The following is a 57671-nucleotide window of genomic DNA, read 5'->3' on the forward strand; positions in this document are numbered from 1 at the left end:
GGGCATAAAACTCATGAAAGAAGACCCACACGTATGGACATCACCACGAAACGCCATCATAATAGTCGAAAACATTTACAAAGCCCTCATAGAGGAAGACCCAAACCACAAAGACTATTATGCCAAAAACAAGGACAAATACATCTCAAAGCTCAAAAAATTAGATGAACAATTCAACCAAACCCTCAAAGAAAAACAAAAAATAATATTAGTATACCATCCCGCCTGGACCTACCTCTGCAAAGACTACAACATAAAACAGATAACAATAGAAAAAGAAGGCAAAGAACCACCACCTCAAACACTCACAAAAATCATACAAGAAGCCAAAAAAAACAATATAAAAATCATGATAGTATCACCACAATCCAACAAACAAAGCGCCCAAACCATAGCAGATGAAATAGGCGCAGAAATAGTCATCATAGACCCACTCGCAGAAAACTACATAGAAAACATGCAAAAAATGCTACAAACCCTCAAAAGTATCAATGGATGGTAGAATGGACAAAGCAGTCAAAATTAAAAAACTATACTACAAAATAGATAACAAGACAATATTAGAAAATATAAACCTTGAAATTTACAAAAACGAATTCCTAGCTATCATAGGCCCTAACGGCGGCGGTAAAACAACCCTACTAAAGATGATTATAGGCCTCCTAAAACCAACCAGCGGAAAAATCAGGGTATTCGGCCTTAAACCCGAAGAAGCAAGGGAAAAAATAGGCTATCTCCCACAAAGACGCCACTTTGACATGGATTTCCCAATAAATGTCTTTGAAACAGTGCTCATGGGATGCTACCACGCCCCACTCAAAAATTACACCCAAGAAGACAGAGAAAAAGTGGAAAAATGGCTTGAAAAGTTGGATATAATCCATCTAAAGGATGAAAGATTAGACAATCTCTCAGGGGGGCAATTGCAGCGGGTATTCCTTGCAAGAGCCCTTGTAAGAGAGGGCGAACTCCTACTATTAGATGAGCCAACAAGTAGTGTGGATCCTCTATTCCAAGAAAGATTCTACGAGTTACTAGATGAACTTAAACAGAAAATGGCTATTGTAATGGTATCTCATGATATAGGGATGGTCGCAACCCATGTCGACAGAATCGCATGCTTAAACCAAAGATTATTCGCCCACGGACCCCCAAGAGAGGCCTTAGAATCTATTGAAGATGTCTATAAGTGTCCAGTAGAACTAATAGCCCATGGGATACCCCACAGAGTTTTGAGAAAACATTAAAGTGACAATTATGCTAGGTCTTGAATACCAGTTCATGCAAAACGCCTTCATGGCAGCAATACTCGTTAGCATAGCCTGTGGGGTGGTTGGCACCTATATCGTGATTAAAAGGATAGTATCCTTAAGTGGGGGTATATCCCACGCAGCATTTGGTGGTATTGGCCTCGGTTATTTCCTCGGCATAAACCCAGTAATCACAGCAATACCATTTAGTGTCATGGCAGCTTTCCTCATAGGAGTCACCACTAGAAAAGTTAAAATTAGTGAAGATACTGCTATTGGGATACTATGGTCAGTTGGAATGTCCCTTGGTGTAATATTTATAAGTTTGACCCCTGGTTATGCCAGCGACCTATTCAATTATCTTTTTGGTAACATACTAACGGTTACCAGGAAAGATATTTGGATGATGTTAGTATTGGACTTGATTATAATATCAAATGTGCTTTTATTTAATAGGGAATTCACTGCCATATCCTTTGATGAGGAATTTTCACAAGTTATAGGGGTTCCGGTAAACTTTTTCTATCTTTTACTATTAATGCTCGTAGCTTTAAGTGTGGTGATCCTTATAAAAGTGGTTGGTATAATCCTCGTGATAGCACTACTCACAATCCCAGCCGTAATCGCAAGACAGTTCACTTTCAAAATCCCTCAGATGATGATCCTATCATCCATAATCGGGATAACATTCACACTAACAGGATTATGGCTTTCATACATCCTCGATGTATCCTCCGGGGCCACGATAGTGATAATATTAGCAATATTTTTCATCATCACCTATATTTTAAGATAATAGAATAAGCATGTAAATGGAATATTGATCCTCTCCATGCAAAATATGCTCCTTTTAGAGTTCTATTATCCCATCCATTGTACCTACTATTACCCTGTCAACACCCCTAGAAAATATACCGTTCTCTAAGACTCCTGGGATATTGTTTATCTCATATTCCAATTTTGATGGATTGTCAATAGACCCAAAATCCGCATCAATAATGAAATTCCCATTATCAGTGATCAAAGGCCCATTTTTTGCATCAGACATTCTAATTTTGACCTTGGCTCCCATGGAATTTAATTCTTCACATACAAGACGAAAGGATGCTGGTATAACCTCTACTGGTACTGGCCTTTCGAGCTTATCTTTAAGTTTAGAATCATCCACTATAACAATAAATTCACTTGCCGAATAGTCTATTATCTTTTCCTTTGTATGGGCTGCTCCACCACCCTTAAGGAGGTTAAGGTCCTTGTCAACTTCATCAGCCCCGTCAACAGCAACATCGACATCATGTTGTGTTATACTAGTAATGGGGATATCCCAATCCCTTGCAAGGAATAATGATTGATAAGAAGTGGGCACTGCCAATATATCCAATTCTTCCTTTTGTATGCGCATACCAACTCTTTCTATGAAATATCGTGCCGTGGAGCCTGTGCCGAGGCCGACAACTTGCCCGTCTTTTATCTCTTCGGCGACTTTATATGCGACCATTTTTTTCAAATTCATTAAAATCTCCCCTACTACTTCTTGGAAATGATTTCAAGGAGAACTTTGTTTAATTTGTAGCCTTTTTTGCATTCATCGACCTTGCCAAAATTTTTCAGGATCTTACATTTATCCGAGGCTTTTATACCCTCCGGGAAGCATAAACTCCTCATATCACATTTTTCATCACATTCAGGGGTTTCAAATAATATTACAGACCCCTCAAAGGCCTTTTTAGCACCTATTAATGCTTTTATCTTAGCTTTCTCAATCTCAACAACCTTTACTTTTCTGTTTTCATGTATTGGACAAGTATGCTCAATATCTTTCACTTCTTTTATCCTGTAGATTCTGCCCGTTTCGAGGGGGTCGATACACACGGATTTATATCTACAATCTTCACAAGCCTTTGCAGGTTCATAATACATGAAGTTTAATCCTTTTTTTGCAAGTTTTTCCCCTATTAGTGTTATCAATTATATCACTTCCGTTTTTTTCGCGAGTTTCTCAGCCGCCTCCCTTGTAAGCCCTCTATCCCCTAGGATAGTATATCTTTCCTTGCGGATGGTATGGGCTTTTGTAAGGGCCTCTATTATATACTCTGGTTCTATGCCGAGTTCATAGGCTGTTGTAGGTGCGTGCATTTTTTTGAGAGCGTCTTTTATGAACCTCCAGTCCCCCCCATGGAGGTGCATCATCATTATTGTGCCAACACCACATTGTTCACCATGCAATGCCGGTTTAGGGGCTATATTGTCAAGTGCATGACTAAATTTATGCTCGGAGCCGCTTGCAGGTCTGCTGCTACCTGCTATACTTATAGCTATACCACTACTTATAAGAGATTTGACAACAAGGCGCGCACTCCTTTCAAGACCCTCTTTTATAGCATCAGCAGATTTGATGATCATCTTAGCTGTCATAAGTGAAAGTGCCGCTGCGGATTCACTATACCTTTCATTAAGGAGTCTATGTGCAAGTTTCCAGTCTAATATGGCTGTATAATTAGATACTATGTCAGCACAACCCGAGGCAAGGAGCCTAAATGGTGCTTTAATTATTATATCAGTATCTGCTATGATCCCAATGGGTGAAGTTGCCTTCATGGAAACCGATCCTCTTTCACCGTCGCGAATCGAGGCTCTGGGGGATGCTATACCATCATGTGAAGCTGCGGTGGGTACACTTATGAAGGACAAACCTGCAAGGGTTGCTGCCATCTTGGCAACATCTATAACTTTACCACCACCTACACCTAATACAAGAGAGATATCATCGAGGTTTTCCTTGACCATCATAACAGATTCCATGGAAGCCTCTCTCACCTTCATATACTCGGCTTCGAAATCCTCAGCTTTAAGACTACCTATAACATCCTTACCAGCTATCTTAAAAGTCTTATAGCCTGTGACAACCATCACCTTACCTTTAAATCTGAGATCTTTACATATAATCCCTGTATTTTTTATCACACCAGGACCTGTGTGTATCTCCCTTGGCAACTCTATCTTCCTAGGATTCATCTCCATCACAAACAACAGCTTTAAGTAGTGAGATAAAATAATCTTTCACCATTGAAAATCTTTATTTACTGATAAAAATATTTTTGGAGAAAAAAATATAGGATTTCCTAGGACTCCCCATATTAATCCCATTAGAATGGTGGATGAAAATGATAGATTTCAGTGAATGGTTCCATAATATCCTGGAAGAAGCAGAAATAATCGACTCAAGATATCCCATCAAAGGTATGAATGTATGGTTACCCTATGGTTTCCAGTTACGAAAGCACACCTTGGAAATCCTCCGAAACATCCTAGACCGGGATCACCAGGAAACCCTATTCCCACTTTTAATACCTGAGGATCAACTTGAAAAAGAATCAATCCATGTAAAAGGTTTCGAGGATGAAGTCTACTGGATAACACACGGAGGACTTACAAGGTTAAACAAGAAATTAGCCCTAAGACCCACCAGTGAAACAGCAATGTACCCAATGTTTTCGTTATGGATAAGATCCCACACAGACCTCCCATTGAAAATCTACCAGATAGTTAACACTTTCAGGTATGAGACAAAACACACAAGGCCACTTATACGTGTAAGGGAAATCACAACATTCAAAGAAGCCCACACAGTACATGAAACAATGGAAGAAGCCGAAGAGCAAGTCCAAGAGGCCATCAGACTCTACAAGGAGTTCTTCGACACCCTAGCAATACCATATATTATAACAAAAAGACCACCATGGGACAAATTCCCAGGATCTGATTATACAATAGCATTTGACACACTACTACCAGATGGTAAAACATTACAAATAGCAACTGTACACAACCTCGGCCAAACCTTCTCCAAAACCTTTAATATAAAATTTGAAACACCCACAGGCGAACACGAATACGCATACCAAACTTGTTACGGATTATCTGACAGGATCATAGCATCTATAATAGCCGTTCATGGAGACGAATCAGGCCTGCGCCTACCACCAGAAGTCGCACCATACCAGATAATTATAGTACCAATAATCTTCAAAGAGGAAGCAGAAGAGGTTATGAAAGCTTGTGAAAAAATTAAAAACAGATTAGAAAATGCTGGTTTCCGAGTGAAACTAGATGATAGGGATATAAGGGCTGGGAGAAAATATTATGAATGGGAGATGAAAGGAGCGCCACTTCGAATAGAAATCGGACCAAGAGACCTTAAAAAGAACATGATAGTGGTGGCAAGGCGGGACACCAAAGAAAAAATTGAAATAAAAACAGAAGACCTAGAAGAAGAAATAGATAAAATACTCCATGATATTACGAGGAGGTTAGGAGAAGAAGCATGGGCAAAAATGCAAAATAATATAAGAACAGCCACCAACCTCAAAGAAGCGAAAAAAATAATAAATGAAAAGAAAGGTATAATCTCATTCCCTTGGTGTGGAGATGAAAAATGCGGGAAAAATATAGAAGAAGAAATAAGAGTAGACATACTCGGAATAACCAAAGCTGAAAAGAAAAGTTCTTGTATAAATTGTGGAAAAGAGGCCGACCATAAAGCTTTCCTAGCTAAAACATACTAATGGAGAGTATAACATGAACTTGAGGGCTCTGATCCTAATCGGTCTTATAATAGTCTTTGCAGGAAGCCTAGGATTCCTCTGTTACCTCCAACAAGGGGGTATAACCCTCAAGGAAGCATACGATGAAGGAAACATTAACATAACCCAGATAACCCCAGCGGGTACAATCCCACATCAAGTACTTATTTCCACCAATAGTGAAAAACCGGTAAAAGTGGAAAAAGGGACAATTTTGACCAACCCAGGATCAGAAGATCTTGTAATCGCAAGAGACGAAATAATACCCCCAAAGGGTAACAGTACAATACCAGCCTATTGCATAGAACCAGAACAAAGCGCCATAAAAGGAAGCCGCTTAAACGTGTCAGATAAAGCCCCAAAGATGATACAAGAAGTCATAGAATCATCAAACCCGGAAAATCCCTCAGAAGCGTTTAACACTCAATTAAAAATCTGGTTACTGGCAAGAGGATCCAACTTTGACATATACAGTGGAGAAGTCTATTACACAGTAAGGGCAAACAACATGTATTTCTATCAATTCAGGGAAAACCTCTCATTTACAAAAGCAGAGCTCATGGCAAAATTCAACCTCACCGAAGAACAGATAAATTCCATAAACATAAACAGCACAATCCTTTCACATGGCAAAAACTGGCTGGACAAGATCATGGAATTCCTCGGACTAAAATAAAAACTAGAAAGGGACCAAAAACATGAAAATTTATGGAATCATCCCTGTCTCACCATTCGCACATGCAAAGACAAGACTCTCACCAACACTATCACCATCAGAAAGAAAAAACCTCCTAAAAGTAATGCTAAAAGACGTTACAAAAAGTCTGAAAAAAAATGTAGATGAAGTACTTGTCATAAGCGCCGACAAAGAAGTTCTCCACTTCGCCAATGAACTAAAAGTACAAACATTCAAAGAAAAAGGCCAAACAGACCTCAACGGAGCCCTGGAACAAGCAATCAAATGGTGCGAATCTAAATGCGATAAAGTCATGATAGTACCCTCAGACGTGCCACTAATCGGTAAAGCCAACCTAGAAGGCTTAATAAAAGACGCCGAAAAATATGACATGATAATAGCCCCTTCCAAGGGTGGTGGAACAAACGCCCTCCTATTCCCCCCAGGGACTATAAAATTGCGCTTCGGAGACTGCAGCTTCTTCGAACATATGAAAGAGGCCAAAAAACTAAAACTTTCCATCAAAATCCATGATTCATTCTACCTATCCCTAGATGTTAACACAGCAGAAGACCTCGGCGAAATAATACTCCATGGAAAAAACACTTACACAAAATCTTACTTGGAAGACCTTAAATTAAAGGTGAAACCATCCCGAGGCGCTGAAAGGCTCCAAATAGAAAAAGAATCCAAAGGGTAATTTTATGATCGCATTAACAATCGCAGGATTCGACCCATCCGCTGGTGCAGGCGTTCTAAACGATGTTAAAACATTTTCAGCCTTCAAAGTTTACGGAGCGGCCGCCATAACAGCCCTAACAGCCCAAAATCCAAATAGAGTTGCTGACATACACCCCATACCTCCAAGTTTCATAGAAGAACAAATAGACCTAATCATGGAATATCTACCCATAGAATACGCGAAAACAGGAATGCTATATTCGGAGGATATCATAAAAACAGTTGCCAATAAAATACGAGAATACAAGCTCAAAACAGTCACAGACCCCGTGATGATAGCAGAATCAGGCTCACCACTAGCAACAAAAGGAATGATAAAAGCCTTTAAAAAACACCTACTCAAAGAATCCATACTAGTAACACCCAACTTACAAGAAGCCGAAGCACTATCCAATACAAAAATAAAAACAATTAAAGACGCTGAACGAGCCGCTGAAAAAATAGGCAAAAAATGCAATGTAATAATCACAGGAGGCCACCTAGAGGGCAAAAACATATTCTACGATGGTAAAATCAAAATATTCGAAGAAAAGTTAATCAAGAGCAGGAACACCCATGGAAGCGGGTGCTCATTTTCAGCAGCTATAGTTGCCTACTTAACAAGAGGCTATAATCTAGAAGAGAGTGTAAAAATGGCTACAAGATTTGTAAAGGAAGCCATACGCCATGGCAAGTGGGGGACACTCAACCAATTCTGGAAACTATAAAAGTTCACTTCTTAAATCAATAGTATCCTCAAGATCTGGGCCAGTGGATATTATAGTCACCGGAACTCCTGTAGCATCCTCTATCTCCTCAATGAACCTTTTAGCATCACCTGAGAGCTTAGAATATTCACGAACCCTTTCACATCTCGGATATAAACGATCAACACAAGTAACCGCTATCTGCGTTGTACCATTTATCATGCATGATTCCCTTGCCATGTCCATGTCAAAAAGGCCTATCCTCCTCCTCCTACCAGTAACAGTACCATACTCTTCCAAGCCCATCTTCTCGGCTTCTTCCTGGCTTATCTCCGTGGGAAACGGTCCTTTACCCACTCTAGTAGCATATGCTTTGAATACTGTTATAACTTCGTCTACACGTGTTGGTCCGACACCTACATCAGCTGCGGCTGTGCTTGCAGTGGTATCTTTACTAGTGACATAGGGGTAGGTTCCATAATAGAGTGAGAGGCCAAAGCCTTGTGAACCTTCAATGAAAACATCACCACCTTCGTCAAGTGTCTTGTTTATTTCGAGGGGGACATCAGTCAAATATTCTTCTAATTCGGGTATTTCCTTTGCAAGTTTGGCTGTTCTCATGACCCTTTCTGCATTTGCAGGACCGCAACCTGTACCTGTACTTCCTATCTTCTTTGACAAGTAATCGGATGATCTGTCCTGGATTTTATGTTTTTCTTCGATGATGGCACATCTATAATCTATAAATGTTCTTCCTCGGACGTCATATTTGCTCAGATTTTCCATTTCAGAAAGGAAAACTTCAGGATCTATTAATACACCAGCTCCAATTAGCAATTTAGCATCTCTATGCACAAAGCCGGATGGTGTAAGTCTTAAGGCGTACTTTTCGCCTTTGAATTCTACTGAGTGCCCTGCGTTGGGTCCTACACCAGCCCTGGCGATTATGGATGGCTTATCATGGTAACAAAGGTATGTTATACATTTTCCTTTACCTTCGTCACCCCATCCGCCACCTACTAGCACAGTACATGTCATATTTATGATCTCCCGATTTAGTTTTATTCTGCCTCTCTTATATAAGGGGGATAATTAATAAAAATTTTTTCATCATCCTATGATATTGAGAATATAATCTCTTGGCGGCGGATTAGAACAAGGAAAAAGTTTATTCAAAAAAATAGAATCTAAGAAAAATAAAAAGGCTGTTAAACTTTTAGTGTTGTCTTGTATATGGCCGCACTTTCATCTCCACCTGAGAAGGGATCCTCGAATATCATTAGATCAACTTTTGCTGGTGTACCTGCATCTATGTATGAGTATGTGCTAAATTTAATAGCTTGACCTGACTTTGCATTGTTAATGTTCCATGCGAGTGGGTCAGTTTGTATGACATTGCCTTCTGCATCATACCATTTAAGCACGATTTCGAGATAATCGAAATCCCTTGATGGTGTTATTTTACCTTTTATGGTGTAGAAACCGTAACCTTCGGGGATTATTTCAAGATCTTCTACTTTTAGGTCGCCTCCGGATGAAGTACCTGTGTTTGATGTGCTGGTACATCCACACATAGCTACTGCAAGCACCACTAATAATATGGGTATGATTGCCCTCATTTCCTTTTCACCTCCTTATAATAGCCAGAATACCGCTTATACCTAAGAATATTGTCCCCGGGATTGCGAACGCTGATATGCTTATCAAGAGCCATATAGCACTTACAATCAAGATTATACCACCGTTTCTTGGGTTTTCACGCACATAAACGGCCCCTATTATACCAAGGATAGATGCCATTACTGCGCTTATACCAAGATATAGTGCCTCCGATGCGAACACTGAAAAAAAGATTGCAAAAAGTCCGCCAAGGAGACCGAAGATGCTCCCAATTATCCCGAGCACCATTTCAAGTATCCTAGAAGTTTGCACTTCTTCAACCAATTTTATCACCCTCCACAATATCCATTATGTTGTACATACAAAATGTTGAAATATCTAATATATAAATATAACTATTATTAGATAAGAAAATTAACATAAATAAAATGTAATCATTCTAATAATATTAATAATAGCCCATATAAAAGTAAGATGTAAGCATGAGAATTATGGTATTTAACAATCAATATACGAAATAAACTCCATTAGATATTCACTTAAAAAACTGAGAATAATAAAAAATGTTATAATATATATCCCAGCTATAAGAATATAAAAAAAGGAGATGATATTTCTAGAGAGGATACAATGGATATATTAGCTCATATATTCATACCCCTTACAATAATATATTCCCTAAAAAAGAAACTTAACCCATACTATACTTTTATCCTAGCTTTCTTCGGCCTACTCCCAGACCTAGACAAAGTTATAGGATTGCCCGGTGTCCTACATTCCATCATCACGTTAACAATTATTATATTACCCCTTTTTATAATCGAAAAAATCTTAAAAAATTCCTGGGCTTATACAAGTATAATAGCCCTCTTTATATTCTCCCACCTTCTACTAGACCTTCTAGACACCTCCCCCATATTCCCGTTCTATCCATTCACCAATATTGGCCTAATAATAGAATTCCCCTTAAGAATATCATTTAATAGTCCCAGTTTCTCATTCATGGGCCCGCTCATACAAGTAACCTACACCAGACTCGAAACGGGTTTTAACACATACAATGGGATCATATCAGGTTTTGGGATAGCCTCAGCGCTCCTTTTCATCACACTATTTATAATAACAAAAAAAAGTGAAAACGAACGCACAATACCATGACAAGAGATCGATCCTACAATGTAGTGTGAAAATTTCCCACCCAAATTGTATAATAGGAGTACCCTCAAATATCACTAATATGATATTCATTGTTGGTGGCGCAGGTTACATCGGATCCCATGTTAACAAATTTCTATCAAACAAAGGATATGAAACACTAATACTTGACAATTTGAGTAAGGGACATGAAGAATTTGTTAAATGGGGGAAATTCATAAAAGGAGACCTTAAAAATAAAAGATTGCTCGATAAGATTTTCAAAGAATATGATATAAGCGCAGTGATGCACTTCGCAGCCCTCACCGATGTAAGAGATTCCATCAAAGACCCAGGATCCTATTACAAAAACAATGTCAAGGATACATTGAATCTACTAGATGCCATGCAGAAGAATAATATTAACAAATTCATCTTCTCATCAACCTGTGCAGTTTATGGAGATCCCATGGAAACTCCAATAACCGAAAACCACCCATGCAATCCCATAAGCCCTTATGGCCGCTCCAAGCTCATGATAGAAAACATCCTAGAAGATTATAGTAACGCATATGATTTCAATTACGTCTCACTAAGATACTTCAATGCCGCCGGTGCAGACCCCCAAACCGAAATAGGGGAATGGCACGAACCAGAAACTCACCTAATACCAATAATATTAGATGTTGCAATCGGTAAAAGGGAAAATGTCCAAATCTTCGGCACAGATTACCCAACACCGGACGGCACATGTATAAGAGATTACATCCATGTAATGGACCTTGCAGATGCACATTACAAGGCCCTCAGATTCCTAGAAAAGGATAAAAGTGAAATCTTCAACCTAGGCAATGGTGACGGATTCTCAGTAAAAGAGATTATAGAAACTTGCAGGGAAGTCACAGGAGAAGAAATAAGCACAATAAAATCGGATAGAAGACCAGGAGACCCCCCAATATTGATCGGAAGTTCAGAAAAGGCCAGAAAGATCCTCAAATGGAAGCCAGAATTCACTGACATAAAAAATATAATCAAAACAGCATGGAAATGGCACCAGAAACTTAACAAAGAAATTATTTAGCCTTCAATGTTAACAGGAGCCCTACCACCAAAAGTAAGATGAAAAATAAAAATGAGACAACCATAAGAACCCGGAAAGATCCATTATTAACTATAGATTCCCCTCCAAGATATACATTAACAAGAAGAACTATTAAACCCATGCCAATAAGTTGACCTAACACCCTAAATGTTACAAGAGTCGCCGATGCCACTCCCCAAAATCTTTTTTCCACAGACCCCATGATAAGTTTACTATTCGGGATCGAAAAGAATGCAAAACCCACACCCATAAAAACCAAACCAATGACAATCCAATAAAGAAAACTTGAAAATGAAAAAATAAGCATAGCCAAAATTATTACAAGCAAACCTATCGCGGCAATTATCCTCGGACTCATTCTATCTGAAAATTTCCCAGCCACAGGGGACACCAATGCTATGAGAAAGGCCTGTATTGAGAGTATAACACCAGTCCTCCAAGGACCCAAACCATGAAAATATTGAAGATACAAACTCAAAAGGAAAACCACAGGATACCCCGCGAAATAGCTTATAAAAGTTGTGAGACCATTCCATGTGAAATTCCTATTCCCCAACAATTCTAAGTCAAATAATGGACTATTACATCCACACTCATACTTATAGAGAAAGTATGACAGCAAAATTCCCACAACAAAAAGTGAAAAACCATAAAAGAAAATGATTGATGAAAAACCCACCAAAACAAAAATCAGAGAAAGAGCCATTAAAAAAGCGCCTAGAAAATCAAATTCTTCACTTTCAGCCTCTCTACATTCAAATCTTATCCTACCAGTGGCATAAGTGCACAGAACACCCAATGGCACGTTAAAATAGAAAATACTCCTCCAACCAAAATATTGCGTCAAAAAACCTCCAAGGGTAGGGCCGAAAAATAATCCAAAATATGTTCCAGTGGCAGCCCATCCAAGAGCATAACCCCTATCAACTGGTGGGAAAACAGAATATATAATAGCTGAAATATTACTAAAAATCATAGCCCCCCCAACACCTTGAATAACCCTAAGAAATAGAAGCATTTCCGGAGAAACAGAAAATCCAGCGAATATGGAAGAAACCGTGAAAATTATAATACCAAACTGGAATACCCTCCTCCTACCATAAATATCAGCAAGACGGCCCATAGGGATAAGTAGAACACCCACAGTAAGTAAATAGATAGTAGGCACCCATGCAAGTATAAAAGGATCCATCCCAAGATCAGAACCCAAAGTTGGAAGGGCCACATTTATGGATGAAGCCACAAAAGGTGTTAAAAAAGATGCCAATATAGCCATGATAAGAGCATATGACCGAATATCCTCGACAATCCTCATATAAGGTAACTTCTATAAAAGCTATTATATGAAATTTGATGAAACTCATAACATGAAAACCCTAGTAACAGGGGACGTCACCATAGATTGGATACAATGGCCCATAAAATCCCATGAAATAGTTGATTATAGTGAAAACTGGAAAACACATCTAGGATTCCACAGAAAAGCTCTAGAAGGAGGGGCGCTCCTACTTGCTAAAATGCTGAAAGAACTGGTTCCAGGAGTTGAACACCCCCAGATATTGAGCAAACCTGAAAATACTAGTCCTGAAGAGTTCATACATTCATTCGCCGACCTAGAATTATACAATGGGAAATATCTCATAAAAAGTTTCCTGGGATACACAGGACCCGAAGAAGGACTCCCAAAATTGCCATTCAAATTTAAAGACAAAAAAGCAGATATTATAGTGATAGATGATGCCGGCAACGGCTTCAGAGAACTAGAAGATAAATGGCCATCATCAATAATCGAAGACAAGCCACTAATCATCCTCAAAATGTCAGCACCACTTTTTGAAGGCAAACTATGGCACCACCTCCAAGAAAACCACCAAGAAAATCTCGTAGTCATAATCACAGTAGATGATCTCAGAGAAATGGGTGCCAATATAAGCCGAAGGCTTTCATGGGAACGCACAGCAGAAGACTTCATCTGGCAAATACACAATAATCCACTACTAGCACAGCTTAAAGAATTGAAACACCTTATAGTAAGAATAAACCTAGAAGGTGCCATATACTACAAGGCCGGCTCTAAGTCCAAACTTTTCTACCATCCACAATTATTCGAGGGTAACCTCAACGAACAATCTCCAGGTAAAATGCAAGGCCATGGATGCGCATTTACAGCAGCTTTCACAGCAACTCTACAAAAGGGGTTAGGAATCGAAAAGGGTATAATAGAGGGTATAAAAGCCTCCCAGAGATTACTGGATGAAGGTTTCGGTTCAAAACCGGATTATCCCACCAAAAAAATATTCCATAATGGTGAGGAAGCCAACATAGGCAAGGTAGAAATACCACCACTTAAGAGATTAGAAGGGTGGACCATAGCCACTTCACCCCCACACTTCGACATAAAATCAGTATCAGAGCATATAGTCATAGAAGGTTACAAGGGAAAAAGATATCCCTTGCCAATAGCACATTTCGGGAAGCTCATAACTGCTGATAGAACAGAGATAGAAGGATACCAGAGTATAAGAAATATAATGATAGAATACCTTAAAAATGAAAGAGTTGAAAGACCACTTTCTATAGGAGTGTTCGGGCCTCCAGGAGCCGGTAAATCATTCGCAGTATCCCAACTAGCCGCGAGCGTGGATCCGAAGAAAATAAAGACGCTCAATTTCAACATTTCACAATTTAGGGAAGAAAATGATCTTATAGACGCCTTCCATCAGATAAGAGACGCTGTATTAAAGGGTAAGGTACCGCAGGCTTTCTTCGACGAATTCGATTCCCCATATAACGGTAAAAAACTCGGATGGATAAAATATTTCTTAGCCCCAATGCAGGATGGAGAGTTCAGAGAAGGAGACACTACACACCCCCTGGGAAAATCAATACTAATATTCGCTGGGGGTACAAGCAATACCTTCGAAGAATTCGAATCCCAAGACAAGAAACTCCTAAAAGAAGCTAAAGTCCGAGATTTCATAAGTAGACTCCGAGGTTATGTGAACATCATCGGTCCAGATCCCGTGGATAAAAAAGACAGATTCTATATATTGAGAAGAGCCATATTATTAAGATCATTATTTGAAAGGAAAACCCCCCACCTTCTTGACAGCAGAGGCAAGCTAAGAATAGATCAAGGTGTGCTCAGAGCATTCCTCATGATACCATCCTATAAACATGGTGTAAGATCAATGGAAGCAATCCTAGAAATGAGCCTACTAGAAGATGTTAAAAAATTCGAAAAAGCATCCTTACCACCCGCAAGTCAACTAGACTTACACGTTGATGGAAGACTCTTCCACAAACTAGTAACCAAATAAAGGAGAGGATTTATTGAAAAGCGATTTGGAAGAACTTCAAGTGAAACTCCTAGAATTTGCTCATATAGGGGATCTTGAAAAGACGGCGAAAACACTCCTAAAATTAGGTGAAATATACCAAGAACATGGAATGGAAGATCATGCCATTGAAAGTTACGAAAATGCCAAGAAACTTTACAATAAATGCAAAAATATTAAAGGAGAGGCGCAATCGATCCTCAATATAGGGCAAATCTATGATAAGAGAGGAGAATATGAAAAGGCTCAGAAAATGTATAAAGAAGCCGCTGAGAAATTCAAAGAACTCAATGACACTAAAAACCAAGCCACAGCCATATATCATCATGCTAGGATACTAGAAAAACAGGGCAATTTTGAAGACGCCTTCAAGGTATACCATAAATATCACAAACTTTGCACTTTAATGGATGATAATAGAAAAATGTTAGTGTCATATGCCAAAATAAAAAGTATGGAAGAATATTCATCCCAAGAACATTTATCCTATAAAGATAGATCTCGGCTATCACTTATAGGATATCCCATTTTTATACTTTTTGCCGAAATTTTAACGGCCTACATAAATGTTTTAACCGGTTTGGGGATCCACGTTCTCATACTATTTGTTTTGTTGGCTCATTCTTCCCTCGTTTCCAATGAAAAGTTCAAAAAAGTTTTAAATTCCATGACAATATTGCCATTGATTAGGATTGTAAGTTTTTCAATACCTGTAATGGATGGTATTCCAGAAATTTATCGGTTATTAATAGTGTCATTGCCACTTTTTGCCTTAGCCTACGTATTAATGAAGACCCAGAAATTGGAAGGTAAAGATGTTGGTCTAATTTGGAAAAAACCTAACTTACAACTTTTAGTAGCTTTAACCGGATTTCCTATAGGTTATATTGAATTCATGATTTTGTATCCGAAGCCATTTATACCCATGTCAACCTTTCTGTATTTGCTTATAGGTTTCCTCATACTAATACTAGTAGGATTTTCAGAAGAGCTACTATTTAGAGGAATATTACAAAAAAATTCAGAAAAGCTTCTGGGAGTTTTACCTGGCCTATTATATGCCTCACTACTCTTTACTATATGCCATGTTGGATGGGGATCCATTTATGAGTTAATATTTGTATTCTTCATCGCCATATTCTATGGTTATATGTATCAAAAGACTGGGAGTATTATTGGTGTTACATTCTCGCATGCATTATCCAATTTTATGCTATTCCTTTTTATGCCCTTTCATTTAGCAGCTCTTTGAGGTGTTCTATAATCTTATCTCTTATATTTTCATCTTTTAATGCGAATTCTATGGATGTTTTAAGCCAGTCAATCTTGTTACCAATATCATATGTTTTACCATTAAATACATAAGCATAGATTTTATCAAGGAACTTCATGGCATCTGTTAGTTGAATTTCACCACCTACACCTGGTGGAGTGTTCTCTATATGATCAAATATTTCACTTTCAAGTATATAGCGTCCTGTTATGGCGAAATTGGATGGGGCCTCTTCCTTTGAAGGCTTTTCAACAAGATCCTCCACTATATAAAGGTTGCCTTTTATGGGCTTTGGCTTAATAACACCATACATTTCAACTTTTTCTCTGGGAACTTTCTCTACTGCAATAACTGATGAATCATACTCCTCATAGATATCTATAAGTTTTCTAGTACATGGAATGTTCGATGTTGTTATAGTATCCCCTAGGAGTACTGCGAATGCTTCTTCGCCATCGACATGCTTCTTGGCACAATATATAGCATCCCCAAGGCCTTTTTGTTCTTTTTGTCTTACATAGTAGATATCTGCCAGTTCAGAAATTTTTTCAATATCTTCTAAAAGTTTGTGCTTTCCATTCTTCTTAAGGAAGTATTCGAGTTCAAAGGATTTGTCAAAATGGTCTTCAATTGATCGTTTACCCTTACCTGTTACAATGAGTATATCATCTATACCTGACGCAACAGCTTCTTCGACGACATATTGTATTGTTGGTTTATCATATACTGGTAACATTTCCTTTGGTTGGGCTTTGGTGACGGGCAGAAATCGCGTTCCTAGACCCGCCGCGGGTATAACGGCTTTCATGTTCTCTCCTCTTTAAATAATAATTCTTAATGTCATGATAACTTTATAAACCAATATACTCAAGAATACTATTAACAAAGGTATTATTACTATATTGAGTCCCGATATAAAAGCTTTTATCTGCTGGTTTTTGGGTTTATCTGAATTTAAGATTTCCTTCAATCCAAGGAATGCTATGAGGGTAATAACCGCTACTATACCATATATCATACTCTGATCCGTGGTGGATGGAATGTTGCTGGTTGTCACGGATATCATAAATATCATGCTGATCCTCTTTTTTTTAACCTTTTTCAATTTTAATTTTTTTTATAAAATCATTTTTATTAATATTTTTAATCCTTAAAGTTTTATATGGACTTTTAATACCATGTATGATTTTAACTTCTTTTCCAAAAATATTAGAAAATTCCTTTATAAGTTCCCTGTTAGCTTTCCCTTTGGATGGTGGAGATTTCACTTTAACTTCCAGTCTTTTTCTCCATGGATTATAATCGCCTATTTCAAATTTTGATGATCTTACAGAAACCTCTATATCAATTAAAATACCATCAGTATCCTCCCTTATAACCCCCATATAATCACCTAACTAAAATTAAAAGCCTTCATCCAAAAAATTTATATAACCATCATTATATAATGTTCGAATAGTCAGAGAAAGCTAAGGTTTTTCCTTCACGTTTCTTGTTCTCTACCATTTTATGCAGGGGTGGTCGAGTGGTCAAAGGCGCTAGGTTGAGGGCCTAGTGGGGGAGTCCCTTCGCGGGTTCAAATCCCGTCCCCTGCATTATCACCTATTTTTCCGTGAATAATCCCAAGCATGACCCTTTAATATATTCCACTTGAAAACATGATAAGTGACAATAGAATAGAAAGGATACTAAAAGGTGGAAGAGTCCAAGGAAGCTTCTTTATACATGGTTATCTAATATCATTCACATCCTATTGCCTTTATAAGTTTAGAAATGATCCTGTTGAACAATATAGGATCGTTCAGAGTTCAAATTTTTAAAATACTCTTCGATAATTTAAACCAACACCTCAAATGAATAAAAACTTTTAATAACGTTTTTTAATTTTTAAGAAGCTCTAAAATCATTTTTTTTCAAAATTGGACCAAAATATTTATATATTAGATCTGTGTCACAATGTTATATCATCCTAGCACCCCCCATATGAGTGCTAGGATATGGAGGCGGTAAAATTTCGATTAAAAGGTCAATCTATATACTAATAGCATGCCTCTTTATATTAAATGTAGGGGCATGTCATGCCCAGGATAACATAACAACCAATAATACCCAAGCAGAGACCAAAAACTCATATGCCGCAGCTGGGGATGCCCAGACATCCGTTACAACAGGAGAAGTGGTGACCGCGGCTAAAAAAGCAAAGTATTATACTGAAGAAAATAACGCATTTCCATCAACTATACAAGTTGGAAAGCAGAATGTGACAAAAGAACAATTCACATACCTTATGACACAAGCCCTCTTAAATATCAACAGAAACGGTAAACTAACAACCAAAATAAGTCTAATAAAAGTTTCACCAGCACCTACACCAAGAGGAACTGCAACAGGCATCTTAACAAAACCAAATTACATCAAATTAGCATCTTCAGTGACCAATTTCATAAAAACAAACGGTAAATTACCTAACTATGCAACTACAGTTATTGGGCGGATAAACCCAGAAAACATAGCTTATGCAATGAGCAGAATACTAGCATTCTATAATGACTACAAGATATTACCCAATTACGTCACAGTGAAATATATCCAACCAAAAAATTCAGGAAGTTCAGGATCATCAACAAACAACGGAAAAAATTCAGATCCCGAACTTAACAAGTATCTCGTCGCAACAGCAAACTGTCAAGTGAACGATCCTAGTATACAATCATTAGCCACCCAGTTAACCCGTGGCCTTACCAGTACATGGGATAAGGCGAAGGCTGTCTTCAACTGGGTCCGTGACAGTATAAGCTACAGTTTCTATTATAATACAAGGTATGGTGCTGTTGGAACCCTTAAATACAGGACTGGTAACTGTTGCGATCATGCACATCTTGTAGTGGCACTTGCCAGAGCCGCGGGGATACCAGCACGATACAAGCATGGAATCTGCACATTCTCCAGTGGGACCTATGGACATGTCTGGGCTGAATTATACATCAGCGGCAAATGGTATAGTGCAGATGCAACAAGCAGTAGAAACAGTCTCGGCATAATAAAAAGTTGGAACACAGCAACCGGGAAAATATTAGGAACCTACGCAAGCCTACCATTCTAGCTCATACGCCCCCCACAATACTTTTTATTTTTTTATTTTTTAAAAGAGAGCCCTTAAAGAATTCTTTTTATTAAAATTGTTTAAAATTATTGCTATAAAAAAATTAATAAAACATGCCCTTCACAAAAACTTGCTTTACTTGTGGAGATGTAATGTAATCTCCAATCCCACGAAATAATGGAAATTTACCCCCTAAATGTGCAAACTCTTTAAGAGTTTCCATCTTTGGGATAGCTCACTATTATTTCAACTTTAAGACGAGAACCCCGCTTTAGGTCTTCTACCAATTCTTTTTTAAGGTCACAGGCAGCCTTATCAGCTTTTATCATGAGGGTTCTGTCACATATGTAATCACTTTTACGGCAGACAATATCTCTTGGATGATCCAAGGTCAAATTAGGATGACCCCTACCTGTTATTTCATCCTTTGCATTTTTTGTTTTTAACACAAGTTTGATTATAGCATTTTCCTTTGCAATCGCCTTTTTGAGTTTTCTTGGAAAATCTCTCATTGAAACTGATGAATCAACACCTATAATACAATCAGCTGTTTTCCCAATTTCATCATCCATAGTGATCTCAAATGTGGATTTATGCCTTGAAGTCACATTAGGATGACCCTTAGCATAAAATACATATTTCATGATATCACATCCTGAAATAGGTTTTTTAACCCAGTGACATATTATAGACCATGAAGGGAACCTATTGTCTAATTATTAGAGTAAGAGAAACTTCATATTTGAATGTTGGCGCCCTTGGTAATGTTAAAATTGAACGTGGATGTTATGTATATGTGGGTTCAGCCTTTAATTCATTAGAGACTAGGATTAGAAGGCATTTTTCAGAAAATAAGAGGATCCATTGGCATGTTGATTATCTTCTAGCCCATGAAAATACAATAATAGAGGATGTGATATTCACAACAGATGAAAGGCGGCTCGAATGTCTGCTCTCTGAAAGATTAGAAAATCAAAGATCTATAGAGGGTTTTGGATGTTCCGACTGTAAATGCAAATCTCATTTACACTATTATGAAAATGTTAGAGTTGCGAAAAGTGCAATTTTAGATGCTATAAAAGGATTAGGCGCCAAGATCATGTCCCTTAAAAATCTAAAACTCTAAAGATCCCCCTTTTTTAAGTTCTTTGAAGAATTCTTCAAATTCGTCCATGGTAAGTGGCCTTGGTACCGTGAAATCTTTATTTTCATAAATTCTCCTAGCAAGCTCATGATAGACCATGGCCTGTTTCGAATCTGGGAATTTCTCTATAACGGTCATAGCTTCGATTTCACTTTGAGGTACAAGTTCACTCCTTGGTATAATCCCAATAACCTTCGATCCTATCTTCTCTGCAAATAATTCCACGATTTTGGTTTCATCCTTGATACCTTTACAGTTGCAGATTATTCCACCAAGTCTGCTGTTAAGCTTCTTTATGCCCTTAGCTATATTATTAGCCGCATAGAGTGACATGTATTCTCCCGATGTTACAATATAAACTTCATCTGCAAATTCTTCCCTTAATGGTACCGCAAAACCTCCGCATACAACGTCACCAAGCACATCATATATGATCACGTCAAATGGTTCTTCGAAAACGCCAAGTCTTTCAAGGAGGTTCATTGCAACTATAACCCCACGGCCGGCGCAACCAACTCCAGGCTCAGGGCCGCCACTCTCAACACATGAAATATTATTATAGCCTTTGTATACTACCTCCTCAGGGTGAGGTTCTTTGTTTTTTCTTAAAACAGATAACACTGTGGGTATCCTTGAACCATATAATGTTCTGGTGGTGTCAGCTTTTGGGTCGCAGCCTATAACAAGTACATTATACTCTTGAGCGTAGGATGCCGCAATGTTAGCGACGATGGTTGATTTACCGATACCACCTTTTCCATAAACTGCTATTTTTTTTGTCAATTAAGGAACCTCACAGTCTATGTTTTTACTAGTGCTCCTATAATATCGCCTCTTGTGATGATTCCTATGAGGTTGCCTTCATCATCCACTACTGGTAGTCTTTTTATTTTATGTTTGTCCATGAGTTCAGCAGCGTCTGATATTGATTGGTCTGGTTTTATTGTGATGAGTTTTCGTGTCATTATCTCATCAACTAATGTTAATGCCGCCTTTTTTATACCCTTTATTATCTCATCATATTCATGTTTCATTCTGAGGGGGAGTTCTATGAGATCTAGGGGAGATGGTAATATCAAGTTTAATTTGGGTGAGTGAACTTCCAAGAGTCTTATGATGTCTCCTTCACTTAGTATGCCGACTAGTTTATTGTTCTTGTCTATAACTGGTGCGCCACTTATCTTGTGCTCCCTTAATATTCTAGCGGCTTCTTTTATTTTCATATCATTTCTAATCGTTATAACATTTTTCTGCATCGCATCTTCAACTTTTATCAAATTTATCACCTATTCTTTTTTTACTCTTTTATATACGAGATCTCCGGGTCTTACCCTACTTGTTACTTTGACTCCGACTCTGCATTTCTCTGCTTTTTTAACATTCCTCCCATTTATCTGTAATGATTTGACCTTCTCTGTTAATGAACCTGTGGTTTTCCCTTGGATTATTATCTCATCCCCTATCTTGAGTTTGTCCCAGAGTCTGATTTCAGCGGCGCCAACTTTCCTATAATAATTTAAAACCTGGCCTATGTCCCTCTTAATGAACTTGGCTTGGTTTTGTGGGGGGCCCTGTTTTGGTTTTTTAAAGTAGAACCCTTCATCGAATCCTCTGTTGAATACCTTTTTAAGTTCATTTATCCATTCTTTTTTGAATTTCCATGAACCTTTAAGGTGGGAGTTTATAGCTTCCCTGTAGACTCGTGTTACCGTTGCAACATAATCTGCTGGTCTTGCCCTTCCTTCGATTTTGAGGGCGTGGATGCCAGCATCAATCAAAGAAGGTATATGTTTTATCATGCAAAGATCTCTTGGACTTAAAATATAACTTTGGATGTTCCCTTGACCAGATTCTAGTATTAGTGTTTCATCTTCTGATGTTAGTTTCCATGATTTTCTGCATGGTTGGAGGCATTCCCCATTATTCGCACTTTTACCATAAAAATAGTAGCTTAAGAAGCAACGGCCAGATATTGCCATGCAAAGGGCTCCATGAACGAAAACCTCAATCTCCAATGGGGACTTTTTCACTATCCCTCTTATTTCATCAAGTGACAATTCCCTTGACAGTATAACTCTTTTTGCCCCCATTTTCTTGAGCACATGCAAACTTCTAGTATTGGATATGTTAGCTTGGACGCTTACATGGACATCAAGCCCGTTATCTCTAGCTAATTCAATGGCTCCAAGATCTGATACTATTACAGCGTCTACTTCAAAGCTGTGTAGTAATGGTAATTTCGATTCTAGCTCTTCAATGTCCTTGTCCTTGAGCATGGTATTTGTACAAACATATACTTTTGCATTGTTGTCATGGATTATCCTAGTGGCCTCTTTTATCTCTTCTAGGCTAAAATTGGATATGTTAGCACGTAAGTTACAACCTTCCATGCCTATATAGATTGCATCGGCACCATTTTTAAGGGCTGCAGAGATCGATGGGAAATCTCTGGCAGGTGCTAAAAGTTCAACCATTTTAACCTCACCAGGGTGAAAATAATCTATATTCAAAGTGGTACGGGGGTGGGATATTCTCCATCAAGGCATCCAGTACACAGATTTTTTTTGCTGATGCCAATAGCCTTCACTAGGGATTCTATGCTCAGATAACCTAGTGAGTCTACGCCTAGTATGTCCCTTATCTCTTTAATTGTTTTATTGGATGCTAAAAGTTCTTTTTTTGTTGCCATTGCAATACCATAATAACAAGGTGATGTTATAGGGGGACATCCTATCCTAAGGTGTATTTCACGCGCTCCAGCCTCTCTAAGGATGTCTATGAGGGCCTTGGATGTCGTGCCCCTAACTATACTATCATCTATTAGCACTATCTTCTTGTTTTCGAGTTCTGATTTTATAGGGTTCATTTTGAGTTTGACTGCGGTCTCTCTTTCTTCTTGGGTTGGCATGATGAATGTGCGGCCTACATAACGGTTTTTTATAAGGCCTTCACCATAGGGTATCCCTGATTCTCGTGAGTAGCCAATTGCGGCTGTTATGGCGGAATCTGGTACTGGCATCACCACGTCCACATCTGCTGGGTGTTCCCTGTAAAGCGCTCTTCCTATTTTTAATCTTACCTCGTAGACGTTTCTGCCGTCGATGATGCTGTCTGGTCGTGCGAAATATACATATTCGAACATGCAATGGGCTCTTCTCATTTTTTCGGAGCCTTTGATGATATGTGACTCATCATTGTTTAAGTGGATTATCTCCCCTGGTCTGACGTCTCTTTGGTATTCAGCGCCTATAACATCGAATGCCACGCTCTCAGATGCTACCATCCTTGTACCATCCTTTTCTGCTAATGCTAATGGTTTTATTCCTAGGGGGTCTCTTACAACATATAATTCATGGTTAAAGAGTATTACGAGGGAATATGATCCTATGAGCTGTTTTGATGTTCTTTCAATGGCTTTTATCATGTCGTTGTCCTTTTGATATTCCCTCCTGATCAAGTAACTGATAACTTCAGAATCTGTGGTTGATTGGAAAGTGTAGCCTTCCTTTTCCAGTTCTCTTCGAAGTTCCCCTGAATTTACTATGTCACCGTTATGGGCTATGGCAATATCCAAGCCGCCTATTCTATTATGGAATGGCTGTGAATTTTCTATCCTAGATTTTCCTGTTGTGGAGTATCTTACATGCCCGATTCCAATGTTACCTTTGAGTTTTTTCAATTTTTTGCCGTTGAAGACCTCATATACAAGTCCCATTCCCTTGTGTGTGTAGAATCTTTTGCCATTCGAAGTTGATATACCTGCTGATTCTTGTCCGCGATGTTGGAGGGCGTAGAGTCCATAATAAATGTGGGGGGCTATATTCTTGTTTTTATCAGAAGAGTATATGCCCACAATACCACATTTGTCCTTCACCTTAAATTCTCCCCCCACTGTTTATCACTTTTCCTCCGTCCTGCTCATTAAAAATAGGATTGTCCTTATGGTTCTTAGACAAGTTATCGCATCCTCTTTTGAGGGTGCTGCGATATAACCTTGTCCTATGATTAGATTTTCAGATTTAAGAGTATCCGCCACTTTTACAATCTTCTTTTCATCTTCAAGTTCTTCATCAAAAAGGTCTCTCCATAATTCATGGAGGGGAAACATTTCAAGGAAGCTTTTACCTTTAAGTTCCTTGTATTTTTCCTTAATTTTCTGGTAATCTTCTTGAAGGTGGGTGAACTTCTCTTCTAATTTCTCTAATTTGGAGTTCAATTCCTCCTTCTCTTCTGTGATTTTTTCCAATTCATTTGATAATCTATTATTCTCATCTTGTAATGTGCTGTTTTCATTGGATAATTCATCTATTTTAGACTTGAATTGGTGTACTTTTTCTTCAAGTTTTCTTAATTTTCTTATATTTGCGATTGAGGATAAACCGGCTCTTATAATAGCATTTTTTATCTCCTCCATCATGAGCCGAGGGTCAATATATTCCACATCGTGGCCATAGGGTAATTTCACCCTTTCAACGTGCCCCACATTCTCTTTAAGGTTTCTCTGGAACTTCTCTGCAAGTTCTCTGCCGGTAGCATCAGCATCCGTGGCTATGAGCACTATATCAGCGCCTTCAACAGCCCTTTTAGCTATTTCCAGGCTAGTGGTTGGTATTATCGAAGAGATTGTTATATGATATTCAGAACCTAACGAGACATCCTGAAGAGCCTTTGAAACACTCTCCACATCAGATGCTCCCTCAACAATTATACGAACATCAATGGGGCCGCGATTATCTAACATTTATTTCAACCTTCGACCATTAACTTTCTTATTCTGCCAGCTATAACGTCTTATCCTCTTGGATCTTCCAAATCCGCAAGCAGCACATACCTTCTTACGTATATGATAAGCGTTTCTTCCACAACGTCTACATCTTATATGCAGACTCTTATTCCTTTTACCGAATGATGGAGTGCCTTTCATAAGTCGAATCCCTCCTGAAAAATAAGCTTTTATTAATACTATGGGGATATATATACTATGTTATCTCCTCTAATTAATACTGTTCCGAGTCTCCTGGTAACCTCTCCATTCTCCAGTTCTTCGGCATCATTTAACACAAGATTCATATGGAGGTCAAAACTCTTCAGAACACCCCTGAATTCCCTGTCACCTTTTAGTTTAATGAGAACTGGAGAATTCAATGAATTACCCAGCGCATCAAGTGGTCTTTGTATACTACCTTTTTGCGAATTCACAATCATCACCTACTAGTTCAATTTAACTAGAGCATATTTAACCTTATCGGAGGAGGGCGTCACCCACTACAATAAAAATGATGAAGGCCTTAAAGGTACTTACTTCTAAACATCTATATATTTTTTTAGATTAAAAAATAAGAGATTCGCTGGCATGGTCTCCCTACACTGGAGTATGAAAATTCCTGCTAAAAAAAGGAACAACCCCATTAGTTTTATTAAAAAATGATCCTCTCTAATGAAAATGTTATAATAAGATAATTTTCTCCTCTGCGCACTTGATTTTTAGCCTTCAAGACAAATTTTCAAAAAAAAGAACATTTTCATCAAGCTTTTTTGGAATTTCCAACAATCCCATAACACTCATTAAAACATGATATGAACTGTATCCGAAAAACTTCCATTCTATTTGAAAATCCACAAGAAATCCCCTGTTTCCAAAATTAAGACATTAATTACAGATATTAACACGATTAAGATACACTCATATAAAGGAGAGAACTTGCCTAGAATACCCAAAAAAAATAATATGATGTTAAAAAAAATCTCCACCTTGTGCAGTGGGCCCGCAAGCAATACATAATCACCATCAAGTTTGGAAAGATAATAATATAAAAAGGGTAAATATTTCATTTTATCAAATTACACAATTGGTGAGGCCCCTTGAAGGTGAAGAGAAGATACCATCTGAAAAAAAAGGAAGCTAAAAAGATAAAAGAAGGATTAGCCGACTATTCTGATTTAATCCCAGAAAAAGCAATAATAGAATTCCTCGAAGCAGAACCTTATCCTTTAATATTAATTGATGGCGAACCGTTAATCATGTTAGTCAATAACAAGCCTTTCCCCACCCTCAAAGGCGCCCTCAAAACTAGCATAAAATCTAATCGTGTTATAGTTGATATGGGGGCTGTTAAATTCCTTACAAATGGTGCTGATGTGATGAGTCCGGGTATAGTCGACGCAGACCCCAAAATAAAAAAAGGAGACCTAGTAATAGTAGTAGATGAAAAATACAAAAAGCCTATAACAATAGGAGTGAGTCTAATAGACGGTCCTTCCATGATAAAAAGCAGAAAAGGAAAAGCAATAAAAAACATACATTACATCGGAGATAAAATATGGAACCTAGAAATATAAAACTAAATTATGACTCAGGTAACATAATATCACCCCACATCCACAAGATAGGAATACTGGCCCTAGGATCCCACCTTGAAAACCATGGCCCAGCACTTCCCATAGATACAGACGCCAAAATCGCCTCCTACCTCGCCCTTGAAGCAAGTAATAGGACAGGAGCAAAATTCCTAGGCATAATATATGCAGCGACAGAACACCCATATATAAAACATGGAATACACATAAAACCCACAGAACTCATTGAAAAACACTTAAAACCAATCCTAGAATGTGCAAAAAAATCCCTAAAAATCCAAAAGGTCCTTATAGTAAATGGACACGGAGGCAACACAAAAATAAAAAAATATCTACCCACTATTTCAGAAGAAACTGGAATAAAGATAAAATTGAATAACAAGATAGTTGAAATAGAAGGCCCACATGCCGGATCCGGTGAACTTTCAATAGGCCTAATCCTAGGAATAACAGACCCCAAAAGGCTCCGAGAATGCGAAAACATTGAAGAATATCCTGAAATAGGGATGATAGGCTTAAAAGAAGCCCGTGAACAAGACAAAAAAATAGATGAAGGTGCAAAACAAATAGAAAATGAGGGTATTAATGCGGATCCAATACTTGGAAAATCCCTCATAGAAAAAGCCCTAAAAGATATCATAAAAGACATAAAATTATTACTAGATGAGTAACCCTCCATAAAATAGGTGCACCACCAATGAGATTAACCCAAAATGCCTTGAAAGTCCTCAAGGAAAGATACCTCCTCAAAGACGAGAAAGGGAAAATATTAGAAACCCCTGAGGGAATGTTCAGGAGAGTTGCCCTTGCAGTTGCACAAGCAGAAGAAAAATATGGTGGCGACACTGAAACTACCGCAAAAAAATTCTATGAGATAATGAGCAAACTAGAATTCTTACCAAATTCACCAACCCTAATGAACGCTGGCACACCAATAAACCAATTATCAGCATGCTTCGTCATACCAATAGAAGACTCAATGGACAGCATATTCGACGCACTTAAATACATGGCACTCATCCACAAATCAGGTGGAGGAGTCGGCTTCTCATTCTCCCACCTCAGACCGAAAGGGGACATCGTAGGCTCAACCATGGGCGTCGCCTCCGGCCCAGTATCTTTCATGAGAATATTCGATGTCGCAACAGAAGTTATAAAACAAGGTGGCAGGAGAAGAGGGGCCAACATGGGCATATTAGATGTTAACCACCCAGACATCATCGAATTTATAGAAGCAAAAAAAGAAGAAGGTGCATTCAGCAACTTCAACCTCTCAGTGATGGTTACCGATAATTTCATGGACGGAATAGAATCAAATATTGAATATGAACTCATAAATCCACGTACGGGAGAAGTCACTGCTTCAGTGCCGGCCAGAGAAATATTCAATCGAATGGTTAAAATGGCGTGGAAAAGAGGCGACCCAGGAATACTATTCAAGGACACAATAAACAAGGCAAACCCCACCCCAGCCCTAGGTAGCATAGAAGCCACAAACCCTTGTGTCGGCCCAGAAACATGGGTGATGACATCCAAAGGCCCCAGGCAGGTCAAAGAATTAACAGAAAAAGCTTGTAAGATAATATTAAACGGCAGAGAATGGAAATCATATACGGGATTCTTCCCCACCGGTACAAAAAGATTATATAGACTAGAAACGGTTGAAGGCTTCCACCTACGCCTCACAGCAGATCACAAGATTCTCAGATTGTCCTCCGATGGCGAACCTGAATGGAAAAAATTATCAGAACTAAAAATAGGGGATAAAATAATCCTAAATGAGCACAAAGGCCTACGATGGGATGGCAAATTCACTGAGGATGATGGTTACCTTACAGGCCTTGCAATCAATGAAGAGAATCTGAAAATCACAGATGAGATGGAGAAAGCCTCATCAAGATTCTACACAGGATTATTCAAAGGCCTTCTCGACTCTAATCCAAATAAAATATTATTTGAGGGAGATCTTGGAATCGCGAAAACACTGCAAAGGATGCTCCTAAGATCAGGAATATATACAAAGATCCGAGAATATTCATCACAATACAGACTAGAAATGGTTAAACCTCCAGGATCTTTTGCAACGGTTAAAGATATAATACCAGATACTATAGAGACAGTCTATGACATCCAAGTCCCTGGTGTAAATGCCTTTGATGCCAACGGATTCTATGTCCACAATTGTGGGGAACAACCACTACTACCATATGAATCATGTAACCTTGGATCAATAAACCTCAAACTCATGGCAGAAAATGGTAAAATAAACTGGGAAAAATTATCAAGAACAGTTAAAATAGCGGTTCATTTCCTTGATAATGTAATCGATGTTAACAATTACCCCATAAAAAAAATCGAAGAAACTACAAAAAAGACACGTAAGATAGGGCTTGGTGTTATGGGGTTCGCCGACATGCTAATAAAATTAGGAATACCTTACAATTCCAAATCCGCTCTCCGAGTAGCGGATAAAATCATGTCACATATAAAAGTTGAAGCCCAGAAAGCTTCAATGGAACTGGCACTTGAAAGGGGCTCATTCCCAGCATTCAAGGACAGCAAATGGTACCAGGAAGGTTTCGATTATATGAGGAACGCCACACTCACAACCATAGCCCCAACAGGTTCACTCAGCATAATAGCCGGTGTTACAAGCAGCATAGAACCTATATTTGCTGTATCATTCATAAGGGAGATCATCGACAGAAAACTCATAGATGTAAACCCACTCTTCGAAGTTGAGGCGAAGAAAAGAGGATTCTATGATAAAAAACTCATGGAAAGAATCGCTAGGGAAGGGTCCATTAGGAGGATTAAGGATATCCCAGCTGATATAAAACGCCTTTTTGTAACAGCCCATGAAATAGATCCAATCTTCCATGTGAAAATCCAGGCAACATTCCAGAAACACGTGGACAATGCCGTTTCAAAAACAGTGAACCTCCCACCAAATGCAAAACCAAAAGATGTGGAAAATATCTTCAAAGCAGCCTACAAACTTGGATGCAAAGGTATAACAGTCTATCGTTATGGGAGTAAAAAAAGAGAGGTTTTAAAGTTCCCAGAATCCATTGAATATGCTGGTACATGCCGTGATATGACCTGTCCAAATTAGATTACCATATAAACTATAAACTCTTCATTCTCATAAATCTTTTTTAAATAATCATAATCCAAATCACTTAAATTAACCATATTAGGATTATAGTATAACAGATTCTCAAAAGATACAAACGGGAGATTATCATACATTTTCAACCTTTTATCATATACAAGATATGCTATATTCTCCTTGCGAAGTTCATCATCCCCTGGGATACCCTGAAAATGTTCTAATAAAGGATTAACAGGTTGCCTTGAATAAGCCATTATAAAAACTCCAGTATAATAATTTGAAAAAGATGCAACTTTGTGCTTGTCAGCCTCTTTTTTAAACCATTCAGCAAGCTCTACCTCCCCCTCTGTGGGCGGTGCAATAGAAACCCTACCATAAGCTGTTAAAACACCAAAATCGGCAATCTTCGAACTTGAAAAATTCACAACAGCTTGGAATAATGAAAATGAAAAAATTAAAATTAAAAAAACACTAGCAACACTTCTATTCACTTCTCTAAAGGCTCTGAAAGCAGATTCCAAACCAGAACCTGCCAATATAGATAAGGGCAACAAAATATAAATAAGAACCCTATATGAGATGACATTAATCCCAAAATAATAAGCTTTCGAAAGTATAAACATCGAAAGGATCCATGATATGATAAAAAGATCCCTCAAACCAAAACCCTTATAAGCCCGAGCCAATCCTATGATAGCAAAGCCACAAACAAGATAACCCAAAGCTTTTGGATAATTCAAGATACTAGTCCTCACAGAAAATGGTAGAGCTGTTTCAACCCCCCCAGAGACTCCAAGGCTTTTAAGATACAATGAAGGCAGCCACCAAAAACTTGCGATAATAAAACCAGACAAAATGAAAATCCCATAATTAGATATCACAATCTTAAGATTAATGTTCTTCTTCAAAGCAGCCACTACTAAAATAAATGTTATGAATGTAACTGAAACGAAGAGGCAAAGGGTGGCTGCTGAATGTATAAGTGCAATAATACCCATTAAAGCCCCTGAAGCACATGCAAATTTTAGTCTGAGAGTTTTAATGGACTTATAATAAAAATAGATGCTAACTGGTAAAAATATCAATGCCATGTTCTCGGGTAATGGTAAAATTATCCTCGTAGCTATAACAGCCGAGATTAAAAGAATCCCGGCAAAAATCCCTGCAAGACTATCATAAAAGCGTGCGCCTACAATAGTAACTGATAAAACTATGAAAGCCGCGAAGAATGGTTGCATGAACCTTGAGATCTCGAATGGGCTCAAACCCAAAGCTAAGGAAAAAAAAGTTAATAAAAGGTGGAAAAGTGGGGGATAATTGATGAATCTGCCTCCGGGTGCATTATAAACAGGATCAAAGAAAGTGAAACCCTTTCCCACATAAATCTGTGCAAGGTGTATATGATAGAAAATATCCCATCCAAGTGGCCATTTATAATTTAAGGTCGTCCGAAGACAGATTACGAAAATAACCAATGGAGGGATAATATAAGCCAGTTTTTTATCCATAGGATGTTACCACCCATTTTCTCATGGACATTTTTCACCAGTTTCAATCGCCTCTGATATTATGGAAGATTCTTTCACTTTTTCATGTTTTCGAGACGCTAAAGCTATCCTCTTTATACTTTCCAGTATTCTTAGTAGTGAGTCAAGCCAATTGAATATATCACCAGAGTATGCTTGTATCTGGTATTTTTTAAGGAGCAGCCTACTTATATCAGCAGGATCTTTCCCTCTCAATCTCATTTTAACAATATATTCTGAAAGTTTAGCTTGTATGCAATCACAGAATGGTCTCTCTTTACATTCACAGGATAAAAAGTCAATTTGTATATTGATAAGAGCTTCTTGGAGTTTTTCATCTAATTTTATGATATTGTCACCATTGGAGATTATGTCCAGCGTTGAATCTGCAAATAGCTTATTTGAAAATTTAACCTTTAACTTTTGGGTTAACTGGTTGTGCAGACGATTTGAAAGATAAGCATTCTCGAATGGTTCCATAGAAAGGGCTATTTCAAGAGAATCCGTATTATCCAACTTTTCTCTTATATAATCAGCTTCTTCACATTTTAGGAAAGATTTGGAGACTGCCATCCCGTAATCTGTAACCTTTAATCTTCCATTATCCTCTATTATAAGGCCATATGATTCTAGGATTTCAAGAGCCTTTTTTGGGCTAATGGGCCATGTAGGTTTTTCTTCAATGTCTTTGATGTTTTTAACCGCGCCTGAACTTATATCGGCTAATAATTGCTCCATGACATCTTCTTTGGTGTAATAGACGTTAACAGGGTCTAAACCTGTTTCGAGCAATTCTATGGCCTTTGATTCTTCGGTTTCTCCATCGAATGACATTCCCACTTCTGGTAGTAAGTATACTATGCCCCTGTCATGATATGATGGTCTCCCAGCCCTTCCGAGCATTTGGGAGAACTCGTTAGGGGTTATCCACCTGTTACCCATGAGTAGTGTTTCAAATATTACTTGGGAAGCTGGGAAGTCAACGCCTGCTGATAGTGCGGCTGTTGTGACCACTGCAGCCAATTTTTGGGATGCGAATTTTTTCTCGATTTTTCTTCTTTGTTGATAAGGCAACCCTGCATGGTATGCTTCCGCTTTTATTCCTCTTCTTTGGAGGTAATCTGCGATTAGTCTTGTTTTTCTCCTGGAATTCGTGAAGATTATGCTCTGTCCATGGAATCCTTTTTTTGAAATGTTTTTAAATTCTCTGGTGGTTAGTCTCGTGATGAGATCTCTTTTTTCTTCCTCGTTTCTTAGGAATGTGAGATGCCTCTCTAATGTAACGGGTCTTTTATCATATTCAATTAATTTCAAATTGAATTCTGATGCTATCTCTTCTGGGTTGTCAATGGTGGCTGATAACGCGATAATCTGAGCTTCTGGGAATATTTTCTTTAACCTTGATATCATCCCATTTAATCTTGAACCCCTTTCCTCATCATCTAGTGTGTGTATTTCATCGATGACCACAACACCAAGCTCTTTTAGGATGTTGGATTTGTCAGATCTTAGTATGAAGTCTATGCCCTCATAGGTGCCAACGATTATATCAGCGCCCTTGATATCGGTGTCTGGTATTACAAGCTCTCCTCTAGCCTTCACCCTGTTCATCCCAACTTTTATGGCTGTTTTAAGGCCTATTCTCTCGTATTTGGACTTAAAGTCGCGGTATTTTTGGTTTGCGAGGGCTACAAGGGGTGTTAAAAACATGAACTTTTTACCCTTTAGAGCTTTAGGTATCCCGGCTAGTTCTCCTATTAAGGTTTTTCCACTTGCAGTGGCAGATACTATTAGCAGGTTTTCGCCTTCCAAGAGGCCTTCTTCTATTGCGAGTTTTTGCACGGGTAAAAGTTGTCTGTTGCCATGTCTTTTTAATATGGCTTTGAACTTTTGGGGTATCTGTAGTTCATCCACAGTAATTGGGTTTTTTTCACCTTTTGATGAGGTTATTTTATCGAATAATGTTAGATTGGGGTTCTTTAATGGGTCGAAGCGGGGTTCGAAGACTTTTAAAACTTTTTCCAAGTCTTGTGTTCTTTGGAGGAGTCTTTTAAAGTTTTTGAATGTTGTTTTGTCCATCCTATTATATTTGATTTCTCTTTTTATCATTTCATCAGCACATTGTTTGCATATCCACTGTTTATTATATTTGAATGATGAGGCTGGGGTGATGATTGTAACATATCCTTCGAGAAGGCAATGTTGACATATTCTAGCATAATGGTTTTTAATATTAAGGGATTCTAGAAATTCTTCTATTTCCTTGTCTTTGCTTGGGAGGAATATTAACTGTTTTCTGAGAAGCTTTATAGCCTCCGCTGGGGGTGTTGGTTTTTCCTTTTTACCCTTTTTTATTATGAAGCGTTTTATCCTAGGCCCTTTACTAGTTCGTGTTAGTCGTATATGACCTTGAAATAATGGTCTTCTGCGAGAATTTAAAGCTCCTTTGGCTTTTCCGATGGGTAGTAATTCTATTATCCTTTTTTTCCTATTTAATATTATCATTTTCTCTCTTCTTTTTTTAATAGTTCAATTGCCATTTCTCGTAATTTGAATTTTTGGACTTTGCCACTGGCTGTTAGTGGGAATTCATCCACGAAGAAAACGTGTTTGGGCACTTTGTAACGGGCTATCCTTTCTATTGCATAATCTCTAACATCCTCTTCTTTTATGTCAGCGCCTTCCTCTTTTATGACGAAAGCTCCTACTATCTCACCATATTTTTCATCTGGTATTCCCACTACTTGGACGTCTTTGATCCCTGGCATGGTATGTAGGAATTCCTCGATCTCTCTTGGGTAAATGTTTTCACCACCTCTTATGATCATGTCCTTTATACGTCCAACAATTGAATAATAACCGTCTTCGTCCATGACTGCTAAATCGCCACTGTGAAGCCATCCATCTTCATCTATGACCTCTTTTGTCATCTCTGGCATCTTATAATAACCTTTCATCACATTGTATCCTCTGCAACATATTTCACCTATCTGTCCAGGTCCGAGTTCTTCACCTGTTTCAGGATCCACTATCTTAACCTCTATGTGTGGGAGTGGTTTTCCAACAGTTTCAACCCTTTTTTCTATAGGATCATCCACACTACTCTGAGTAATACCTGGGGATGCTTCTGTAAGCCCATAGACGATGGTAACTTCCTTCATGTGCATGTCATTGATAACACGTTTCATGGCCTCGATGGGACAAGGAGATCCTGCCATGATTCCAGTTCTGAGGGATGAGAGATCGAACATGTCAAACATCGGATGTGTGAATTCTGCTATGAACATTGTGGGGACGCCATATAATGCTGTGCACTTTTCTTTTTCAACTGCAGCCAATACTAATAACGGATCAAACTGTTCTAAGACTACAAGGGTCCCTGCGTGGGTTAAAATTGCGAGCACGCCAAGGACTATCCCAAAACAATGGAATAGCGGCACTGGAAGGCATAATTTATCCTTTTCTGTGAACTTTTGCCTTTCACCGATATAGTAGCCGTTGTTGAGGATGTTACGATGTGTTAGCATTACACCCTTTGGGAATCCTGTTGTACCAGAAGTATATTGCATATTTATAACATCGTCATTGTTAAGGGTGTTTTTCACCTTTTCCAGTTCACTATCTGGGATGTGCTTTCCTAGTAACATCAGTTCATGAATGTTATACATTCCGCGATGCTTCGCAGCCCCAATATAAATGACACTTTTAAGCTTTGGGAACCTTTTACTTTTAAGGTTGCCCCTTTCATGGCTTTTAAGTTCAGGTACGAGTTCGTAAATTGTCCTTATATAATCAACATCACGGAATCCGTCTATGATGGCTATGGCTTTCATATCGGATTGCTTCATCACATATTCTAGTTCATGGCTTTTATAGGCTGTGTTTATTGTGACGAGTACTACTCCTATTTTCGCCGTGGCGAAGAGGAATGTTAACCAATCTGGGACGTTAGTCGCCCAAATACCTAAATGGTCACCCTTTTTGAGTCCGATGGCTAAAAGTCCCTTCGCTAATAGGTTGACTCTTTCATTGAATTCATGATAAGTGAATCTCAGATCCCGGTCAGGGTAGACTATAAATTCTTTATCAGGATATTTCTTTACCTGTTTTTCTAGGAATTCGCCGATTGTATCTTCTGTGAAAACCATAAAATTTATCCCTCCCCCATTCTCTGTTAGAATGGTGTGTAGACTACTGCCAGTATCTTTGCTGGTTTATCGTTTCGTGTATGTAAATGATGTGGTACTATAGAATCGTAGTAGATGCTGTCCCCTTCCTTGAGGTGATATTTTTCTTTACCATATAATATTTCGATTTCTCCTTCAAGCACATATATGAATTCTTCGCCTTCATGGGATGAAAGTTTGAATTTGGCCTTGTGGGGTTCAACTTGGACTATGAATGGTTCCATGTGCCGGTCAACTTTCCCAGCTGCGAGGGAATAAAAATCGAGGTGACTTTCGCTTGTTTCATCCTCCTGCCCAGAAAAGTGTATGACCTTCTCAGCTTTCCCCTCCCTTACAATCACTGGTCCTTCTTCTATTGTATCATCTAATAGCGTCCCTAATCTGATCCCAAGGGACCTTGAAATCTTGATAAGGGGAGCGAGTGATGGTATGATCTCACCTTCTTCTATATCCTTTATAAGATCCTTTTTAACTCCACTATTCTTGGAAAGTTCTTCAAGACTTATCTCCTTGTCCTTTCTAAGCTTTTTTATTTTTTCACCAATGTTGGCCTTGGCCCTCACATAATCACCTGGAAAAGTCTGTCGTAGAAATCGTTTGTATTATATTTTACCAGAGTATCATAAAAAAGATTAGCCCATAAAGTACCCATCATAAAAAAATGGATATAATTAAGACTTCCAATAACCTTCAAACTTATCAATAAAAATAATATATAAATAATCTTATGTAGGGGGGTTTTGATGCGGAAAGAGTACTTTATAATACTCGTAGCAGCCCTTGCAATTCTCGCCATCCTAGCATTCTACACGACCAGCGAGAAACCCTTATCCGATAAAAGAGTCGCCATTATAATATTTGACAGATATAATCCCATAGAATTAAAAGCTGCGGAAAAAATAAGTGGAAATTATACCATCATAGCTGCTAACAGGATAAACAGAGACTATGACATTTACATTGAAGATATGAACCCAAAGGATATAGGCCAATATGATGCTCTAATACTCATCGGTGGAAGCGGAGTATACGACAGAGTAACAGGGAAAATAGATGATCCAAACATGGAGAAAGTCATTGAAATCGTTAAAGAAGCTAACAGGCAAGGTAAAATTATAGGTGCAATTTGCGCAGCCCCTGCAATACTAGCAAAAGCAGGGATACTAAATGGTAAAGAGGCCACCATATACCCTGGCCTCGAATATATATTAACTGAAAGCGGCGCAAAATACGTGAAAAGGGATGTTGTGGTCTCCGGGAATATAATAACTGCAAAAAATCCTAACGTGGCCGATGAATTCGCAAGGACAATAGCTGAAAAACTCGGAAGATAGTGATCTATAATGGCATCCAAAAAGGATGATACTATAGCAGCCACGCTAATGGGATTATGCTGTCTTGGGATTTTGATATTGGTAGTTATCGGGGGCCTTTTGCCCGAATCAGATACTAGGGACAACATCACATTTAACATTGATAAAAGCAATGAAACCACTCAACCTGCTAATAATACAAGTGAACAGCACATATATGAGACGAGCGGTTACTGTTATCATGTAGTGGACGGTGATACAATAGATGTTGAAGGCGTTGGGCGCATACGCTTAGTTGGTGTCAACACCCCAGAACGTGGACAGCCAGGATACCAAGAAGCAAAAGATTTCGTAGAGGAAATGTGCCTAGGTAAAACAGTCCATTTAGACATTGATGATGTTAAAAATCGTGACAAATATGGTCGAATACTCGCCGTAGTTTACGTGGATAATGTGAACTTAAACGCGGAATTGCTCAGAAGAGGATACGCCGAAATAATGTACATACCACCCTCAGAATTCAACCCATACGCATGGGCTTAACAAAAAAATGTTTAATGGCCGCTAAAAAGGCCCCACTTTTAACCTCAAAATGTCATGAGTTTTCAATATATCCTAAGAAAAAGTATATATAATAAAATGTGAAACTCTTATAAGAGGAGAGGTTCTAAAATATGATAAATTTCACGGTTTATCATATTTTAGGAATATACTTCTCAGAATGGGCATCATGCTCACAAAAAAAGTATTAGAGGGGGAAAGATGGATAAAAAGTTTTTACTTTCTATACTTGCTGTGATGGTACTTCTGACTTCTTGTTTTGGATGTATTCAATGGCCGCCCATTACCCAACAGAATAATACTACAAATCCTCCTATAGTTATCCAAAGCGGTGATGGGTCCTCTGGAGACTCACGATCTTCAGGAGCCCAAGAATGTCCGAACTGTGGATATTATCCATGGTACGTGGGTACAAGGTGTCCACAGTGTGGATATGGAGACGATGATGGCCTATTAGTTTGTCCAAACTGCGGATCCTATAGTTACCATGCTAGAGGTACTGCTGGCTACGGAGATCCCAACGGCTATTGTTCAAATTGTGGATATCGTATATACCAATAGATGAAATTTTATGGGAGATTATCCCCCCCTTTGCATGTTTTTTATAAGTTGAAGGATTTTATGAGTAGTTCTTCGTTGACGAAACCCGCCCTGAATACTTCACCTGTGCGAAGATCGTTGATGAAAACCTCAGCCGGGGCGAACATCCCCTTATCTATCTTGTAGAAATCGTAATCAGCCTCTTTAAATATTTCATAGAATGGTCTGCCATAGTCTTTGGAAGCTGATGATGGAAGATTCTCTGCGAGGGATTTCAGATCGTCACCCTCATCTGATTGGATATAATAATATGTACGGCCCCCGAAGAGCACAGCATCATTTGTTTTACCCATTGCCTTCAGTCCATCAGGGTCTACTGGTGCTATTGGTGCTATGCCAGCAGCATATTTCACCTTTTTAACATCAAAATCTAGAGCTTCCAGCATCTTATAAGTGCCGTTTTCAACAACTCTACCGGAAATTTGTATGGAACCCACAATTGATGCGGTTGGTGCTACTAAAGCATAAACATTTTCGGTTGAAACTCCACATTCCTTGGCTATGTTCTCTGTAACGTCCTCGTCTGGTAATTTGTCACTCTCAAGGGCTATTATCGCGATTTCAGCATCATCCTCATAATCTATCTCTTCGTACGTTTCACTTGGTTTCTTGGATAGTGCGCGGGCCGGGCCTGAGCCCAATGCAAAAAAGTCTCCGACGTTTACAGCCCACCCTGCCTTTTGGGATCCTAGGGTTGAAATGGCTGGGAAGTCTGTTTTCACTTTTACTGATGGTAGAGCTAATCTTTTAGAGAGGTCTGCTGGTATTGATATGCCCACACTCGCAAGCCCTCCAAGACAAACTTTGGTGTAAAGTTCACCGGCTTTTATACTCCCTTCCACATTCACTCCACAATCTAGGATTGTTGAACCATTATCTAATCTTTGCACTTTAATTTTAAGGTCATCTGCCTTGGATATCATTTCATCAACGATTTTTTTAGCCCTTAAATTTACACTTACCATATTCTATCACCTCGATATCATTTTTTGAGCTTCTTCAAGGTCTGTTTCGTATATGTGGGCGCTTATAGAATGGATTGTTATTGGGCCTACCTGGGCTCCCGTTTCTTCCGCAACATGCTTTGTAAGGTATGCTAGGCCTACTGCGTTGGGGAACCATGCGCCGTAGATGTCGTGGGATCTCCAAACTCCAGTTGTGTGCATTTTACCATCCCTGATTTTGAAGTCTATGAGTATCATGCATGGTACTTCGTCTTCTCTCGAATCTATCCTTGGATCCCATGTTATCATTGTAGCTCGCCTGGTCTTTCTGAAATTTTTAAGCCTTTTTATGGCCTCTTCTACTTGGTCGACGTTGAAGTGGTCTCTTAGTCTGTTACCATAGGTGTATGTGAAGCCTGGGTTGTTTGGTGTGAGGAATTGGTTTGCGTATTCTTTGAGTTTTTCACCAGTCCAGAAGTATCCTTTTGGGACTTCGACTTCTTCGCTTATCTGGTAGAAATTTGTTTTGAATGGTGTTTGGATTTCTACTATTGCATTGAGAATTTCCAATGTCATGGAACCTCTTTCGTCTTTTATTGGTTCGCCTTCTTCGAGTATCTTCTTTAGGAGTTTTTGCCATCCGTCTTTAATTTCATTGGCTGTTATCTTGTAGGGCATTGGCCGCCTCCACCATGTTTTTGAGTTTGGAGAACGCAACGTTCCTTGGAAGTTTTCTCATCCCACAGTCTGGATCTATGATGATTTTTTCTTCTCCAATTATTTTTATACCTTTTTTGATGAGCTTTTTTATTTCTTGTATGGTCTCTATTTTTTGGCTTTTTGTATTAATGCATCCGAATCCTATCTTCTTCTTTTTTATTTCAAAGTCATTAATGATTTCTAGGTTTTTGGGAGTTCCTGCGAATTCACAATCTATTATTTCTACGTTAAATTTTAGAAGATCCCCAAAGACTTCTTCTATATCCCCGCAAACATGCAATGCTACTGGTACATTTATAACGTTTGATATCCTTTTAACTGCTTTTTTAGCCGTTTTAATATTGACGATACCAGTGGATAGGAATGGTTCATCTATTTGTATCATTGACGCTCCAGCCTCTTCAAGATATGATGCCTCTCTCTTTAAGGCTTCTGCCATGTCCATTATCGCCTTTTTTTTATCTTCTGGATTATAGAAGCCTTCAATCCTTGATGAGTAGACTAGTGTGCTGGGGCCTGTGATTATACCCTTAATCTCTTGTTCGCCTCCAAGCTTTTTAATGACTTTCTGGGAGAATTTGAGGTCTTGAGCTCCTATAGGGTTCTGGGGTGGTAATATTCTTGTTATTATCTTTGATGTGCTATTGTCGACTTTCATTCCGGGGATTTTCGACGCGAAGATGCTTATCATGTCCCCTCGTACTTGTCCATCAGAGATTATATTTATACCTGCTTTTAGTTGGTCTTTAACTGCTATTTCAATTGCATGTTTGTAAGGATCATAGAATCCTAAGATGTTTAATAATTTTTCTCTCCAGTTTCTTGGTTTAGATGGTTGGCTTGGATAACTTCCAACTACCGTCGTTAATATAATTTGCACCCCCCATGAGGTTTATTTTATCGCAACCCTTTCTATTTTTTTTATTTCCTCATCTTTTACAGGTATTTCGACTACTGCAGTCCCGTAACAGGGTTTTGTATAAGGTATCATGACTGTTTTCTTTTCCTTGTTGATACCGATGGGTATTGGGGGTATCCCTATAAGTCTTGCTCCGAGGATCTTTTCACCAGCCTTCACATATAGAACCTCCTGGGCTCTTTCTTTGATCAGTTTCGCACATTCTCTGAAACCTGCCTTTGAAATATGGATTCTATAATCTTCTGATTGCTGTAGATAAGTTTCGAGACAAAATGACATTTTAATCCTCCAATTCCTCTAGGAGTTTATCTATGCGCACCTTCAATGGGTTGGGGTTGTGATGAGCTCTTACAGATACTATATGAGAGTCCGTGTTCTCTTTAACCTCCCTTTCAAGAATGTTTAAAATCTTCGCATCCCTTCCAAATATTATCGCTATAGATGGAATCTCTAGTATACTTTTAAATGTTATGAAATATGCTAGGGCAGCGTCGTTGTGTATAAAACCGAATAATAGATCATATTTACCCTTTGAAAGACTATCAAGGGTTGAGTCAAGATCTGAAGTCTTATCCAGGTATGATCTGGCGGGATCTGCCACTTCAAGCAATCTTAAAGCGGCTGGATTAGCAGTTACTGTTACACTATAATTTTTCTCCTTGAGTTTATGTGAAAGGTATAAAGCAAGAGGTGCTTGTATAGGAGATTCAGGGCAACCTAGGAATATTAAAGCCTCTTTCATCAGTTACACTTCCTTTATTTTAACCACATGGGCGACTATCAATGAACTTAAAAATATGAATGTCAAGAGTGCTGTTCCATTAATGCTCCTATTAACAATGAAAAGGCCTATAATGGCCTGAGATATAAATGCTACCAGGGAACCTATAAGGAGGGCCTCCCTTCCAAGATAACTTTTCAATCCCTCCTCCCTCTTAGATCTGTAAATTTGAAGCAATTTGAAACCTAATATTATGATACCGAGACACCAGAGCAAGAAAAAGAACAATGTAAGGTATCCGAAGTCATAAGCCCAACCAAATATCCCAGGTAGCATATAATCTATTACATCCTTCTTGCTTACTAATACACCGTAGAATATGGGTAATGGTAACCCGAAGAATAATATCAAGGATAACGGCAAGGAAATGTATCCATCTGCGAAACCTTGGGACGCATCCCCCCAATATGATGAAGATGGATCGTGTCCAATAAGATAAGTGTTCTTAAGAACCATCTTTATGCTTGGAATAGCATTTTCCTCTAGCCTTGTTATCCTAAGATAGGGGCTTAAAATGGGCATTTGAAAAATCCTTGAAACTAATTCAAGGGAGCCGAATGCTACTATAACTATTAAGATGAATAATATAATCCTTTTAAATGTGAAGACCGATTCCCTTCGGAACGATTTTGAGATTATGATCAGACCTATGAATAATCCAAGAAGCCATAAAAGGAGGAACGACCTGTGCATCAACCCCCCAAATATTGTTATACCAACTATTATGAGGTATAAGAATCCTCTCAAACCTCTAACATCAACACCTGCATCTTCCATCATGTTTATAGCTGCTAATGCAGTTATCATCGTCATAAGCGCTAGAGCCCCGAAAGGGTGAGTGTACTCATGTTGTCCAAATGATGTGAAAAGAGAGATCACATCTATCCCAAATATCACATTGAAGATAACACCAAGAAGGAGACAAAGGAAGAGTACAAATCCTAGTGAAATAGGGGCAAGATTAATTAGGAATATTATGCCAACGTACAATATTATCGCTACTTCAATTATCAGTTGAAGATGGTTTTGAGGGATTAATTGCAATCTATCCTCCCCCTTGGAACTTTAATCCCCATATGGACTAACCTCACATAAATAATTTTATCTTACAAATTTTTCAAAGAGGATCATATCCTCCCCTTCGCCATTATACCCTTCTAAAACATTCACATCCCCAATTTTTCTGGTTTCAGGACCCTTGTAATCCTTAAATCCATGCTTCCTGTAGAAAGATATTGCTCTCCTGTTTATTGGTTTTGTTATAAGGGATATTTTCCTAACATTCTTCCTTTTAACTGTCTCTATAAATTCTTTTAAGAGTTTGGATGCTATGCCATAACCTCTAAATCTTGGATGAACACATAAAAGATGTATATAAGCCTCCTTTGGGTTGTCCTGTGATATGAATCCTAGAAGGAATCCTACTATACTATGGTCTTCTTCGGCTACAAATGACGTGCTTGAGAAAAATTTCGTGAACAGATGATATATAGAATTTCTCTCCGTGGCCATTGGTTTACATTTCAATGCAAGTTCCGCTATACCAATGAAATCCCCTTCCTTAACATTTCTAATATTCAATATATCACCCAATGGAGGGTTAAATTTAAATAATATAATATCCAATAATTCCTTGAATATAAAAAGGGGCTGGTAGCTCAGGTTGGTAGAGCGTCGCCTTGGCATGGCGGAGGCCCCGGGTTCAAATCCCGGCCAGTCCACTACCCATCATTAACCGCATTGTAAATGTTTTCGATTATTATCTTAAATAGGTCATCTGTTTCTATTTTTGGCGGCTTTTTATCATCTAATAGCAATCTAAGGGCCAGTTTTACTATTTCATCCGTTTCAGTTGATCTGTACATTAGACCATTCTCTATGTAGAATTTATCTACGGCTAATGTTTTACCAGGGTAACATGATATGACGGGCGTTCCTAGTAGTGCGGCTTCACGATTCATTGTACCCCCAGCCCCTATCATGAGGTCACATTTTTTCATCAGACTGAAAGTATCCACTGGCGGCTTAAGGATTGTCACATTCTCATACCCCTTGAATAATTCAGCTTGTTCCTTGAATCTTGGTATGATTAGGATGTTGGCATGATCCTTAAGCATTTCAACTATAGGCGTCAAAACTGATTTGTGACAGTCCGCATCTAGATATGATGCTAAGGCAGGTTCAGGTCGCATTAGGATAGTCTTTTCTTTCTTCAGTTCCAGTTTAAGATCATGGAATATATTATCATTGTATTCGAAACTTTGAAAGTGTAAGATCTCTGACGTGCCCTTGTAACGTATTATGGAGTTTGGATCCGCACCTGTTTTTATAACATCCCAGAAGTCTATGACTTCTGGCATTATTATTTTCTCGCATAATGGTAGTGTGAGCTTATTAGCGGCTATTGCATGTTCATTATCGAGTATGTAGACACTGGGGATTTTAAGGCCAAATGTCACCCTTGGAAGTTCTATTGAATGCTTTGACACTCCAACATCAGGTTTCTCATCTATTATCAGCTTTGAGAGCTTATAAGTTCTTTTAGTGCTCTCTTCTAATTTTTCGGCTAATGAAACTCCATGTCTGCCTATTGATATGAAATCAAATCCGAATAATTTCATTAATTTGTGTATATCCCCAAATTTGCGCGTGGTTATAATGACATCTTCTCCTTCTCCTTGTAGGTATTCAATGATATCTTTGAAAAATCTTACATGGGGTGAGTTTGTTATGTCAATCCATACCTTCACATGATCACCACAAAAGATGATTACATAGCCTCTAAGATGGCTTCTATAACCTCTTCAATGCCTTCATCATTTTTTAGGCTGGTTTTTATAACCTTTACATGAGGGTTGATCCTTGATACGTCTTCTACCATTTTGTCAATGTCTGCGCCAACTGCATCTGCAAGGTCCACCTTGTTTATTATTACAAGATCAGCCTCTTTGAAGATCAGCGGATGTTTTTGGACGGTGTCATCACCCTCTGTGGCGCTTATGATAACTATTCTCATATGTGAACCAAGATCAAAATCAACTGGGCATATGAGGTTTCCCACATTTTCTATGAATAATAAATCTATTTTATCAAGTGGGAGGTCTTCCAGGCCGTGTTCTACGAGGTGGGCGTCGAGGTGGCACTCTTTACCGGTGTTAAGACCCACCACTGGGATGTTATATTTTTTAACTCTTTCTGCGTCAAATTTGCTTATAATGTCACCTGCTATCACGCCTATTGAATAATCCATATTTTCTATGAGCTTTTCTATGAGCGTGGTTTTACCTGAACCCACCGCACCGAGGAAGTCTATTGCAAAGACCCCTGCCTTATCAAGTAATCTTTGATTACGCTTTGCAAGTTTCTTGTTAGCTATTAGTATATCATTTTGTATTTCCACCTCTGCAATCTTGTGCATAATATTATTCCTCCTGTTCAATTTTTATGTTCTTGATGTTGCATTCTCTCCCATCAATTATCTTAAAGTTGCCCTTGCCACAAGATGGACATGAAATTATCGGATTATAATGGTCTAATTCATCATCAGAGCTTATCCCCCCTTTATATCCACAAGAACATTCTATCTTGGCAGGTACCAATTCAATGTTAAACTTTGCACCATCTAGTATAGTGTCTTCACTTAAAACTTCTAATATGAATTTTATCTGCTCTGGGTTAAGAAGTGTTAACTCCCCGATCTCTATTGTAACCTCTAATACTTCTATGGCATTGTTCTTCTCAGCAGCGTCAATAACTGTTTTTATAATAGCATCAGCCATTGAAAGTTCATGCAAACAAATCACACCTTTCAGAGTCTAATATAGTAGAGATTTATATTATCTATAGATGGAGTTAATATAAAGTCTATGTAGATATTAAAATATTCTTTGCAAGGGTGATCATCTTGATAATAGGGGGCTCCGCATCTCAAAATTTGGCTGCTAAAGTTGCTAATCTACTCCATGACCAATTGTGTCCAATAGAAACACATAAATTCCCTGATGGTGAAAGATACATCAGGATAAAAGGTGAAATCCCTGATGAGGTTATTGTCATCCAATCAACAGGGTATCCACAAGATGAAAATTTCATGGAATTATTTTTAATAATAAAAACCCTCAAGGATATTGGCGCCGATAAAGTGAAAGTCGTGATACCATACCTTGGATATTCAAGGCAAGATAAAAGATTTAAACCCGGAGAGGCCGTCTCTGTGAAGATAATAGCGGAACTAATAGAAACTGCAGGTGCTGATGAAGTATTCTCTATCAATTTGCATGAACATAATATAATCAGATTTTTCAACATACCAGCCCATGAACTTTCAGCCATACCTCTACTTGCAGAATATTTATCCCCAATGGTTGATGATCCCATCATAGTTGCACCTGATAAGGGCGCCTTGGCCCATGCCAAGACGATGGCTGAGATAATAGGCTGCGAATACGATTACATGAAAAAAGTGCGTATTTCACCTGAAAAGGTAGAGACATGCCTCAAAAAGTTTGATGTGGAGGGTAAAAGTGCTATAATAGTTGATGATATTATCAGTACAGGGGGTACAATTGTCAATGCAGCTAGCATATTACGCAGTCAAGGCGCTAATAAGATCAAAGTAGCTTGTGTACATCCCGTGCTTGTTGATGATGCCCTACTAAGAATATTCTCAGTTGGCGTGGATGATGTTATAGCCACTGATACCATAAAATCAGAGATTAGCATGGTATCAGTGGCTCCGCTTATAGCAGAAGCCCTAAAAGGGGATTAATGGGCTGTGGGGTTCTTTATTATACTCTTTGGCATTATATCGCTTAGCCTCTGCATCTTCTCTATTAAACTTTCTTTACCCTTACCTATGAGAGCATGCTCTAAGACATCCCCTAAGCTTTCAACAGGTATTATCTCTATTTTACCCTCATACTTCTTCTCTATCATCACATCATCCATGTTAGCCTTGGGGATGAGCACCTTTTTAATCCCTGCTTCTGCCGCGGCTTCTATCTTACCTGTAACTCCACCAACCGGTAATACATCTCCTCTTATGCTTAATGATCCTGTAAGTGCCACTGACTGGTCTACTGGTATCTCTTCAAGGGCTGATATTACTGCTGTCGCGACTGATACGCTTGCACTGTCACCCTCCACGCCTTCGTAAGCTTGTAGGAATTGTATGTGTATATCATAATTGGAAATGTCGGTACCGGTATATTTTTTGATAAGTGCACTTACATTCTGGACGGCTTCCTTGGCTATCTCACCTAGTTTACCTGTTGCTATGATCCTACCTTCTTCTTTGCTCTGTGCTGGGGCGGCCTCAGCGGCTATGGGTAATATTATACCACTACGATCCCCTATGATTGCTAATCCATTCACCCTGCCGACTTCGCTCCCATGGGATTTGAAAACGCTATATTTTTTCTTTTGGGTGATGTACCTATCTGCTATCTGTTGTTCGAGGGTTCTTGCAAGTTTCTTCGCCTTTAGCACGTGCTTTTTGGATACGAGTTCAGCCCCCTCACTTTTTGCAATATCACCAGCTGCTCTTACAAGGCCCCCAAGATCCCTTAATTTTAGGGTTAGTGAATCTTTCTTACCTGCCCTTCGCTGGGCTTCCCTTATGATCTCTTTTATGGCATCCTTGTTGAAATGGGGTATCCGCCCATCCTTTTCCACTTCTTGTGCCACGAATTGTACAAGTTTTTGCCTGTTCTCTGGGGTGTCTGGCATGGTGTCTTTCATATAAACCTCGTAGCCATAGCCTCTTATCCTTGAACGTAATGCTGGGTGCATTCCCTTGAGCACGTGTAGGTTACCTGAAGCCACGAGCACGAAGTCGCAAGGTACTGCTTGTGATCTTACCATGGCTCCACTGCTGGTTTCGCTTTGTCCTGTGATTGAATATTTCTTGTCTTGCATTGCTGTTAGGAGTTCTTGTTGTGTTTTCATCTTCATTGTACCTATTTCGTCGATGTATAGTACTCCTTTGTGGGCTTTGTGTATCATCCCCGCCTCTACTCTTTCATGTGCTGGGGTTCCAAGGCCTCCTGACTGGTATGGGTCGTGTCTTACATCACCTAGTAGTGCACCGGCATGAGCTCCGGTTGCGTCGACGAATGGTGCTGTTTTTTTCCCTTCATTGTTTATTAATAATTTTGGTACCATTACTGTTTTCTGTGGTCTCACTTGTTGTAATGCTAGGAATATTATCCCTGCTGCTATTATGGCTGCTAGGAATTGTTTGAGCATGAACCCCATTAGGAGTATGAAGCTTATTATAGCTATCATGAAAAGGTTTTTCTTTTCTTCTTGGGCTCTTGCCCTGCTTTTGTGACTCATCACAATCTTTTTACCTTCACCAGCGGGTACTGTGCTGATCACAGGATTGTTTGGGTCATCGAGGTTGGGGTAAACCAGTATATCTTGGAGTTGTTCCCTTGGTAGTAATTCTGCCATCGCCCTTGCCAGCATTGATTTTCCTACGCCTGGTTCTCCGATGAGTAGTACATTACGACGTTGCTTAGCAGCCTTTTTTATAGTTTCAACCGCTTCTTCTTGGCCTATTATCTGATCTATTAATCTCCTGGGGACTGGTATGTCCTTTGAAGTTTCATATGAAAACGATTCCTTCATGTTAGCCTTTTTAATCTCGGTTGTCATTTTTATCCAAATTCCTCCCCTATTTTGAGATTAAAAAAATAATCACTATAATACTAGGATGTTTTTCATAGGTTAAATATTTTTCTAACATTTATTTATTTTATTATTTTTTTATCTCAGCTATAAGTGCAAGTGCATTCTGTATGAATTTTTCAACTATCCTACGATACTTCTCTTCCCTGGCCCTTAACTCCTCCTCCATCTTCTTTCTATCAGTGATATCCCTTATAATGGATGTAATATAGTTTTCCCCATTGAAAGTCCATGGAGTTAGTGACATTTCCACTGAGATAATAGTTCCATCAGCTCTTCGACTCTTAGTCTCGAATATTTTGCCTGCGAGTGGATGCTTACCCTTCCTCTTGAATTTATCCATCATCTCCTTAAAATCTTCATGAAATTCGGATGGTATTATAAGGGTAAGTTCCTGGCCTATGATTTCATCACGTTCATACCCGAATACCCTATAGAATGAGGGGTTAGCCTCGAAAATCCTGCCATCCTCATCAACTATGAGTATGGCATCAGCAGTAGATTCAAAAACGGACTTAAACCCTTCTAACAATTTTTCACTGGGTTTCATTGACAAGAATATCCTCCCATCCTCGAGTGGGACGCATGTCACAAGCACAGGTATAATAGAACCATCAACCCTAAGATCCGTATGTAAATCCTCAACAAACCCCCCTAAAACGCTAGTATCCAAAATATCCCCAAGATTAATCCTCTTTAATCTATCCTTTGGCAGGCCAATTAATTTTATGAATTCCCTATTATATTCTTCTATAACAGAATCTCTTACTATGAGATTAGCACCTTTAGAATATTCAAAAAAGATATCTTCAAGGCTGGGAGATTCCATGAAATCAACCTCACTACTTTTTTATTTTAAAATATTGGATATATATACCTAACAGTCATTGGGGGATACTCATCATATGAGCGCAAAGTGTATAATGATCCAAGGAACATCATCAAGCGCTGGTAAAAGTGTCATGGTAGCTGCACTTTGCAGGATATTCGCAAAGAAGGGATACAGGGTTGCGCCATTCAAATCACAGAATATGTCACTCAACTCTTACACAACAAATGAGAACAGGGAGATAGCAATGGCACAGGTTCTGCAAGCAGAGGCCGCAGGCGTCGAACCATCACATCACATGAACCCCATACTATTAAAACCCAAGGAAGATTTCATATCACATGTTATAATCCATGGAAAACCAGCAGGGAACATGAACTTTTATGATTATCAGAGGAAATTCCGAAAAAAAGCCTTAAAAGCCATAAAAGAATCCCTAGACCATCTAAGAGAAAATTATGATCTTATAATCATCGAAGGTGCAGGTTCACCAGCAGAGATCAACATGCGCCAATACGACCTAGCAAACATGGAAATAGCACATTTAGCAGACGCAGACGTGATACTAGTAGCCGACATAGACAAAGGAGGCGTATTCGCATCCATCGCAGGCACATTCATGCTACTAGACAAAAAAGACAGAAAAAGGATAAAAGGAGTGATCATAAACAAATTCAGGGGAAACCTAGACATACTATTGCCAGGGATCAAAAAAATAGAAGAAATAACCAAAGTCCCAGTACTTGGAGTCATACCCTACGATGAAAACCTCAAATTGCCAGAAGAAGACTCGGCCTCACTATCAGAGAGAAAATACAAAAGTAAAGGAAAAATAAAAATAGGAGTTTTAAGACTGCCAAGAATATCTAACTTCACAGACATAGACCCGCTAGAATATGAAAAAAACGTCTCAATAAAATTCATAGAAGCAGAAGACACACTCCACGGATTAGATGCCATAATAATACCAGGGACCAGGAACACAATAAACGACCTCCTATTCCTAAAAGAAAAAGGATTCCACGATGAAATAAACGATCTTAAAGATGAAAGCTTGATATTTGGGATCTGCGGAGGATTCCAAATGCTAGGCAAAAAAATAATAGACAAGGATCATAGAGAATCACAACATGGAAGCATGGAAGGCCTAGGACTTTTAGATTGTAAAACAGAATTCACAGGCGCCCCAAAGATAATAACACAAAGCCAAGGAAAAATAATAGGCCATGGAATATTCCAAGGATTAAAGGGCGTCCAAGTCAAAGGTTACGAACTCCATGAAGGCACAACAATCCTAGGAGACTCCGAACCCTTAATACTCTTAAAAAAGGGTTGCGGTAACATGCCAGGAAAAAAATTTGATGGGGCAGTTGAAGGGAACATTGCAGGAACATACCTACATGGCATATTCCACAACCTAAAATTCCGCAGATACTTCACAAACATACTCCGCGAAAGAAAAGGCCTAGAAAAAATACCCTACAATATAGACGAATTCAAAGATAATACAAGATTTTCCATAGAAAGACTAGCAAAGACCGTGGAAAAAAACATCAACCTAGAATTCATAGAAAAACTAATAGAATCAAGCCACTAAAAAAGGCCTTGCTATCGTGAAAAGCACGAAGATTGTCACGATTATCCCCATGATAATAAGTGGAATTCCACTCCTTGGAATATCCCGCAACTTCACAAAACCCGTCCCATGGGCCATGGCCACCGTAGGATCTGCTGTAGGTAACATGAAAGAAAGTGAACATGCTATCGCAACAGGCACAGCATAAATACCAACAGGTAAATGCTGCGTATGGGCAAGGGTGACAGATAAAGGCACAAGTATAGCTGACAAGGCTATATTAGACATAACCTGTGTTATACTAACAGCCAAAACCATAAGGACAAGTGTTATAATCAATGGGTTAGGAGATCCTAAGGTCACTATTATATCCTTTATAAGCCACTTAGCAGCCCCAGTATTTAAGAGGGCGGAACCAAGTGAAAGAGCACCACCAAAGAATATTATAAGCCCCCAGTCAATGTTCTTCTGCACATCTCTCCAATTTATCACACCCGCGAAAATGAAAAGCACACCAGCTATAAGAGCCACAGAATAACTATCTATGCCTGTCCAACCAGCTGTAACCCAAAGTACTATCGCAAAGAATAATATTAGGAGGGTTATCTTCTCATCACGTTTCATTGGCCCGAGCAAATTGAGTTTATCATCAACGGTTTTGTTCTCTGTGCCATGGACTTCTGGTGGGAAAATCTGGAGTAAAATCTTCCAGATTATCAGCATGAGTATTATTGAAAGTGGAAATCCGAATATCATCCAGTTTAGGAATGGTATTTTCGTGTAGGCTGCTGCCATAAGGTTAGGAGCTGTTCCTATCTCTGTTGCGAGTCCACCTGCCAAAGAACCGAATGATGCTCCAAGGATCATGCTCTTGGCGAAATTGCTTTCACCATTCTTTGCACTTTTACAGCCCATTAAGCCGATTATCTCTTTTATGACTGGGAGTAACATTGCAAATGCCACAACATTTTCGATCCAAGCAGATAAGAGGCCCGTTGAAAATATGCTCACAAATAATGTCCTCTTAGGGGAAATTCCAAGCTTTGAAAGGAGTGTGTATGTTAATCTAAGTGCGAGTCCGCTCTCTCTTATCGCATCCGCCATTATAAAGCCGCCTATTATAAGAAATATTATAGGATTTGCAAATCCTATAACCGCATCTTCAAAACTTTGAATACCAATTAGTGGCTGTATAAATAATATGATCATGGAAGTCACAGCTAATGGTACAACCTCACTAATCCACATAAGGATGGCGAAAACTAATAATGACAAGGCGGCATGGCCAGAAGATCCAATCCCAGGCAATGGTATAAGATAAACTACTAAAGCTAATAATATGCTTATCAAAAGATAAAAATGATCCTTCGTGCTGGCCATCATTGACACCAACTTTAAATGGTATCCTTTTTTTATATATAAATGTTTCCATGATACGGGGGGAAGTAAGGGCATGAAAACTGTCCATAAAATAATTTTTAAAAATTCAAAGGATATGGATGAAATCACCAACGAGAGCGTGAACTTTGTACTCACATCACCACCATACCCCATGATAGAGATATGGGATAATCTCTTCTCATCGTTTAATCCTCAAATAGGTGAAGCCCTCAAAAACGGGGAGGGGATGAAAGCATATAATCTCATGCACAAAGAACTAAATAAGGTCTGGGATGAAATAGATAGGGTGATATCTCCTGGGGGGATTGTTTGCATCAATATAGGAGATGCCACGCGGAAAATAGGAGATTCTTTCAAAGTTTACGCAAACCATTCCCGTATAATATACTATTTTGAAAAGAAAGGTTACAATATTCTACCACTTATTATTTGGAAGAAGGAGACCAACAAGCCAACAAAGTTCATGGGTTCTGGCATGCTACCACCAAATGCCTATGTCACGCACGAACACGAATATATATTAATATTCCGGAAAGATGGTCCCCGCCAATTCAAAACAGAAAAGGAAAAAGAGAAAAGGAGGAATAGTGCATACTTCTGGGAAGAGAGAAACGAATGGTTTTCTGATATATGGACTGATTTAAAAGGCACCCCACAAAAATATGAGAATATGAAAAGAAAAACAGCAGCATACCCTCTGAGATTAGCATATAGGCTGATAAACATGTACTCAGTCCAGGGTGACACCATTTTAGACCCCTTCCTGGGTACTGGGACGACAATGATAGCTGCAATGTGCGCTGCCCGTAATTCAATAGGATATGAGATCGACACCAATTTTAAGAATATAATAGAAACGCGAATAAAAAAGGTTAAAAAACTATCAAGGAAACTCATCAGTGAGCGCCTACAAAAACATCTAAACTTGATCAAAATGAAAAATACTAGATATAGGTCGAAATATTATAGTTTCAATGTTATGACAAAACAGGAACGAGATATATTATTCCACATAATAAAAGGAATTGAAAAAGATGATGAAAACAAGTTCAAAATAACCTATAAACCCTTGAAAATTTGTTCATGATTTGTATTTCTTCTCAAATCTCCTCCAAGACTTTGCAATGTAAGGTTCACACTTATCGAGTTCACTGAGCAGACACATTCTTATAGTATCGGTCTTTATCTCCTCCTTACCCTCCAATTTCCGGGTTACAGTCTCATATATCTTATCTATTATCTCTCTTTTCTCTTCGAGACTATAACCCGCATCAATGGTAGCCTTTTCAAGAGATGCTCTGATCTTCGAAGGCTTATATGGTTCCAATCTCCCTCTTCTCTTTATAACCCTCATCATTCTTCACCATCCACATGAAACAATCTCATGAGGTTTTCTGGTATTAGGCTGGGCTCTAATCTCTTAACCTCCAACCGCTAGGGTTTCACGAAGCCTCTACCCTTCACCGTCCATCAAGACACTAAATTATATTCTATTTTTGGACATATTTAAACTTAACATATCAATCCTCCTTCTTCTATCCACTTTTCCACGACGGGATCTCCAAACAACAGAAAAGACAAAAACATTATTCTGAATTCTAAAGACAATGATCTTAAAATTAGACTATATTCAGTAATTTTTATATTTCATGTTACTATATTAGGTTCATAGAAATCTCATCGGTGTTCTATAATGCCAGTCATAACACTCGAATATGAGGATCTGAAAGAACTAGGGATAGATATAACCAAGGACAAACTTATTGATATTCTCCCCATGATGGGCAGTGACATCGAAGAATTCGACGAAAAAAGTGTAAAGGTGGAATTTTTCCCCAACAGGCCAGATCAACTTTCGGTGGAAGGTGTTGCAAGAAGCCTTAAAGGTTTCCTAGGCCTTGAGAAAGGTTTGCCATCCTATAAGGTTAAAAAATCCCAGATGAAAGTCTATGTAGATAAGAGTGTGACAAGTATAAGACCCTATATTGGGATGGGCATCGTTAAAAATGTTAATTTTAATGATAAAAAGTTAAAGCAGGTTATGGAGTTCCAAGAGGATCTACATTGGGTCATAGGAAGAGACAGGAAAAAAGTGGCCATAGGCATACATAACCTTGACGTGGTGGAGGCTCCATTCACCTACAAAGCCGTTAAACCAGATGAGGTGAAGTTCACTCCACTTGATTGTGACCATGAAATGACACCAGCCCAAATACTCAGAGAACATCCAAAAGGTGTGGAATATGCCCATCTTTTGGAAAAATTTGATCGTTATCCTCTAATCATTGACAAGGACGGGAAAGTCCTCTCAATGCCACCTATAATTAATGGAGAGCTTACAAAACTCACAGACGACACTAGTAACATCCTAATAGACGTCACAGGGACTGACGAGCGTGCTGTCATGCAAACATTGAATATAATCTGCACTTCCTTCGCAGAATCCAATGGCAAAATAGAAAGCCTCAAAATATCCCGCCCCGAAAAAGAACTTGAAACACCAAATCTAACAGCCAAAACAAAAAAATTAAAGGTCTCGAATGTTACAAGGATAATAGGAATAAAACTCGATTCAAAGACCATAATAGATCTTCTAGGAAAGGCTAGGATGGACGCAGAGACCATATCAGAGGATGAAATTAAAGTTAAAATTCCACCCTACAGAGTCGATATACTCCATGAAGTCGACATCATCGAAAACATTGCAATACAATACTGTTTCAATAATATCAAACCTGAAATCCCAGCGATCCCAACCATAGGAGAGGAAGACCCGTGGTATGCGATTGACAAGTTCATAAGAGAAATCATGATAGGCCTTGGCTTCCAAGAGATCATGAGTTTGATGTTAACCAACGAAGAAAATCATTACCATAAAATGAGACTTAAAGAAGATGAAAGAGTTGAAGTGGCCCAGCCAATATCCACAGATAGGACAATGATAAGAAAAAGCTTACTTAATAGTCTGCTAGAATTCCTAGAAGCTAACAGGCATGAAGACTTGCCACAGAAAATATTCGAGATAGGCGACGTAGTATACATCGACAAGACCCAAGAGACAAACACTCGACTAGTTAAGAAACTTGCAGGTGCTATAATACACTCAAATGCCAATTTCACCGAAATAAAATCCACAGTAGCGGCTATAATAGAAAATCTTGGATACAAATTCCAAATAGAACCCATGGATCATCCATCTTTTATAAAAGGTAGATGCGCCAAAGTAGAAGATAATGGGTTGACAGGGTTTTTCGGAGAATTACACCCGGAGGTTATAACCAACTTCAAATTAGAATACCCTGTAATCGCTTTTGAAATAACATTCCCCGCCAGATAAAATCACGGGGTTTATCTGCCAATTATTGTGACTCTGACTCTGCGCCTTCTTGGACCATCAAATTCAACAAAGAATATGCTCTGCCATGTACCAAGATCTAGGGAACCACCAATAAGGGGTATGCTCTGACTACCACCTATGATCATCGCCCTTAAATGGGAATCTGCATTATTATCAATGGCATTATGCCCATATGATCCGCCCATAGGTATCAACTTTTCAATAACCTTCTCAAAGTCTCCAAGAAGCCTTGATTCATTTTCGTTTATGAAAATGGCTGAGGTAGTGTGTCTCGTGAAAACATTCACGATACCATCACTGATATTCGAAGCCTTCACAATATCTTTCACCTTCTGTGTTATGTTCACAAGTTCCATCCTCTTTGAAGTCTTTATGTTTATTTCATCCGAAAACATTTCCAATATGATCAAACCTCCTATCTCTTGTTGGATAAGCGTGAAGTCAACTTGTAAAGGAAGCTTTTTTCATGATAAAATGCATGATGAGGGCAAAGCTCCATGCAGCATAAACAATTCACACACTTTTCATAATCAAATACTGGAGATGATGTGCCCTTAGTAAGGGCGCCAGTGGGGCAAGCCTCTACACACACACCACAATTTTCGCAATTTCTATCATCAATGGCAGGCCTAGACCACCAAAACTTTAAAAGTGTTCTAGCTAACCTTGAAGGTAAAAATTCAAGGGCATGATATATATTCGAGGGCCATTTGAAATCATCTAATATTGTGGGTTCCTCCCCTATGATTTTAATATTACTTAAACCTTTGCCAAGTCCCCTTTCTATCGCTATCCTATTAGATGGTATCATATATGGATCCATTCCAAGGATGTGGGGGATGTAAACGTCTAACGCTACTGTATCATTTGATGCTAGTATGATTCCAAGTTTTCTTGGATTGCCTCCTGATGGGCCGTTGCCTTCCATTCCAATTATACCATCTACGATTGTTAGGTTTGGTTGTGTGAGCTCATATATGTCAACTATTCTTTCACTGAATTCTGATGGTCTTGGGTATTTTCTATGGTAATCTGTTTTCCTGGCTCCTGGGATAGCCCCGTACATGTTCTTTATGGCGCATGTTAATATTGTTAGGTTGTGGGTTTTTATCTTCGGGAGGTTAACGATAAAATCGCATTCGAGTATAGGTTTTGCTATGGGATATTTTTCTGATTTGAACTTCTTGATGTATGATCCCGTTGATTCAAAATTTAATAGTTTGATACCTAATTTTTTGCTTATAGTTTTCATCCCAGTTTTTTCCCATAGGTTTTCTAGGTTGGTGTAGGGGCTTCCTGGACTGTCACCTATCATGACATTCACATTTTTTTCGAGTAGTATTTTTGCTGTGGCTTCTACAATTGTTGGGTGTGTTGTTATCCCCTCTTCTGGTGATGCGCTCATTAGAAGGTTTGGTTTGAGGAGTACATGGTCACCTTTTTCTAAATCTTCAAATCCATTTATATTCTCGATACATTCTCTGATGGCCCATTGGACCCTTGAGGGATTGTATGATGTGCATTTTTTCACTGCTATCAATGATTTCAATTATGCCCCCCCTATTGGGTTTTTTGGAAGTGTTTGTGGATTTTCTCAGCGAGTTTCCTGTTTATCCCCTCTACTTGGCTTAGCTCTTCTATACTAGCACTTTTAATAGCCTCTGTGCTTTTGAAGTGTTTTAGTAGTCTCATTTTCCTCTTGGGTCCTATTCCTCTTATTTTATCGAGTTGAGAAGCTCTAAAGTTTTTATTTCTGATTTTGCGATGGTATTCGATGGCGAATCTGTGAGCTTCGTCCCTGACATGTTGTATGAGGTGTAGAACCTTAGAATTTCTTGGTAGTTTTATTGGACTCGTCGAATAGGGTGTGTATATTTTTTCATCTTTTTTAGCGACTCCTATAACCGGTATTTTAACTTTTAATGATTCAAGGACGCTTAAAGTTGAATTTAATTGTCCTCGACCACCATCTACTATTATGAGGTCTGCTTTTGTCTCATTTTTTGAGTATCTTCTTTTGATGATTTCGCGGAGCATGGCATAGTCATCAGGTCCTTTTGTGTGTATCTTGTATCGTCTGTAAAGGCCCTTTGCAGGCTTTCCATCTATAAATGTCACCATGGATCCTACTGGCGCCTCTCCAC

62 protein-coding genes and 2 tRNA genes (2 of these 64 running past the window's edge) are annotated in these 57671 nt (G+C 38.7%); 25 read left to right on the plus strand and 39 right to left on the minus strand.

What is annotated here, in order from left to right; genetic code table 11:
• The 3 genes in view from QFX38_06495 to QFX38_06505 are tightly spaced (at most 10 nt apart) and all read left to right on the plus strand, a layout consistent with a single transcriptional unit that may run on beyond the window.
• A protein-coding gene (locus QFX38_06495) for a zinc ABC transporter substrate-binding protein (protein ID MDI9624518.1) crosses the window boundary here: on the plus strand, positions 1 to 502 show its 3' portion. 353 nt of this gene lie to the left of the window's left edge; 502 of the gene's 855 nt are visible here — the last part of the coding sequence; its start codon lies off the left edge, out of view; its stop codon occupies positions 500 to 502.
• A gap of 1 nt (position 503) precedes the next feature.
• Positions 504 to 1247, plus strand: coding sequence for an ABC transporter ATP-binding protein (locus tag QFX38_06500; protein MDI9624519.1), 744 nt, complete (start codon positions 504 to 506; stop codon positions 1245 to 1247).
• A 10-nt stretch (positions 1248 to 1257) separates the two neighbouring features.
• Entirely contained in the window at positions 1258 to 2046 is a 789-nt protein-coding gene (locus tag QFX38_06505; protein MDI9624520.1) for a metal ABC transporter permease, read from the plus strand.
• A 54-nt stretch (positions 2047 to 2100) separates the two neighbouring features.
• On the opposite strand, the gene rpiA is transcribed toward QFX38_06505, so the two are convergent.
• From rpiA to QFX38_06520, 3 genes are read right to left on the minus strand one after another with little or no spacing between them, the layout of a single operon-like run.
• Positions 2101 to 2763, minus strand: a complete 663-nt coding sequence (gene rpiA / locus QFX38_06510; protein MDI9624521.1) for a ribose 5-phosphate isomerase A — start codon at positions 2761 to 2763, stop codon at positions 2101 to 2103.
• A 14-nt stretch (positions 2764 to 2777) separates the two neighbouring features.
• Entirely contained in the window at positions 2778 to 3218 is a 441-nt protein-coding gene (locus QFX38_06515; GenBank protein ID MDI9624522.1) for a UPF0179 family protein, read from the minus strand.
• On the minus strand, positions 3219 to 4265 hold the full coding sequence (locus tag QFX38_06520) for an NAD(P)-dependent glycerol-1-phosphate dehydrogenase (GenBank protein MDI9624523.1): 1047 nt from the start codon (positions 4263 to 4265) through the stop codon (positions 3219 to 3221).
• Positions 4266 to 4414: 149 nt separating this feature from the next.
• Between QFX38_06520 and proS the strand changes: the two genes are divergently transcribed.
• Genes proS through thiD form a run of 4 tightly spaced genes read left to right on the plus strand, consistent with a single transcriptional unit; the run spans position 4415 to position 7957 of the window.
• A complete protein-coding gene (gene proS / locus QFX38_06525) occupies positions 4415 to 5815 on the plus strand; it encodes a proline--tRNA ligase (protein MDI9624524.1) in 1401 nt (466 codons plus the stop codon).
• A gap of 13 nt (positions 5816 to 5828) precedes the next feature.
• Positions 5829 to 6509 (plus strand): hypothetical protein, encoded by a 681-nt coding sequence (locus QFX38_06530; GenBank protein MDI9624525.1) that lies wholly within the window; start codon positions 5829 to 5831, stop codon positions 6507 to 6509.
• Between the two features lie 22 nt (positions 6510 to 6531).
• Complete coding sequence (cofC, locus tag QFX38_06535; protein ID MDI9624526.1) at positions 6532 to 7209, plus strand: 2-phospho-L-lactate guanylyltransferase; 678 nt, start codon at positions 6532 to 6534, stop codon at positions 7207 to 7209.
• A gap of 4 nt (positions 7210 to 7213) precedes the next feature.
• On the plus strand, positions 7214 to 7957 hold the full coding sequence (gene thiD, locus QFX38_06540) for a bifunctional hydroxymethylpyrimidine kinase/phosphomethylpyrimidine kinase (GenBank protein ID MDI9624527.1): 744 nt from the start codon (positions 7214 to 7216) through the stop codon (positions 7955 to 7957).
• On the opposite strand, the gene QFX38_06545 is transcribed toward thiD, so the two are convergent.
• The 3 genes from QFX38_06545 to QFX38_06555 all read right to left on the minus strand — a co-directional run bounded on the left by QFX38_06545 (position 7952) and on the right by QFX38_06555 (position 9880).
• Positions 7952 to 8974 carry an adenylosuccinate synthetase gene (locus QFX38_06545; GenBank protein ID MDI9624528.1) on the minus strand — a complete coding sequence of 341 codons (1023 nt, stop codon included), beginning with the start codon at positions 8972 to 8974 and terminating at the stop codon, positions 7952 to 7954. The two genes, thiD and QFX38_06545, sit on opposite strands and share 6 nt — an antisense overlap.
• 170 nt (positions 8975 to 9144) lie before the next feature.
• The gene (locus QFX38_06550; GenBank protein MDI9624529.1) at positions 9145 to 9555 is read right to left on the minus strand and encodes a hypothetical protein; all 411 of its coding nucleotides are present in this window, start codon (positions 9553 to 9555) and stop codon (positions 9145 to 9147) included.
• A 7-nt stretch (positions 9556 to 9562) separates the two neighbouring features.
• Positions 9563 to 9880: a DUF4064 domain-containing protein gene (locus QFX38_06555; protein MDI9624530.1), complete on the minus strand. Its 318-nt coding sequence runs from the start codon at positions 9878 to 9880 to the stop codon at positions 9563 to 9565.
• A 306-nt stretch (positions 9881 to 10186) separates the two neighbouring features.
• Here QFX38_06555 and QFX38_06560 point away from each other — a divergent pair, with 306 nt between their 5' ends.
• Positions 10187 to 10714 (plus strand): metal-dependent hydrolase, encoded by a 528-nt coding sequence (locus QFX38_06560; protein ID MDI9624531.1) that lies wholly within the window; start codon positions 10187 to 10189, stop codon positions 10712 to 10714.
• A 79-nt stretch (positions 10715 to 10793) separates the two neighbouring features.
• On the plus strand, positions 10794 to 11771 hold the full coding sequence (gene galE, locus QFX38_06565; GenBank protein MDI9624532.1) for a UDP-glucose 4-epimerase GalE: 978 nt from the start codon (positions 10794 to 10796) through the stop codon (positions 11769 to 11771).
• Here the strand turns inward: galE and QFX38_06570 are convergent.
• The gene (locus tag QFX38_06570) at positions 11764 to 13035 is read right to left on the minus strand and encodes an MFS transporter (GenBank protein ID MDI9624533.1); all 1272 of its coding nucleotides are present in this window, start codon (positions 13033 to 13035) and stop codon (positions 11764 to 11766) included. The genes galE and QFX38_06570 overlap by 8 nt on opposite strands.
• Before the next feature lie 100 nt (positions 13036 to 13135).
• Between QFX38_06570 and QFX38_06575 the strand changes: the two genes are divergently transcribed.
• Positions 13136 to 15112, plus strand: coding sequence for a hypothetical protein (locus QFX38_06575; protein ID MDI9624534.1), 1977 nt, complete (start codon positions 13136 to 13138; stop codon positions 15110 to 15112).
• A 13-nt stretch (positions 15113 to 15125) separates the two neighbouring features.
• Positions 15126 to 16382 carry a CPBP family glutamic-type intramembrane protease gene (locus QFX38_06580; GenBank protein ID MDI9624535.1) on the plus strand — a complete coding sequence of 419 codons (1257 nt, stop codon included), beginning with the start codon at positions 15126 to 15128 and terminating at the stop codon, positions 16380 to 16382.
• Here the strand turns inward: QFX38_06580 and galU are convergent.
• The 3 genes from galU to QFX38_06595 are packed head-to-tail and all read right to left on the minus strand — an operon-like array spanning position 16354 to position 17788.
• Positions 16354 to 17211, minus strand: a complete 858-nt coding sequence (galU, locus tag QFX38_06585) for a UTP--glucose-1-phosphate uridylyltransferase GalU (protein ID MDI9624536.1) — start codon at positions 17209 to 17211, stop codon at positions 16354 to 16356. The genes QFX38_06580 and galU overlap by 29 nt on opposite strands.
• A 12-nt stretch (positions 17212 to 17223) precedes the next feature.
• Positions 17224 to 17478, minus strand: coding sequence for a hypothetical protein (locus tag QFX38_06590; protein MDI9624537.1), 255 nt, complete (start codon positions 17476 to 17478; stop codon positions 17224 to 17226).
• A gap of 16 nt (positions 17479 to 17494) precedes the next feature.
• Positions 17495 to 17788: a DUF167 family protein gene (locus tag QFX38_06595; protein MDI9624538.1), complete on the minus strand. Its 294-nt coding sequence runs from the start codon at positions 17786 to 17788 to the stop codon at positions 17495 to 17497.
• A gap of 126 nt (positions 17789 to 17914) precedes the next feature.
• Here QFX38_06595 and QFX38_06600 point away from each other — a divergent pair.
• The 3 genes from QFX38_06600 to QFX38_06610 all read left to right on the plus strand — a co-directional run bounded on the left by QFX38_06600 (position 17915) and on the right by QFX38_06610 (position 19506).
• Positions 17915 to 17998: transfer RNA gene (locus tag QFX38_06600), tRNA-Leu, on the plus strand.
• Positions 17999 to 18061: 63 nt separating this feature from the next.
• On the plus strand, positions 18062 to 18223 hold the full coding sequence (locus tag QFX38_06605; protein ID MDI9624539.1) for a hypothetical protein: 162 nt from the start codon (positions 18062 to 18064) through the stop codon (positions 18221 to 18223).
• A 167-nt stretch (positions 18224 to 18390) separates the two neighbouring features.
• On the plus strand, positions 18391 to 19506 hold the full coding sequence (locus tag QFX38_06610) for a transglutaminase family protein (GenBank protein ID MDI9624540.1): 1116 nt from the start codon (positions 18391 to 18393) through the stop codon (positions 19504 to 19506).
• Between the two features lie 209 nt (positions 19507 to 19715).
• Here the strand turns inward: QFX38_06610 and QFX38_06615 are convergent, their stop codons facing one another.
• Positions 19716 to 20150: a DUF371 domain-containing protein gene (locus QFX38_06615; GenBank protein MDI9624541.1), complete on the minus strand. Its 435-nt coding sequence runs from the start codon at positions 20148 to 20150 to the stop codon at positions 19716 to 19718.
• A 50-nt stretch (positions 20151 to 20200) separates the two neighbouring features.
• Between QFX38_06615 and QFX38_06620 the strand changes: the two genes are divergently transcribed.
• The gene (locus QFX38_06620; protein ID MDI9624542.1) at positions 20201 to 20632 is read left to right on the plus strand and encodes a GIY-YIG nuclease family protein; all 432 of its coding nucleotides are present in this window, start codon (positions 20201 to 20203) and stop codon (positions 20630 to 20632) included.
• Here the strand turns inward: QFX38_06620 and cfbC are convergent.
• From cfbC to QFX38_06655, 7 genes are read right to left on the minus strand one after another with little or no spacing between them, the layout of a single operon-like run.
• Positions 20621 to 21433 (minus strand): Ni-sirohydrochlorin a,c-diamide reductive cyclase ATP-dependent reductase subunit, encoded by an 813-nt coding sequence (gene cfbC / locus QFX38_06625; protein ID MDI9624543.1) that lies wholly within the window; start codon positions 21431 to 21433, stop codon positions 20621 to 20623. The two genes, QFX38_06620 and cfbC, sit on opposite strands and share 12 nt — an antisense overlap.
• Positions 21434 to 21450: 17 nt before the next feature.
• Positions 21451 to 21927, minus strand: a complete 477-nt coding sequence (locus tag QFX38_06630) for a CBS domain-containing protein (GenBank protein MDI9624544.1) — start codon at positions 21925 to 21927, stop codon at positions 21451 to 21453.
• A 9-nt stretch (positions 21928 to 21936) separates the two neighbouring features.
• Entirely contained in the window at positions 21937 to 23124 is a 1188-nt protein-coding gene (locus QFX38_06635; protein ID MDI9624545.1) for a U32 family peptidase, read from the minus strand.
• A gap of 32 nt (positions 23125 to 23156) precedes the next feature.
• Positions 23157 to 24524: an amidophosphoribosyltransferase gene (gene purF / locus QFX38_06640; protein MDI9624546.1), complete on the minus strand. Its 1368-nt coding sequence runs from the start codon at positions 24522 to 24524 to the stop codon at positions 23157 to 23159.
• Between the two features lie 24 nt (positions 24525 to 24548).
• On the minus strand, positions 24549 to 25391 hold the full coding sequence (locus QFX38_06645) for a toprim domain-containing protein (protein MDI9624547.1): 843 nt from the start codon (positions 25389 to 25391) through the stop codon (positions 24549 to 24551).
• The gene (locus QFX38_06650; GenBank protein MDI9624548.1) at positions 25392 to 25574 is read right to left on the minus strand and encodes a 50S ribosomal protein L37e; all 183 of its coding nucleotides are present in this window, start codon (positions 25572 to 25574) and stop codon (positions 25392 to 25394) included.
• A gap of 38 nt (positions 25575 to 25612) precedes the next feature.
• On the minus strand, positions 25613 to 25855 hold the full coding sequence (locus tag QFX38_06655; GenBank protein ID MDI9624549.1) for an LSm family protein: 243 nt from the start codon (positions 25853 to 25855) through the stop codon (positions 25613 to 25615).
• 657 nt (positions 25856 to 26512) lie between these two features.
• Here QFX38_06655 and QFX38_06660 point away from each other — a divergent pair.
• Genes QFX38_06660 through QFX38_06670 form a run of 3 tightly spaced genes read left to right on the plus strand, consistent with a single transcriptional unit; the run spans position 26513 to position 30122 of the window.
• Positions 26513 to 26989 carry an RNA-binding protein gene (locus tag QFX38_06660; protein ID MDI9624550.1) on the plus strand — a complete coding sequence of 159 codons (477 nt, stop codon included), beginning with the start codon at positions 26513 to 26515 and terminating at the stop codon, positions 26987 to 26989.
• Positions 26971 to 27678, plus strand: coding sequence for a 2-amino-5-formylamino-6-ribosylaminopyrimidin-4(3H)-one 5'-monophosphate deformylase (gene arfB / locus QFX38_06665; GenBank protein MDI9624551.1), 708 nt, complete (start codon positions 26971 to 26973; stop codon positions 27676 to 27678). The genes QFX38_06660 and arfB overlap by 19 nt, the downstream gene beginning before the upstream one ends.
• A 26-nt stretch (positions 27679 to 27704) precedes the next feature.
• Complete coding sequence (locus tag QFX38_06670) at positions 27705 to 30122, plus strand: ribonucleotide reductase N-terminal alpha domain-containing protein (protein MDI9624552.1); 2418 nt, start codon at positions 27705 to 27707, stop codon at positions 30120 to 30122.
• On the opposite strand, the gene QFX38_06675 is transcribed toward QFX38_06670, so the two are convergent.
• Genes QFX38_06675 through QFX38_06690 form a run of 4 tightly spaced genes read right to left on the minus strand, consistent with a single transcriptional unit; the run spans position 30119 to position 36398 of the window.
• Entirely contained in the window at positions 30119 to 31630 is a 1512-nt protein-coding gene (locus QFX38_06675; protein MDI9624553.1) for a hypothetical protein, read from the minus strand. The two genes, QFX38_06670 and QFX38_06675, sit on opposite strands and share 4 nt — an antisense overlap.
• Before the next feature lie 21 nt (positions 31631 to 31651).
• Complete coding sequence (locus QFX38_06680) at positions 31652 to 34153, minus strand: DEAD/DEAH box helicase (GenBank protein ID MDI9624554.1); 2502 nt, start codon at positions 34151 to 34153, stop codon at positions 31652 to 31654.
• Positions 34150 to 35796 carry an AMP-binding protein gene (locus QFX38_06685; protein MDI9624555.1) on the minus strand — a complete coding sequence of 549 codons (1647 nt, stop codon included), beginning with the start codon at positions 35794 to 35796 and terminating at the stop codon, positions 34150 to 34152. Before QFX38_06685 ends, QFX38_06680 begins: the two co-directional genes overlap by 4 nt.
• Before the next feature lie 26 nt (positions 35797 to 35822).
• Positions 35823 to 36398: a cupin domain-containing protein gene (locus tag QFX38_06690; protein MDI9624556.1), complete on the minus strand. Its 576-nt coding sequence runs from the start codon at positions 36396 to 36398 to the stop codon at positions 35823 to 35825.
• 180 nt (positions 36399 to 36578) lie between these two features.
• Here QFX38_06690 and QFX38_06695 point away from each other — a divergent pair, with 180 nt between their 5' ends.
• Together QFX38_06695 and QFX38_06700 are read left to right on the plus strand one after the other, a co-directional pair.
• Complete coding sequence (locus QFX38_06695; protein ID MDI9624557.1) at positions 36579 to 37169, plus strand: DJ-1/PfpI family protein; 591 nt, start codon at positions 36579 to 36581, stop codon at positions 37167 to 37169.
• A gap of 9 nt (positions 37170 to 37178) precedes the next feature.
• Entirely contained in the window at positions 37179 to 37691 is a 513-nt protein-coding gene (locus QFX38_06700) for a thermonuclease family protein (protein MDI9624558.1), read from the plus strand.
• A 620-nt stretch (positions 37692 to 38311) separates the two neighbouring features.
• Here the strand turns inward: QFX38_06700 and mch are convergent.
• The 7 genes from mch to QFX38_06735 are packed head-to-tail and all read right to left on the minus strand — an operon-like array spanning position 38312 to position 43254.
• Positions 38312 to 39274, minus strand: coding sequence for a methenyltetrahydromethanopterin cyclohydrolase (mch, locus tag QFX38_06705; protein ID MDI9624559.1), 963 nt, complete (start codon positions 39272 to 39274; stop codon positions 38312 to 38314).
• 6 nt (positions 39275 to 39280) lie between these two features.
• Positions 39281 to 39931, minus strand: coding sequence for a thymidylate synthase (locus QFX38_06710; GenBank protein ID MDI9624560.1), 651 nt, complete (start codon positions 39929 to 39931; stop codon positions 39281 to 39283).
• Positions 39906 to 40844, minus strand: coding sequence for a methionine synthase (locus tag QFX38_06715; GenBank protein ID MDI9624561.1), 939 nt, complete (start codon positions 40842 to 40844; stop codon positions 39906 to 39908). The genes QFX38_06710 and QFX38_06715 overlap by 26 nt, the downstream gene beginning before the upstream one ends.
• Before the next feature lie 21 nt (positions 40845 to 40865).
• Positions 40866 to 41171, minus strand: a complete 306-nt coding sequence (locus QFX38_06720; GenBank protein MDI9624562.1) for a DUF1894 domain-containing protein — start codon at positions 41169 to 41171, stop codon at positions 40866 to 40868.
• 1 nt (position 41172) lies between these two features.
• Entirely contained in the window at positions 41173 to 41634 is a 462-nt protein-coding gene (locus tag QFX38_06725) for a DUF1890 domain-containing protein (protein MDI9624563.1), read from the minus strand.
• 3 nt (positions 41635 to 41637) lie between these two features.
• Positions 41638 to 42717, minus strand: a complete 1080-nt coding sequence (locus tag QFX38_06730) for a hypothetical protein (protein MDI9624564.1) — start codon at positions 42715 to 42717, stop codon at positions 41638 to 41640.
• 57 nt (positions 42718 to 42774) lie between these two features.
• Positions 42775 to 43254, minus strand: a complete 480-nt coding sequence (locus QFX38_06735) for a GNAT family N-acetyltransferase (GenBank protein ID MDI9624565.1) — start codon at positions 43252 to 43254, stop codon at positions 42775 to 42777.
• 66 nt (positions 43255 to 43320) lie between these two features.
• On the opposite strand from QFX38_06735, the gene QFX38_06740 reads away from it, so the two are divergent.
• Positions 43321 to 43394, plus strand: a tRNA-Ala gene (locus QFX38_06740).
• On the opposite strand, the gene QFX38_06745 is transcribed toward QFX38_06740, so the two are convergent.
• The 3 genes from QFX38_06745 to hypA are packed head-to-tail and all read right to left on the minus strand — an operon-like array spanning position 43395 to position 45467.
• Positions 43395 to 44423: a DUF354 domain-containing protein gene (locus QFX38_06745; protein ID MDI9624566.1), complete on the minus strand. Its 1029-nt coding sequence runs from the start codon at positions 44421 to 44423 to the stop codon at positions 43395 to 43397.
• Between the two features lie 20 nt (positions 44424 to 44443).
• Positions 44444 to 45091, minus strand: a complete 648-nt coding sequence (gene hypB, locus QFX38_06750) for a hydrogenase nickel incorporation protein HypB (protein ID MDI9624567.1) — start codon at positions 45089 to 45091, stop codon at positions 44444 to 44446.
• A gap of 4 nt (positions 45092 to 45095) precedes the next feature.
• Positions 45096 to 45467 (minus strand): hydrogenase maturation nickel metallochaperone HypA, encoded by a 372-nt coding sequence (gene hypA, locus QFX38_06755; protein ID MDI9624568.1) that lies wholly within the window; start codon positions 45465 to 45467, stop codon positions 45096 to 45098.
• 110 nt (positions 45468 to 45577) lie between these two features.
• Between hypA and QFX38_06760 the strand changes: the two genes are divergently transcribed.
• Positions 45578 to 46441, plus strand: coding sequence for a ribose-phosphate diphosphokinase (locus QFX38_06760; protein ID MDI9624569.1), 864 nt, complete (start codon positions 45578 to 45580; stop codon positions 46439 to 46441).
• On the opposite strand, the gene lonB is transcribed toward QFX38_06760, so the two are convergent.
• Together lonB and QFX38_06770 are read right to left on the minus strand one after the other, a co-directional pair.
• Positions 46438 to 48330 (minus strand): ATP-dependent protease LonB, encoded by a 1893-nt coding sequence (lonB, locus tag QFX38_06765; GenBank protein ID MDI9624570.1) that lies wholly within the window; start codon positions 48328 to 48330, stop codon positions 46438 to 46440. The genes QFX38_06760 and lonB overlap by 4 nt on opposite strands.
• 103 nt (positions 48331 to 48433) lie before the next feature.
• Positions 48434 to 49192 (minus strand): PAS domain S-box protein, encoded by a 759-nt coding sequence (locus QFX38_06770; GenBank protein MDI9624571.1) that lies wholly within the window; start codon positions 49190 to 49192, stop codon positions 48434 to 48436.
• A 76-nt stretch (positions 49193 to 49268) separates the two neighbouring features.
• Between QFX38_06770 and cobQ the strand changes: the two genes are divergently transcribed.
• Positions 49269 to 50789, plus strand: coding sequence for a cobyric acid synthase CobQ (gene cobQ, locus QFX38_06775; protein MDI9624572.1), 1521 nt, complete (start codon positions 49269 to 49271; stop codon positions 50787 to 50789).
• Here cobQ and QFX38_06780 read toward each other — a convergent pair.
• A complete protein-coding gene (locus tag QFX38_06780; GenBank protein MDI9624573.1) occupies positions 50778 to 52148 on the minus strand; it encodes a DASS family sodium-coupled anion symporter in 1371 nt (456 codons plus the stop codon). The genes cobQ and QFX38_06780 overlap by 12 nt on opposite strands.
• Before the next feature lie 73 nt (positions 52149 to 52221).
• Here QFX38_06780 and QFX38_06785 point away from each other — a divergent pair, with 73 nt between their 5' ends.
• Positions 52222 to 53256, plus strand: coding sequence for a site-specific DNA-methyltransferase (locus QFX38_06785; protein ID MDI9624574.1), 1035 nt, complete (start codon positions 52222 to 52224; stop codon positions 53254 to 53256).
• On the opposite strand, the gene QFX38_06790 is transcribed toward QFX38_06785, so the two are convergent.
• Entirely contained in the window at positions 53251 to 53523 is a 273-nt protein-coding gene (locus QFX38_06790; GenBank protein MDI9624575.1) for an ATP cone domain-containing protein, read from the minus strand. The genes QFX38_06785 and QFX38_06790 overlap by 6 nt on opposite strands.
• A 339-nt stretch (positions 53524 to 53862) precedes the next feature.
• Between QFX38_06790 and pheT the strand changes: the two genes are divergently transcribed.
• Positions 53863 to 55506: a phenylalanine--tRNA ligase subunit beta gene (pheT, locus tag QFX38_06795; GenBank protein ID MDI9624576.1), complete on the plus strand. Its 1644-nt coding sequence runs from the start codon at positions 53863 to 53865 to the stop codon at positions 55504 to 55506.
• A gap of 11 nt (positions 55507 to 55517) precedes the next feature.
• Here the strand turns inward: pheT and QFX38_06800 are convergent, their stop codons facing one another.
• The 3 genes in view from QFX38_06800 to uvrC are tightly spaced (at most 20 nt apart) and all read right to left on the minus strand, a layout consistent with a single transcriptional unit that may run on beyond the window.
• A complete protein-coding gene (locus tag QFX38_06800) occupies positions 55518 to 55922 on the minus strand; it encodes a secondary thiamine-phosphate synthase enzyme YjbQ (GenBank protein MDI9624577.1) in 405 nt (134 codons plus the stop codon).
• Between the two features lie 20 nt (positions 55923 to 55942).
• Positions 55943 to 57076: a DUF362 domain-containing protein gene (locus QFX38_06805; GenBank protein ID MDI9624578.1), complete on the minus strand. Its 1134-nt coding sequence runs from the start codon at positions 57074 to 57076 to the stop codon at positions 55943 to 55945.
• Positions 57077 to 57087: 11 nt separating this feature from the next.
• Positions 57088 to 57671 carry the end of an excinuclease ABC subunit UvrC gene (gene uvrC, locus QFX38_06810; GenBank protein ID MDI9624579.1) on the minus strand. It continues 1159 nt past the right edge of the window, so only the last 584 of its 1743 coding nucleotides appear in the window; its start codon lies off the right edge, out of view — the gene reads right to left on this strand; it ends in the stop codon at positions 57088 to 57090.

It is taken from the genome of Methanothermobacter sp. (genome assembly GCA_030055615.1).
GTDB lineage: Archaea > Methanobacteriota > Methanobacteria > Methanobacteriales > DSM-23052 > Methanothermobacter_A.

Coding starts and splice junctions, on each gene's coding strand:
- QFX38_06695 (MDI9624557.1), top strand. CDS start 36,579: ATGCGGAAAGAGTACTTTATAATACTCGTAGCAGCCCTTGCAATTCTC.
- QFX38_06505 (MDI9624520.1), top strand. CDS start 1,258: ATGCTAGGTCTTGAATACCAGTTCATGCAAAACGCCTTCATGGCAGCA.
- QFX38_06520 (MDI9624523.1), bottom strand. CDS start 4,265: ATGAATCCTAGGAAGATAGAGTTGCCAAGGGAGATACACACAGGTCCT.
- QFX38_06685 (MDI9624555.1), bottom strand. CDS start 35,796: ATGGTTTTCACAGAAGATACAATCGGCGAATTCCTAGAAAAACAGGTA.
- QFX38_06675 (MDI9624553.1), bottom strand. CDS start 31,630: ATGGATAAAAAACTGGCTTATATTATCCCTCCATTGGTTATTTTCGTA.
- QFX38_06635 (MDI9624545.1), bottom strand. CDS start 23,124: ATGGTTGAACTTTTAGCACCTGCCAGAGATTTCCCATCGATCTCTGCA.
- pheT (MDI9624576.1), top strand. CDS start 53,863: ATGCCAGTCATAACACTCGAATATGAGGATCTGAAAGAACTAGGGATA.
- mch (MDI9624559.1), bottom strand. CDS start 39,274: ATGGTAAGTGTAAATTTAAGGGCTAAAAAAATCGTTGATGAAATGATA.
- QFX38_06670 (MDI9624552.1), top strand. CDS start 27,705: ATGAGATTAACCCAAAATGCCTTGAAAGTCCTCAAGGAAAGATACCTC.
- QFX38_06545 (MDI9624528.1), bottom strand. CDS start 8,974: ATGACATGTACTGTGCTAGTAGGTGGCGGATGGGGTGACGAAGGTAAA.
- QFX38_06615 (MDI9624541.1), bottom strand. CDS start 20,150: ATGAAATATGTATTTTATGCTAAGGGTCATCCTAATGTGACTTCAAGG.
- QFX38_06785 (MDI9624574.1), top strand. CDS start 52,222: ATGAAAACTGTCCATAAAATAATTTTTAAAAATTCAAAGGATATGGAT.
- QFX38_06650 (MDI9624548.1), bottom strand. CDS start 25,574: ATGAAAGGCACTCCATCATTCGGTAAAAGGAATAAGAGTCTGCATATA.
- QFX38_06710 (MDI9624560.1), bottom strand. CDS start 39,931: ATGCCCTACAAGATAACAGCCAATGAAATTAAAGACGGATGGCAAAAA.
- galE (MDI9624532.1), top strand. CDS start 10,794: ATGATATTCATTGTTGGTGGCGCAGGTTACATCGGATCCCATGTTAAC.
- QFX38_06770 (MDI9624571.1), bottom strand. CDS start 49,192: ATGGAATCTCCCAGCCTTGAAGATATCTTTTTTGAATATTCTAAAGGT.
- QFX38_06500 (MDI9624519.1), top strand. CDS start 504: ATGGACAAAGCAGTCAAAATTAAAAAACTATACTACAAAATAGATAAC.
- rpiA (MDI9624521.1), bottom strand. CDS start 2,763: ATGAATTTGAAAAAAATGGTCGCATATAAAGTCGCCGAAGAGATAAAA.
- cofC (MDI9624526.1), top strand. CDS start 6,532: ATGAAAATTTATGGAATCATCCCTGTCTCACCATTCGCACATGCAAAG.
- QFX38_06575 (MDI9624534.1), top strand. CDS start 13,136: ATGAAATTTGATGAAACTCATAACATGAAAACCCTAGTAACAGGGGAC.
- lonB (MDI9624570.1), bottom strand. CDS start 48,330: ATGACAACCGAGATTAAAAAGGCTAACATGAAGGAATCGTTTTCATAT.
- galU (MDI9624536.1), bottom strand. CDS start 17,211: ATGAAAGCCGTTATACCCGCGGCGGGTCTAGGAACGCGATTTCTGCCC.
- QFX38_06800 (MDI9624577.1), bottom strand. CDS start 55,922: ATGTTTTCGGATGAAATAAACATAAAGACTTCAAAGAGGATGGAACTT.
- cobQ (MDI9624572.1), top strand. CDS start 49,269: ATGAGCGCAAAGTGTATAATGATCCAAGGAACATCATCAAGCGCTGGT.
- QFX38_06590 (MDI9624537.1), bottom strand. CDS start 17,478: ATGATATTTATGATATCCGTGACAACCAGCAACATTCCATCCACCACG.
- hypB (MDI9624567.1), bottom strand. CDS start 45,091: ATGCACAAGATTGCAGAGGTGGAAATACAAAATGATATACTAATAGCT.
- QFX38_06595 (MDI9624538.1), bottom strand. CDS start 17,788: ATGGGGGTTATAAGGGAGGATACTGATGGTATTTTAATTGATATAGAG.
- QFX38_06780 (MDI9624573.1), bottom strand. CDS start 52,148: ATGGCCAGCACGAAGGATCATTTTTATCTTTTGATAAGCATATTATTA.
- QFX38_06620 (MDI9624542.1), top strand. CDS start 20,201: ATGAAGGGAACCTATTGTCTAATTATTAGAGTAAGAGAAACTTCATAT.
- QFX38_06605 (MDI9624539.1), top strand. CDS start 18,062: ATGATAAGTGACAATAGAATAGAAAGGATACTAAAAGGTGGAAGAGTC.
- thiD (MDI9624527.1), top strand. CDS start 7,214: ATGATCGCATTAACAATCGCAGGATTCGACCCATCCGCTGGTGCAGGC.
- QFX38_06530 (MDI9624525.1), top strand. CDS start 5,829: ATGAACTTGAGGGCTCTGATCCTAATCGGTCTTATAATAGTCTTTGCA.
- QFX38_06645 (MDI9624547.1), bottom strand. CDS start 25,391: ATGTTAGATAATCGCGGCCCCATTGATGTTCGTATAATTGTTGAGGGA.
- QFX38_06700 (MDI9624558.1), top strand. CDS start 37,179: ATGGCATCCAAAAAGGATGATACTATAGCAGCCACGCTAATGGGATTA.
- QFX38_06550 (MDI9624529.1), bottom strand. CDS start 9,555: ATGAGGGCAATCATACCCATATTATTAGTGGTGCTTGCAGTAGCTATG.
- QFX38_06720 (MDI9624562.1), bottom strand. CDS start 41,171: ATGTCATTTTGTCTCGAAACTTATCTACAGCAATCAGAAGATTATAGA.
- proS (MDI9624524.1), top strand. CDS start 4,415: ATGATAGATTTCAGTGAATGGTTCCATAATATCCTGGAAGAAGCAGAA.
- QFX38_06560 (MDI9624531.1), top strand. CDS start 10,187: ATGGATATATTAGCTCATATATTCATACCCCTTACAATAATATATTCC.
- QFX38_06725 (MDI9624563.1), bottom strand. CDS start 41,634: ATGAAAGAGGCTTTAATATTCCTAGGTTGCCCTGAATCTCCTATACAA.
- QFX38_06680 (MDI9624554.1), bottom strand. CDS start 34,153: ATGATAATATTAAATAGGAAAAAAAGGATAATAGAATTACTACCCATC.
- arfB (MDI9624551.1), top strand. CDS start 26,971: ATGGAACCTAGAAATATAAAACTAAATTATGACTCAGGTAACATAATA.
- QFX38_06655 (MDI9624549.1), bottom strand. CDS start 25,855: ATGATTGTGAATTCGCAAAAAGGTAGTATACAAAGACCACTTGATGCG.
- QFX38_06790 (MDI9624575.1), bottom strand. CDS start 53,523: ATGAGGGTTATAAAGAGAAGAGGGAGATTGGAACCATATAAGCCTTCG.